The organism is Kordia sp. (genome assembly GCF_050633145.1).
Classification (GTDB): Bacteria; Bacteroidota; Bacteroidia; order Flavobacteriales; family Flavobacteriaceae; genus Kordia.
Map to the genome: position 1 here is coordinate 1 of NZ_JBOEFY010000058.1, position 46,380 is coordinate 46,380.

Sequence of the window (46,380 nt, forward strand, 5' to 3'; positions counted from 1 at the left end):
CCATTTATAAACAGACTTTGTTTAAAATGCGCTTCTTTTCTAAAGTGTAACCTTTCCAAAAGACGAATAGAATTAGTGTTTCGCGGATCTACTGAGCCTATTATTCTGTGCTTATTCAATTCTTTAAATAAATAATCAATTGTAATCTTCATTGCTTCTGTTGCAAACCCTTTTCCTTGTTGTTTTTTGCTTAGTGTACATCCAAGTTCACACTGAGAATTATCAGTTCCAATAAAATGCACTCCAATATCTCCAATGATTTCATTAGAACTTTTTTCAATGATAACAAGTTGAAACCAAGATTCAGGTTGATTAAATTCAGCAGGATTTTTTGCAATGAACTTATCAACCTCACTTAACTCTTTTGGTACAAACCCTTGGTGTTTATTTGTTTCAGAGTCAGACCTGTAGTTAAAAACATGTTCATTGTCTTTATTTGATATAGGTCTTAGTAGAATTCGTTCTGTTTCAATCATTATTAATTATAACGTGATTGTGTATGACTAGTCTTTGATTAAAAATTCAGACTTTTAATATATTCATCTGTGATTTTTGAAACTTCGCTAGCGTGTTTGCCATACCAAATCAGATGTTCGGCATTCTTTACTGTATGTAGCTTAATATCATTTCCTAATGATTTCATTTCAGTGTAAAAGTATTGTGCATTTTCATAAGGACAGTTTCTATCTTTATCGCCATGAATTAAAAGTATTTTAACGTCACTCTTTTTTAGTAAATGATTAGGTGATATCTCTTTTACAATATCTCTGTTTTGTACCTTTTCAGTAATCCATCTAGTAGCGTTGGTTGTTAAATCATACACGCCAGAATTTACTATTATTACATTAGGTTTAGCATTTATTTCAAGATTATCTGTGCTTTCATTCCAATTATCAATTAATGTGGTTGCCAATGATAAATGACCTCCTGCTGAATTACCCGTAACGATAATTTTATCAGAATCGATATGATACTTTTTTGCATTTTCTCTCATCCAACGTATCGCTGATTTTGCATCTTTGACACTTTCAAACGGATACGTGCCTTGCCTTCCTTTAATCCTATATTCAACCACTCCAACTACCCAACCTTGTTTAGCATAGGCTTCTGCCGTACTAAAAAACCAATCTGGTTTACCTTCGGACCAACTTCCTCCATGAAATTGAACTATCGTAGGTCGTTTTCCTTTAAATTCTTCTGAATTTGGTAAAAAGAGATGCATATCTAACTTGAAACCATCTACTTCTTTATAGGTTTCTATACTATGATTGGCTCTACCTTTTTTATGAGAATTATAGATGGCACTGATACTTTCTGAATATTCTAAAGTTTTGCAAGAAGACATAAAACTCGAATAAATAGCATCTATATTTTTTATTCCTAAATTATCAATATGATCATACAAGTATTTGTGTTTCCAAAAATCACTGACTTTACTATTTGTAAATATTGATTCTATGACACTCCAATCTGCATTTAATTGCTGATTGTCTAATGTATTGAAAACTGAATTTTCTAACTTTTTATTAGATTCTATTCCTATATAAGCGGATATGTAATCTTGTATTTCTCTAGTTGAAAGCAGTTTTTCATCATTAAAAAATTTTATATTTTCCTTTAATTTAGTTTGATTTCCTTCAGATAAAACAATGCTTCTGCCAGTATATCTTTTATGTAATTTAGGGTATTCTAATAGTAGTCTATCAAACGCAAGCTTAATTAATACCTTTTCGTCATGGAAGGTGTTTTTATCTAAATTGCCTTTATTGATTTTGAGGTGATTAGTAAAAATGGTTTGTATTGAATCTACTTTGTGTGTAAAATCATTTTGACTTAGAGTATTTAATCGATATTCATTATTATCAATATATTTCCAGACTGGAATAGCTAATTCTAATTGTTTGTCTAAATAGACACTTTTGTTTTTTTCTAAATCCTCATTAGTAACGTTTTTACAACTAAATGTTAGTGTGAGAAGTAATAAAAAGATATGTCTTTTAGTCATAATTTGAGATTTGTACTATTTTAAAATTCGGATTTTAGTTGTCTCTGAACAGATCATTTACTATCAACCATTTTCCGTTGATAAAATGCCATTCCATCATACCTATCTGTTTATGAGTAGTTCCTTTATGAGTATAAATATTTTCATACTTTTCAACGGCAATTGTATCACCCACACTAATAGTTACAGTAGTATAGTCTATTATTTCATAACCTTTTTCAATATTACCAAACATGATTTGACGAATTTGACCTTTTCCACATATTGAATTTAAAATACAAGCGGTATCACTATACATAGTAAGCACTGAATCAACCTGCTTGTTATTCATCCATCTTTTAATATTTGATTGATTTTTTTGAATGATTTCCTTAACCTCTGTAGCCGATTGCACTTTAGAGTTTGCGTTAAGTTTAAAAATAAGAATAGTGACTAAAGAGGCGATTAATAGGAGTAATATATTTCTAACTACGTTTTTTTTCAAATTAAAAGAACCTTCAGTATTTACGGAAGAATCTTTATTGGTTGCACTAAAACCATCAAACTCTAAATTCTTAAATAGTAATTTAAGAGTGTAGCTTCTTGGTGTAACTTCTGTAGCTTCTATTCTTTGAATAGTTCTTAAACTTAAATTACACTTTTCTGCGAGTTCAGTTTGTGTGAAGCCTTTTGCAAGTCTTAACTCTGATATTTTTTTGCCTAATTGAGGTTGTTTCATTTTTTTAAATTCGATGCAAGATTAAATCAATCTTTAATTTCTATCAAATTTAAGCAATGTATTTCATACGTCATTTATATGACATATAGCCTGGAAAGGTACTTATAATGCGACTTTTAGAGTTGGAGTTAAGCTATGCGCATTGGTTTGTGTATGAAACGTAACGTAAAAAAATCACTAACTTTTTGGATGTCACAGGCTCTAATTTTTTAAATTTGACGGTCTTTTTAAAAGTAGGCAAGAGCAAGCAATTAGCTATGCACATTATTGTGTGTGGTTTATTCTAATTCTTTAAAGCCCGAAACATGAGATAGAACAGCTTTCCAAACTCCGTTTCGCTTGATAAGAATATTACTAGATTGGTAAATGGATTCTTTATTATCATTTATAATGTGTCCGGTGCCTGCAATTATTGCGGTATTATTTTCAAGTATTTCAAGTCTCTTTATTTCATATTTGAAAGAGTCGTGATTCATTCCTGTTTTCTTAATTCGTTCAAGTTGTTTTGCTTTATTCGACCATTCTCCGTCATTAGTTACCATTTGAAAATCATCTCCTAAAATTCGGTCAAGTAAAATAGTATCTTGCTCCTTGTAAGCTTTTGGCCATTCTACTTCCTTTAAATATCGAAGCTTTTCTTTTTCTTTGCTTATATTCAAAACAGATGTTTCCTCTATGACCTCATTTTTGTTTTGATTGCATGAAAGGACTAGTAAACCAAAAAACACAAGAATTATTTTTTTCATTTTAGTATGATTATTCAATTATACACAATTTATGTATAACAGGCATTTCTGTTATTTCTATGATAACCAAACCTATTTTATTGAAGGTTTAGTCATGTTTTAAAATTACATTATTCTTATCCAATGGCAAAGTCGCTCAAAGGATTTTAAAAACACGCGTGATATTTTTATTGAACGCTGTTACGAAGTATAATTTACGATAGGTCACTTTTGCCGATTAGGTGAAAGTGTAGTAAGAAGCATTATTTTACTTTGAATATTCCCGCGAAAGCGAAAAGAAAAATAAATTCTAATTACGCATCAAACAAGCGGAAGTTTTCATCAATTCCGACAGCTGGAATTCCATTGTATTTTCCTTCGAGATAGTCTTTTTCGAAAGAAGCATCTTTTCTAATTTTCTTGTCGTATAAAGATTCCATAGTGGTTACGCCAAATTGATCTTTTTCAGTGATGATGATTTGATCGCGTCTGAATAGTTTTCGTTTCGGATTGATTAATGCTGGATTGTGTGAAGCAAAAATAAGTTGTGCGCCATGCGGATTGTTTTCTTTAGAGTTGAACAATTCTACAATAGCTTTGCTTAAATGCGGATGCAATTGCGCGTCAAATTCGTCAATAATTAAAGTTTTTCCGTGCATTAACGTATCAATGATTGGACCTGAAAGTGCTACATATTTCCCTGTTCCCAACGATTCGTTTACAAATAAGTTGAAGTAAATATTGTCTACTTCTTCATTGTTTTCATCATAAATAGGGTGTTTGGTACTCACGACTACATTTTCCTCATCGGATTCTAAAATCATTTTTCGAATCTCTTTTGGAACATTTCCTTTCTCTAAGATTTCTTCCGTAAGCTTGAAACGTTCTACTTTTGTTTCGGTAAATCCTAAATCGGCACTGGCAATAAAATTGTCAATGTATTTCTTCTTTGTAGGATCGTCCATCATATCAATGGTAAAGTTGATGGTATAGCGATCTTGCATTCCAGAAATGTACTGCACATTACTCAACGCTTTTAAAATTGCCATTCCTGTTGGAATATTAAATTGTGCGCAGACAGAAATAAACAATGCATTTTTTCGTGTAATAGACGTTAAGTTAGTACTTGCAGCATCGTATTTTTTAGTAATTGTAATGTCTTGAAATGCTCTTTCAAACAAGAGTTGTTCTTTATTCTTAGTGGTTACATATAACCATTCTTTTTGTATTTCGGTATCGTCTACCTCAAAACCATACCTATATTTAGCGGTATCGTGAATAAACACCAATTCAAAAAAGCTTGGATTTTCAATAGTTTCAGTCGATAAACAAAACGGTTGTACTTCTATAGGTTCGTCCGATTGTGAATCTTTGGATGAGTTGATGATAAACTTTCGCGCAAAATTGAGTGCCTTAAATAAATTACTCTTTCCATTAGAATTGGCTCCATATATAATCATGCTTTTCAACAACGTAACATTTTTCAATGAAGTTTGATGAAGATTTGTATTTCGCAGCTCGGTGAGGGACGATGCTGTGAAATCAATAGAGGTTCTATTTTTGAATGATAAATAGTTTTCTACTGTGAATTTTACGAGCATTTGGGTGATTTTTTAGATTTATTCATTACAAATATATCATTTTATACGAAAATATCGTGCAAAAAAGCAATTTTTGTTTTGCTTGAATGAAATAAAAGTATATATTTGTACGTGTTTTTCTCGTAAAAGACATTTTTTTTAGAAAAAAACCAAAGTTATTTATAGAATCATCGTAAATGTCGTGTAGAATATTAAAAATGAGAGCGTAAACGAGAAATAACTATAAAAACAGAAATCAAACTATAAATTACATTAGAAAGAAAGTTAATGATAAAGAGAGAATTTCCTTTTTACCGACAGTTAGATCAAATGGATTGCGGACCTACATGTTTACGTATGGTGGCAAAGCATTATGGACGTGCATATACAATTGACTTTCTGAGAAAGAAAGCAAATATTACCAGAGAAGGTGTTTCACTTGGAGGAATTGCCGAAGCTGCCGAAGAAATTGGTTTGCATACACTGGCTGTTAGTGTAGATTATAAAACTTTAGTTGATGAAGTTCCATATCCGTGTATTGCGCATTGGAGACAACGTCACTTTGTGGTTGTTTATAAGATAAAAAGAAATACGGTATATGTTGCCGATCCTGCACATGGTTTGGTAAAATATTCAAAAGAAGATTTTATAAAAGGTTGGATAGGTAGTAATGCCGATCCAGAAAATGCAGAAGGGTATCTATTGTTATTAGAGCCGACTCCAGAGTTTTATGAATTAGAAAAAGAAGAAAAAAAGGAATATGGATTTAGGTTCTTATTCTGGTATTTTAAACCGTATAAAAAATACATTCTTCAGTTAATTTTAGGATTACTGGTCGGGAGTTTGCTGCAATTGATATTTCCGTTTTTAACCCAATCCGTGGTGGATTATGGTATTAATTATCAAAATGCCAATTTTGTATTTTTGATGTTAATTGCGCAGCTAACACTTTTTATATCGCAAACGACCGTCGAGTTGATTCGGGGTTGGATATTATTACACATGACCAGCCGGATTAATATCAACTTGATTTCCGATTTCTTAATTAAGTTGATGCGATTGCCCATTGCCTTTTTCGATTCTAAAAATACGGGAGATATTATACAACGTATATACGATCATAACAGAATTCAGAGTTTCTTATCGTCTACAACTTTAAATACGCTGTTTTCTGCATTTAATATGTTCATTTTCGGAGGTGTATTGGCATATTACAACATGCAAATATTTACCGTATTCTTTGTAGGTTCTGCTTTGTATATTGGTTGGACGCTGTTGTTTATGAAAAAGAGAGCAGAACTCGATTACAAACGATTTGATCAATCTTCAGATAACCAAAGTAGTTTGTATCAGTTAATTTCTGGAATGCAAGAAATTAAATTGAACGGTTCGGAACGAAGAAGACGTTGGGAATGGGAAGCAATTCAAGTACGTTTATTCAAAATTTCCATTAAAGGATTGGCACTTTCGCAGACACAAAATACGGGAGGACGATTTATAAACGAGCTTAAAAATATCATCATTACCTACATTGCGGCGACATCTGTAATTGACGATCCGATGTTTACATTAGGTATGATGCTTTCGGTACAGTATATCATTGGGCAATTAAATTTACCAATTAACAATTTCATTACGTTCATTCAATCTGGACAAGATGCAAAAATTAGTTTAGAGCGTTTGTCTGAGATTCACAACAAAGATGATGAAGAAGATCGTTTTGAAGAAAGTATCAAAGAATTACCAGAAGATAAAACGATTAAACTTACCAATGCAAGTTTCCGTTATGGAGGAAAAAGTTCACCACTAATCTTAGACGATTTAACAGTAGATATTCCAGAAGGAAAAGTAACAGCTATTGTAGGAGCCAGTGGTAGTGGAAAAACAACTTTGATTAAGTTATTATTGAAATTCTATGATTTTAACGAAGGTGCTATTCACATTGGTCCGCATAAGTTAGGAGATATTAGTACAAAATATTGGCGTAAAGCATGTGGTTCGGTAATGCAAGATGGTTTCTTATTTGGAGATACTATTGCAAGAAATATTACGGAATCAGATTCAGAAGGAATTATTGATAAGCAACGTTTAATTCACGCTGTAAAAGTTGCTAATATTGAAGAGTTTATTGAAGAATTGCCATCAGGATACAATACCAAAATTGGATCGAGTGGTGTAAATGTTTCTGGAGGACAAAAGCAACGTATTTTAATTGCACGTTCTGTATACAAAGATCCGAAGTATATTTTCTTTGATGAAGCAACCAGTGCTTTAGATGCGAATAATGAGAAAGTTATTATGGAAAACCTTCAGGAGTTCTATAAAGGAAAAACAGTAGTTGTGGTAGCGCATCGTTTGAGTACGGTAAAAAATGCAGATCAGATTATAGTACTTGATAAAGGAAAAATCATAGAACTAGGAAATCACGAAGAGTTAACCGCAAAACGCGGATCATATTACACATTAGTAAAAAATCAATTAGAGCTAGGAAACTAATATGGCTAAGAAGAAAGACGAAAAAAAGGAAGAAAAAAAGAAAGAGGAAAGACGCAAGAAAATTAATGATCTTGACGAACGTTCCGATCAGGTCAAGGAAATTCTTGGCCAGGCACCAAATTGGGTAATTCAATGGGGAATTTCGGTGGTGTTTCTTATTGTTATTATGTTCATAGTAGGTTCGTCCTTATTGAGCTATAATGATATTATACCAGCAAGGGTTACAATTACTTCTGAAAATCCGCCTGCGCATTTAACTGCAAAAGCTTCAGGAAAACTAACGAGTATTTTTGTAGAAGCTGGACAAAAGGTAGAAGCTGACGAAGTATTGGCTGTAATTGAAAATACGGCAAACTTTGAAGATATTCAGTTATTGAAAAAAACATTGGAGGATTTTAAACCTAAGGAGAGTCACTTTGATTCGTTAGCCTATGTACTTCCAACAAAATTAAAGCTAGGGTCTGTACAGCCTGCTTACAATCAATTTAGAGCACAATACTTGACATATTTAAACTATACAATTTTTAGTGATGACAAAAACCAAGCAGCAAACATAAGTTTGCAGTTGGGTAGAGTTCGTAATAGATTGCGAAATAGTAAGAATCAACTTGAGATACAAAGAAAGGAATTAGAAAATGCCCGAAAGGATTATGAGACGTTTAAGCGTTTGTATAATAAAGGAATTGAATCAAAGCTTAGGTATAAAGAACGAGAAAATATGTACTACAGTGCAAAACGTTCCAATGAAGCATTGTTGTCTGCCATAGAAAACGATGAAAGTTCTATTTTAACCTTGCAAAATAACTTTCGTCAAGCATCTGTGGGCGATAAGAGTTCGGAAATTTCTACCGATCAAAATTTAGAGCAGGCGAAGCAAGATTTAGAGAATCAAATTTTACAATGGGAACAACAGTTTGTGTTAAAATCGCCAATAAAGGGAGAAGTTACTGTATTTGATATTTGGTCAAAATACCAAAATGTGAATATAGGGCAAGATTTATTTACTGTAATTCCAGATAAAATAGAAGGTATTATTGGACGTGTTTCGTTTCCTGTAACGAATTCGGGGAAAATTAAAGTTGGACAAAGTGTAATAATTAAACTAGATAGTTATCCATACCAAGAATGGGGAAGCTTGTCGGGAGAAATTATTAATATTTCGGGTGTACCACAGTTAAGTGCTCAAGGTGGACCAGCAATGTATGTAGCCTATTTAAAAGTAGATTCATTGAATAGTTCTTTTGAAAAACCAATTGATTTTAAACAAGAAATGGAAGGAACAGCAGAAATTGTTGTAGAAGAATTGACCGTAATGCAACGAATCTTCTATCAATTACGAGAAGTATTTAGTAGAAAATAAGACATAAAGAAATAAGTTGATATTTCTTTTTTTCATGATAAAAGCCTCAAAGTATACATACTTTGAGGCTTTACTTTTATAGTAATTTCAAATTGTAAATGGTATTATTTCTTAACAAGCAAAAAGACACGATAAAATTGCCTGCGTATTGCATGTTGGATCATTTGTTTGACAGTTGCGTGTGCCAGTTCCTCCTCCAGGACAATTTTCTGTGACTACACATCCAGTTGGTGGTCCTGTAAAAATGCAATGTGGAGCTGTAGATGCGCCACCACCTTTTACATTTGACTTGTTTAATTCTGCAATTCTTGACTTTGTTAAACTTAACTTGTTTAATCCTAACTTTTGTTTTTTCATGATTTAAATATTTAATAATTAATAAAAATACATTAGAGAGGTTTTTAGGGATACTATACTTTCTTAACAATCTTCATAACAAGAGATCAGCTGTCGTGTTAGTGTTGGAGGTGGACATGCTGCACTTGGACATCCATTTGTGCCTCCGCATTGATTGGCAGCACTACAGTTTGCACTTACATCACAGGTATCGTCATAGTAGCCTGTTGCGATACAAAATGGATTTGTAGATTCAGTGCCCCAACCTCCTTTAGCATTTAGTTTGTTGAGTTCTGCAATTTTTGACTTGGTTAATGTCAATTTGTGTAATTCTAACTTTTGTTTTTTCATGATCTAAAATTTTTTAGTTAACAAAAAATACAACTGTAGAAATTTACGGGGAAATTACCTTATAAAGATAACGAAGAAATGAAAATAATAATATAAAGTAATTGTTAATTAATAGGAAAGAGCCTTCATTATATAAAATGAAGGCTCTTAAAAATGTATTGGTTAGGTGTGTTTTATTTAGTTTTGATTTGCTTGTCGATTTCTTGAGGCTGCTCCAGTTCTTCCTACAGTTCCCCCTCCATTTGTCTGAGTAGTACAAGTATAATCTGCTTCATCTTGCGTTTCACAATGAATAGTATTTGGTACTGTTTTATCATTATTAGAAGCAGCTTGCTCCGCACCACCGTATAATAAGTATGGATTTGTTATGCTAGAAATTTTTACCTTCTTTAATTTTAAAGTTTTCATAATGGTGTGTGTTTAGTTTAACGATATGGAATATCTGAAAAGTTTATGGAAAAAACAGCATTTAGAGGTGATGTTTTATAAAATGTCACTACTTATTGTATTGATCTTCAAGGTTTTTTATGTATACGGATGGATATATGTCTGTTTGTGCTTTAAAAGCTCTTGAAAAGGTTTCAGAACGTTTAAAACCAAATTCTTCCGCAATGGCTTTGATGGTGTAGGAGCGTAATTTGTCATCATTTTTAAGTTGTACTAAAGCTGCATTGATGCGTAATTCAGAAAGATAGGATTTGAATGATTTTTCTTTGTAAGTATTGATCACATTTGACAGGTAAGATGTGTTTGTTTTCACCTTTTTTGCTACATATCCAAGTGTGCAATCTTGGCGTAAGTACAATTCTTTCTCTTCAAAAGCCTCCAAAGCTTTTAAGATTTGTAATGCATTTTCATCTGTGACAGGACTAGTTGTTTCTTTGTTTATGATCTTTTCAGATACAATTTTTTCTTTGGGTTTCTCTAAAGTTTCTATTGTAACTAGTAATTTCTGAAAGCGCAATTTATTTTGTCGTTGTTTTCCTTTAAACCAAATAAAGAAACCAACAAGTATAAAAAATAAAAAGGCTAATGATATATATAGGTATTTTGCACGTGTTTTTTGTTTCTGATTTGTAGTGTCTAAAAGAGCGATTTCCTTTTGTAAAGGGACAATATCATGTTCTTTATGGATCTTATTATTTACGCTTAAATCTATACTATCCGTTTTTTTATCTAATACTAAATATAGCTCAAAATTCTTGTCAGCATTTTCAGAATCTCCTAATTTTTTATAGCATTTATATAGTATTTCATAACCTTCTTTTTGATCACTGTAGGCAATTTTTTTTCTAGTAATAATATCATTTGCTTTTTCTAAATATTTAATAGCAACTTTAAATTCATTTTTTTTAAAATAATTTTTCCCTAAATAAAAATAAGGTGTTACCAATTGGTCTTCATTATGTATACTTTTAAAGTATTTTTCAGTTTTTTTTGAAATAGCGATAGATGTATCAAAATCCTTGTTTTGATAATTAATTATTGCTTTGTTCATTAACAACACATTATGAAGTAATGGAGAATCTTTTTCGTTCGATATATGTAGCGCTAAATTATTGTATTTAGCAGCTTCTTTTGGTTTTTTGATTCGCAAATAACAATCGGCAAGATTGAATAGAATTTGTTTTTTATAGGTTTCTTTTTTTGGGTCAGAAGTTATGATGTCATCAAGAAGTGCTAAATTTTCTTCAAATAAAGCAATAGCTTCTTCGTGATCTTTGTGGATTTTTTTAATAAAGGCAATGTTTACATTAGCAACAATTATGTTTAACGGATTATTTGTCAAGGCCGCATATTTTTTAGCAATATCATATTCTTCAATGGCTGCAAACTCTTTTTTAGTTTCTGACAATACATTACCTCTTAGGTTATGGTTTTTAAATAAAAGTAAATTGTTGTCTGTTTGTTTTGCAATATTTATTGATTCTTTAATTCCTTCCAATGATTCTGTATATGATGGAACATAGCTATTCGCATAAGCAATATGATATATTGACCAACCGAGTTTTTCTATGTCATTTTCTTTTTTAGCAATTTTATTAGCAGCCAATGCATAGATTTTTGCATTATTGGCATTTTTGAAAACAGTGGTTTCATATAGTGCTATCAACTCCTCATACGATTTTCCCTGCAAGGAATCTGTTTGTGCATTCAGCGAAAGCGAAAAAATAAGGATACTAAGTACAAGAAATAGCGATTTTTTTAAATGCATTGGTTGGAAATTATTGATGGTCAATCTATACAATAATAAAGGTTTTATACCGAGAAAAAAAATAAGTAGGATAAAAGGAGATTCCTTTACTACCAATGAATTGTAATAAAAAAAGTCTAGCATATAGCTAGACTTTTTTTATACTTTACAAGTTAAGAAGCTTACTTCTGCTTGTTTTTATTTTTGTTCATGTGCTTTTTACGCGCAATCATTGATTTGTAGTAACGATATAGGAAATCGTAACATACCATTTCGTGAATACGGTTTTTAGACTTGAACAAGCGATTCATCAACATGTGCAAATAACTTCCCATTAGGTCGTTGATTGGCATCATAAGCGTTTCGTCTTCTTTGTGTTTTATAATAGCAGCTGCAATATCTTTGATTCCGTCTTCTTTTTGTTTTAAAACATCTAAGATAGGTTCGTAATCTGGATTTTCTTCCGCGGTAAAGACCATAAATTCTTCGATCTTTTTACGCTCAGCTCTAAACTTGTCGTCCAATTGCTTTTTTAATGGTCGTCCCATTCCAAATTCGTTTCCAAATCCAGTTTTCAAACGGTCCATTACTTCTAGCTTTTCATCATCGTTGTAGCCATAACTCGTTAAATGCGAGTCCATCGCTCTGATAGAGAATAACCAACGCAATTCTTCACCTTCATCACCTTCAATCATGTCAACAAAGTCCACAATCATTTTACTATCATGGTAAAACATGGCTTCGGCTAACTCCATTGTATTGGCACCATAACGCTCTATTTCACGTTGATACGTATCAATTTGAATTTTATAAATTAAATCTTGATCTATAAATTCTTTAAACTTCGGATACAATCCATTAATGATAAACCCAACATTTTCAGGTCTTGTATAGTGAAAACGAACACGTACATGGTGTTTTGGATCGGCATATCGAATAAAAAACCATTTGTCAATAATTCCGTGTTCAATTAATTGCTCTGCAACAGGCTTTATAATTTCCGTTAACACAGCATCACAGGTTTTAGGTCCTGTATATATTTTATAATACAGCCAACTGTCTCCTAGGATAAAATTTCTTTGTATTTCGTTACTCATTGCTCTGCTTGCTTTGTGTTAATTTTTGTTCGTTATAAAATGAAATTACGACTTGGTTTGTATAATATTCATTTCCTTCTTTTACAACACCGTTTTCGCTGAATAGGAATTCGGTAAGTTTGAATGAACCTCGTTTACTTACTGTATTCAGTAACATGCGTACTGATGTAAGATTGCCAAAGTTTACAAGCAATTCATTATCACCATCGGCAAGCATTACATATTGCGGAATTTTTAAGCTATCGCGCAATGTTTGTATGGCTTCCGTTAATTTATCGTTGTCATTTTTACTTTTTAGTAACGGTTCAATATGACTTTTCTTTAAGTTCCATGTAGCATCATGAAGAATTAAGTTGTTGAATTCTACACGAGGTAAAAACGGAAAGTCATTGGCAAAAGGACCTAATCCGAAACCAACTCCACTACGAATACCTTGCGTTTGCATGTCTGCTAAAAAGTGATAGATTGGTAAGGAATTATGCGAGTAGTTGTGTGCATTGGTTAAATGCGGCACTACTTCTTTGTTATTCTTTTTTGAACGTAACAATACTCTGCTCATTCCTTTTACAGAAACCATTAAATCATCAATTGGCAATTGATCTTCTTCTTCTTTGATCGATTTTGCCAAGTATGGAATTTCGTATTTACGTAAATCTGGACGCATTAAAATGTTTCCTACTCTCGATTCAGGAAGATGCACAATTTCAGCTAAGATTTTTTCTTTGTTCATCTCAGCTTCCATATCTACCATTTCTTGCGTGTACGCGAATAATGCTTCATCACCATGACAAAAACGTCCTAGTAAGTTTGCAGCACTCGATCCGCCACCACCGCTGAATTTGATTTTGTGTTCGCCACTTTCATCTTCTAAGATTTCAATCATACACGATAGCGTGTCTGGAAGGTCGTTCCAATTTAGATCGTAATCTTTAAAGTCTTTTTCTTCAATCTTAATGACATAATCATCATTTTTAAATGCTTCGATGAGTTTGTCTTGAAAGAAACTATTAATTGAAGACCAGCGCACTTCCATCATTGGATTTTTTGCTTGTCTACCTGGAATCACAATATTGTCTACCAACGGATTTACATCTCCAGCACCTTGATCTTGCTTATATCCAATTCCAATTTCAACGTCTAAGGCTGTAGAAAGTGGTACTTCACGTTCTTCGAAACGCTCGTGAAATGCATCTCTAAACTTGGTAAGCGTTGTTGTATTTTGTGGAAATGTCATTCTGTTTAACAATGCAAATCCTTTTTGGATGTCTTCTACTACAGAAGTACTCAATGTGTTTTTGGCATTTTGCAATACCATATCGGTTTGGAACATGAACTTTAGTTCAAAGTCTGTGTCCAATTGTTGTAAAAATTCACTGAGTTCTAAGTATACTTTTGGATTGTTTCCAATAGATTGATCAATCTTGTTGATTTTTTTGTCTGCTTCTTTTAAGGCTGCCAAGATGCCTTCAACACCTTGCAAACGTTCTAGTACAGAACAGATTTGATCTAAGAATTCAGGACCAGAAACAGATGGTTCAAGCTCACTAATAAGTAACTGACTTGATACCAACTCTTCTATAAACTCTGTAGCTTCTTCAATCGTAATTTCATCATCGACTAATAAGCTAGCCAAATCTGATAAAGATGCGCCATGTGAAGCTTTTTCTAAAACGACTGCTAAATATTCGGTATCATCAACCGCTACAATATGGTGATGCCTTCTACTATTAAAGTATTTGTATTCTATGTAACGCAATTGCGGTCCAGCTTTGTAAATACTAGAGTTTGGAAAGAAGAGTAGTTGTTCTCTAATTCTTTTATTGGTTACCAAATCTTGCGAAAGCGCTACCAAATAGTTCATATCTAGTCGCGTATGACGCTTATTTTGATCGGAACCTTTCAGTTGAATCTCAGTTTCTTCTCCAAATTCACCTACCGAACATCCTGCAAAGAGTCCAAATGGCGTACATCTAGAAGACATTCTAGAGATATATTTTAAGATAGAATAGCGAAGTTTTTCTTCTTTTTTAGCATCGTCCATTTCGCCAGCAAGCCAACGATTCATCTCTTCAAATAATGAAGGTGACGCTAAAAATAGTGCTTCTCTCACAACAGGGTTTTCACAAACAACTTTAAAATCTTCATCAGAGATTTCTTTTTTGGATGTCAATTCTTGATAGGAAGTGAATGAGAAAAGCGGTGTTCGTAATATATATTTTGAAAAATTCTTGTATGGATTTTTACTCATCTGTTATTAACTTATCATTAAACATTCATCCCAATTTGTATCGTAATCTGCCAAGTAATCAAGAATGCTTAATCCAATTCCTGCAATTCCTTCTAGAAGTGATGTTTCTGGTGCCCAACTTTTGTCAACACCTTTCCATTGTTTATATCCGGCATAACCGTCTTCAAAAGTACCTCTGTCAATTCCGTCTTGAATCCAAAATTCAAAAGCATCTTTAAATTCTTGGTCGCCCGTTTCTTTATACATTCTGTAGAACATTTGCGCATTTCCGTACGATCCGTGACAAACACCTGCATCACGTACCAAACTGTCTTCAACTTTCGTTCTTTTTGCTGAATGTTTTAATACTTCTACAGCTGTTTTTCCTAATCCTTCATCGTTTAACGTTTTGGAAGCAAACCAAAAACGCATGGCAACACCTAAATCTCCGTAGCACCAAGCCAAACGACTTTGTCCTTCTTCATCTTCTTTTTTGTCTGTTACCCAACTTGGGAAAATAGAAAATGGATCTTCTTGCGTAGTTTTAAAACTTAAGATGTAATGAATAGCACCTTTAAGCATTGGCTCTGATTTTGCTTTGAAAGCATCGTTTTCGTGTAGTTTGGTTAAGATACCAACAATACTAGACATTCCGTGAGAAAGACTTAAGTTATAACCTCTTTCTTTAGTTTCAATACTCAATTCAGATTCCCATCGTATTTTACCGTCTCCAGCATCTTCAGACAATTCTTCTAATAAGTCTAAAAACTCATTTAAAATGCCTACATATTTTTGTTTTAACTCGTCCGATTTGGTATTTCTGTAACGATTTAAGAAGTAAAATGCATATCCAATGGCTCCATGAAGAAAGTCATAGTTTCCATTTTTCATATCTGTCACCATGAAGGTATGAATATATTGATCTAATTCAGGTAATAATTCATCATTATCAGCATCCATAAACTCTTCTTGCTCCAAGTGATCTAAAACCCATCCTGCACCAGCAATACCTGTACAAAATGTAGGGTAGCTGTACCCTTCGTTGATCTTATCTATACAATCGGTTAACATTTCTACACCGATATCGGCGTGATCATCAATATCAAGATATTTTGAATAATAAAACTCAAATAAAGAGATTCCAGCAAGTCCTGCTAACACTCCAATTTGAGTTTCTTCTTTGTATTTTGATTTAATAATTTGGTCAATTTCTTTTAACTTTTTTTCTAATAGCTCTTTATTCATAATTTTTCAAATGATTCAAGTTTTGGTCTACCTCAAATTAAAGGCTTTTTTTAATCTATTACAAGAATTAGCAATAGGAATAACCTCCAAAAAGGGAAATATGTTACCGAAATTTATAAAAAAGAGGGATAATTGTGCGTTATTTTAATTTTTTTAGCAATTCTTTAGCTTTTTCATAATTATAGTTGCTAGAATCTTGAACCAAAGTGTTGAGCACTTTTTTGGCAGTTTCAACATTATTTTGCTTTAAATGAGTAAGCGCAGTATACCAATATGCTTTGTGATTGTCGAGTGTATTACTCGTGCGTAATTGGTCAAATGTTTGAATGGCTTCGTGATAATTTTCAAGTTCTAAATAGCATACTCCAATATACAGTTGTACATTTTGGTTATATGTATTACTTTCTTGTTTGTATTGTTTGAAAATTGTTAATGCTTCTTGATATTTTTCATGTTTAAAAAGCTCTTGTGCTTTAGCAACTTTATCTTCTAAATCGTTTTTTTCTACGAAAGATGGTAAGTTATCCCAGTTGTGGTATTGTTCAAAAAAGTCATTGCCAGTTAATGATTGCATGAATGAGAAATAAAACAATGTCAATACCGCTGCTACTGCTACTGCAGAAGAAATAATGTAGAAATATGATTTTTTACTTTTTGTAGTTTGTGATTGATTTCCTTGTCGTTGAATGTCGCGTATATTTTTAGATAATGCTATAACATCATCTGCTCTAAATTGCTTAGCTAAAGCTTTTACTTCTTCAATAGAAGCATTACTCTTTACTGTCCATGTATCTTCATTGTATACACTTTCTAGCGATGTGCATGTTTCTACAAAAGATGCAAGTTCGTCATCATTTTTAAGTAAAGCTTCAAATGCAGTTTTTTCAGCTTCATTCATCTGATTGTTTACATATGAAGCAATTTGTTCATATAGGCTATCATCAAAACTCATAATTTCTTTATTTTGGAAAACTTAGCGTCTTCCTGTATTAGCTTGGTTAGTTTAGTTTTACATTTAAAAACACGTTGTCTGGCAACTACTTTTGATGAATATGAAAAGGTTTTTACAATTTCATCATACGAAGTACCATTAAACAAAAGTGTTAATACTTTTCTGCAATTTTCAGAGAGTAATTGAAACTTCTCTATGTACAATTCCCACTGTTCTTGCTCAAGTAATGCAAAAGCATTTTCTGTTTCTTTATCCTCAAGTTCAATAACCTTGGATTTTGTTACCCGTTTTTTATTTAATTCTCGCCGCCAAAGATTTTTACAGGTTGTAAAAAGATATGCTTCAAAAGAAGATTTTATGACTAATTGTCTGTTTTTTAGTCGAATATATAGTTGAATCAATGCATTGTGAAAAACATCTTCTGCATCGGTAACAGAACCTTTATTTTGGAGCACAAATACTTTGACTTTTGTAAAAAACTGGTCGTAAATTTCTTTCATTACAGTTTTTTCTCCTGCACAAAGTCCTTCAATAAAATAAGTATCATTTGACATAAAAAAGGGATAACTATAAAAGCTGTACTAAAAATAAGCAAATAAATTGGGTAACAAAATTTCTTACGTGTAACTATTTCATGAATCGATTCATTTCATAGGCGGAATCCGAAAAGCCTTCAACTTAAATAGAGTAGGAAATAACCAATAACCAACATTTTTAATTATGAAAAAAATTTATGTTTTGATGCTATGTCTCGTTTTGGGAATGGCATCTATGGTTGCCCAAACATTGAAGCCTGTTGCTACGGAAGTAGTAAATACAAAAGCTAAAGGGACTACATTTACCGATGTAAGTAGCTTGATTCAATTACAGCAAAATGATGGGCGATTACAAGGTTTGAAAGATGCTACAGAGGTTTCTTTGTTTACTTACAACAATGACTTCTTTCAAAAATCTTTCGCAAACCAAGAAGCAAGCGCAATTTCTATGACATTACCATTACAACCTGGTTTTTCTGTTACGGTTGACTTAGTTGAAGTTTCAGATGCTTTTTATGACTATGTAGTCAGTACAGCGTCAGGAAAAGCAAATACTACAAATAGTACTGCTAAACATTACAGAGGAATTGTAAGAGGAAGTGAAGCCAATAGTTTGGTTGCTATCAGTCTTTTTAATTCTCAAATAATGGGAACTGTTTCCATAGAAGGAAGAGGTGAATATAACATCGGGAAACTAAAAAATAAGAATACGCATATTATTTTTAACGCTAATAATGTTGAAAGTGAAGCGTTTGCTTGTGATGAAGTTGAGGCGAGTGCTGGTGACATATTGCCGTATACGAGCAGTCAATTACAAACATCAAATCCAGCTGACTCTATGGATAAGTGTATTGATATATACTTTGAAGTAGATTTAGATATTTATCAGCATTTTGGAAATAGTGTTACAGATGTTGAAAACTTTGTAATCGGATTGTTTAACCAAACAGCTACAATTTATCAAAATGAAAGCATCAATGTTCAAATTTCTGAAATCTTTGTATGGGATACTCTAGATCCGTATACAAGTACATCAGCACAAACAAGATTATTTACATTCAGATCAACAAGACCTACTTTTAATGGAGATTTAGCACATTTGTTAACTTTTAGAAGTAGTTCAGCTTCTGGAATAGCATTCGTTAATGGATTGTGTAATCCAAATGCATCTTATGGACACTCACATTTATTTCCATCTTTTGTAAATTACCCAACTTATTCTCGTCAGGTAAAAGTAGTAACGCATGAAATAGGACATAATTTGGGTTCTAGACATACGCATGATTGTGTATGGAATGGAAACAATACACAAATTGATGACTATGGAAGTGTTTTGCCAAATGGAACACCAAATGGTCCATCTTCTTGTTATTCACCACCAGCAATTTTAAATGTAACACCAACTATCATGAGTTATTTTGATAGTTACGGACACGGAACATTTCCAATGAGTAATGGATTTGGAACACAACCTGGAAACGTGATTAGAAATGTAGTGTCAAATGCAACTTGTTTAGATGATTGTGACGGTGGCTGTACTGCTGAGGTTTCATACACAATTAATGGAGCGCCAGTAACTTCTCCAGGATCGTACACAATTGAAGAATGTCTTTTTCAATGTGTAACGGTTGCTGCAATTGGTGATGTAGCTTCTGCAACGTATACAACAACTGCTGCAGTTACCAATCCTTCTGATGGTGTATTTTGTGTACAACCAGGAAGTGGAATTACTTCATTTACAGTAGATATTGCAGGAGTAGATTCTTGTGAAGATCCATTTCAAGAAACAGTTACGATTAATGTAATTCCTTGTACGCATGAAAATTGCTGTGACGAAGAAAACAATTTGCTAACTAATGGAAACTTCGATGATGCGTCTTGTACAGGAAGTACAGCCTTTGGAGATAATTGCGTAGTTGGATGGAATGCAGTAGGAGGTTCTCCTTCATTACATGGAGTAGATCGTTTTGCTTGGATGTGGTCATATAGTGGCGGTGGTGAAGCTATTGAAACAAGCTTTGATTTTGAAGAAGGTGTTACTTATGATATCTGTTTCACACTCCTTACAGACGATAAAGATACAGGTGATCCTAATGTGGCTAATAATGCTACTGTTAACCTTGTAGCAACTAACAGCCCAGGAGGTGTTACAGCAACACCAAATGGTCAAATTATTTTCCAAAATACAATGGGCGACTATTTGAACAATTGGCAAAATGTAACCATTCAATTCACACCAGATGCTGACTATGGTCATTTATGGATATTCCCATTCATGGCAGATGGTTCTACAGGAGGAAGTCAATCTGAAATGAGTATTGATAATATTGTAATTTCTACTTGTTGTGATGATGAACCATATATTTCTCCATACTGGCAACATCCAAATTGTCCAGAAGTAGTGTGTACTGCAGATCAATGGCCAATTCATGTATTAAGTAGTGATGGTACACCAATAACTACTGCTGGAGGTGTTGTTATTTCATGGGATAATTTAGATACTGCAGTAGATGAAAATATCCTAGCTGACTGGATTTATGCTTCACCATTAGAAAACTGGCAAGCAACAATTACCTATCCAAATGGATGTGAGTATGTAATTACATATTACGAAGACTGTTGTGATAAAGACATTTATGTTAAAGTGTTAGAATGTCCTACAGACGATCAATTAGATGCGTATATGGCTGCTATTAAAGAAAGAATAGAAGCCTTAGAAGATGGACCAAAAACGAAGGCGCAAAGTCAAAGTTCAGCACAAATGCAAGAAGAGTTAGATAGACTTAGAGCATACAAAGAAGTTCGTAAAGAAGGTGAAGATTGTGATCCTTGTGAACTCGGAATTGTATTTATTGAGCTAGTTGACGCAATGGAGAATCCAATTGATGTAAGTATGTATGATTCATTGACTTGGTCAGACGGTGGATTAGGAGCAATGCGCTCGTTCCCATTACCAATGGCAGGACCAGTTTGCTTTACAGCAACTAGTACGGAGTACGGAAAAGAATGTGTATACCAAGACTGTTTCTTCTATGAATGTGAAACTGACTGCGTAGCACCTACTAACTTACAATTTGATTGTAGAAGAGCTTCAATGAGTTGGACAGGAGATCCATCATTAACGTATGTTGTTGAAGTAACTTGGGATGATCCAAATTGCCGCAGTTGTGAAGGAACTAGACCTACAGCAATGCGTTGGGAAGTTCAAGGAACATCTTTTGCATTACCTTATATCGACAGATCTGGATGCTTTAGTTGGAGAGTTGGAACGAAGTGTGAAGATGGAATTGAATGGTCAGCTTCAGAATGTGTAGATTGTTATACAAGACCACAAGAACCAACTACAGGAACTGTAAAAACTTCTGCGAAAATATCACCGAACCCGAACGATGGTAATATGAATATCTTAATTTCAGGAGAAGACAAAACAAACTTTACTATAAAAGTATATCGTTTTGATGGTATCTTGTTAAAGGCATTCAATAACAATCGTATAGAGAATAATGTAACTACCATATCTTGGAATGGTAAATCAGTATTAACACCAGGAATGTACTTCTTTGTGATTACAACTGATACAGAAACAATCACCAAGAAAGTAATTATAGAATAATTGTAATAATGCAAGAGAATTCCAGTCAATTTCGATTGGCTGGAATTTTTATCATACCTAAACCAACCATTATTAGCATATATCTAATATTAATTTAAACTAAAAAGAATATGAAAAAAGTAATAGTATATTGTTTTGCCTTACTGTTAATAGCTACAGTTGGCTGTCAAAAAGAATCCCTGAATCTTGAAGAAACAGAAACAGCAAAAGAAACAGAAATCATACAAAAAGGAGGTTACACAAATACTTCTAATAGTCAAAGTAATGAGTTAGTTATTCTATATCCAGATGGGACAACGGAAGCAGAAAAAATATTAAAGAGAGCAGAATATAATGTTCTAGAATTTAAAAAATGTGAATGCGCAGATCCTGACCTTGAACTTTGGATTTTTAGTAAAGAAGAAACTTCTAGCGGAGGAGGCTTAGAAGAAAAAAAACACGTTGCAAGGGGAGATGGCGGAATTGAAGGTGTTGAATACAACCCAAATATAAAAATTCATGAAGATTTATTTATAGGTGTGGGAGGTTTAGGAAACACTAATGATGGATTATTGAAAACAGTAAACGTTAATCAAGGAGTGACGGTAGCAGTTTTAGATTCAGGAATTATGTATGATTATGAGGGTTTTACAACACCATTTTTATACAATAGCGGGCAAGACGCTTGCTCTAACAATGGTTATAATGATTTGTTTGGGTGGAATTTTGTAGACGAGAATAACAATCCGTATGACAATCACAGAGGAAGACACGGAACAATTGTATCGAGTTTAATCGCTTCTCAACTTGAAGCAGCAAATGTAGATTATCAAATACTACCTGTGAAAGTAGCAGATCAAGCAGGAAATATTCGTTATTTTGATGCCTTGTGTGGATTTCAGTATGCAGCGAACAAACCTGATGTAAATATTATTAATATGAGTTTTGGTTGGAATAATTATGAACGTGAATTATTAGAAAAATTTATAGATGAAGCACCAGAGATCTTAGTGGTAACTTCAGCAGGAAACAAAGGGTTAAATAATGATATTACGCCGCATTATCCATCATCTTATGAAGCTGAAAATATATTTGCAATTGCAGCATTAAGAGCACATAATATACAAAATACTGGAGGAAATGGTTCGCTCATAGATATATATGGATCCCCAAATAGTAATTCAGGTCTAGCTAGTTTTTCTAATAGAGGGACATACTCTGTAGATATTGCAGCTCCTGGAGAAAATTTGCCTTTCACTTATAACAATGAAATATTTTATGTAAACGGGACTTCATACTCTTCTGCATTGACTTCAGGATATAGTGGAACATTATATGTGACAGGAATGACAGGGATTTCATTGAAAACTACAGTGATAGAAAACTGTGAATATGACCCTAGTTTATCTGAAATACAATATTCTAAGCATATTCCTGAATAATATATAGTTTAAATTAGGTTTAGGTAATCTTGCATTTAGACTATTAAAAGAGGAGTGTAACAACTCCTCTTTTACCTATTAAAACTTATTCAAGATCGTCCTTCGTTCTAGCAGTTGCTCTTTTTTCTCCACCATTGATTTCTCTGGTTAAGAGATAAGGTATTTTATATTTTTTTAATTGCGAAATGTTTTGTTGATTTTTCATGTTGTAAAGTTTTGTATATTAACAACGTGCATAATAGATTAAATATTTTATAGACTTATAATTATAGTAAACTAAACTAATATCCTATATTTTATGATTACTTTACACACAAGAATTCATAAGTTTCTCCTAACACTTTTTTTGCTTTTATCATTATATTCACTTCAAGCACAAGATTTAGAACTATCAACGTATTATAATCAACAAATTGAAGCCAAAGAGCTAACCGTTAATGAAAAAGAAAAGTTAGTAGATAGTCTATTGAAAATTCCAAATATAAAAGTAAATAAAATAGAGTTGGCCCAAATTTATTATGACCTATCTACCGCAAATTGGAAACTTGACTTAAAACGCTATATATTTTATGCAGACAAAGTATTAGCTATTGCTGATGAACTAGAAAATTATAAAGAAGAAGTGTTTAAGAAAACTCGCTATAATAAAATGTATTTTTTGTTTAACGATAAAGAACTTTATAAGGCATTAAACACAAGTCAAGAGTATTTAGATTTATATAAGTTAGACGACGGAATACTTGGGAAAGTGTTTTGTTACCGAGGAAATATCTATAGTGAGTTGGGTGATTTGCAGAAAGCGATGGATAATTTTGATAAATCAATCTATATTTTAAAAAAAATAAAAGATGATGAAAGACTAGCCAATTCGTATATAGCTAAATTAGCAGCTTACGTATTCATAGAAGATAGCGCATACAATGAAAAAGTAAAAGAATTAGTTAATGAGATAAAAGGATTAGAGGAAAGTTATGATTTTACTCCAGAACAGCAAATGTACTTTAAGCTTAATATGGGTTATTTTTACGATTTTTTAGGCGATTATTCCAAAGCAAGGAATCATTATACGGAAGCTTTAGAGATATCACTAGAGGAAGAAAATTTTGTAATCGCTTTTGAAATATATACAAACCTTGGAGTTCTTTCCAAGAATGAGAATAACTTAGAAGAAGCGCTAATATATTTTCTAAAAGCATCAGACTATGTTTTTGATAAAAAACATCTTATGGCTTCAATCTCCAACAACTTAGCGGACATATACCAAATAGAAAACAATCACGAAAAAGCTTTAATTCATTACCAAAAAGCAATCACACAAGCATTACACTCCAAAGAACTCGATTATCAAATACTACCAAGTTTTCAAGACATTGAGCTATCTCCAAATAAACTAGATATCCTAGGCTATTTAATTGATAAAGCTAACGGTTGGATTGCCTATTATAATGCAGAAAGGAAATCGGAACATCTACAATTTGCACTAGATACCTTTACACTTGCCGATCAATTAATTGATATCATTTATGTAGAAAGTAGAGAAGATTTATCGAAACTATTTTGGCGAAAAAAAGGCGCCACATTCTATCCAAAAGCAGTTGAGGTTTGTTATCGTTTGCAGCAACCAGAAAAAGCATTTTTCTTTATGGAAAAAAATAAAGCCATGCTGTTGCTAGAAAATATGACCAATGCCACTGCAAAACGCTTGTCTAAACTTCCAGAAAATCTACTAAAACGCGAGCAAAACCTCACTAAAGAAATCAAAAGGCTTGAAGCTGAAATACTAGCTTTGTCAAATACAGAAATACAAGAAATAGAATCCTTAAAAAACAGTAGATTCAATTATAAAAAAGAACAAGATGCGTTTATAGATTCTTTAGAAATGAACTATCCAAAATATTATAAATACAAAAAAAATAAAAAGGTTGTTTCCCTACAAGAGGTTCAAAAAAGTCTGCAAAAAGACGAATTGATATTGCAATATATTGTTGGAAAAGAAAAAGGCTTTGTAACTTTAATTTCTTCAGAAACGATTCAATTACAAGAATTGCCTGCAACAGAAGAACTAGCAAAAACAGTCGCTATCTATAAAGATGCTGTCTCGAAACCATTTGTAAACAAAGAAGATAAAAACACTTATCAAATAGTTGCTAAAAAACTGTATCAACAACTCATTCCATTTTCTAAAAAAGAGGCGCTTTTGCAAAAACGAATTACAATTATTGCCGATGGAATGCTACAATACATTCCTTTTGAAGCTTTGTTTACACCTGCAAATGAATATCTAATTCAAAATGCGCAAATTCAGTACAACTATTCATTATCATCTGCGGCACAATCAAAACAACACAATACAGCAATATCAAACACATTTATTGCCATTGCACCTACAAAATTCAAAGATGAACAGCATACTACGTTGGCAACAAGTTCTGCCGAATTAGAAAAATTGACAAGTATTTTTGGAGCCAATCATTTTCAATATGAAAAAGCCACAAAAGAACGATTTACAGAAGCATATGGCAATTATAAAATTGTACACTTATCTACGCATGGCGGAATTGAAAACGCAATTCCTTGGATGGCATTTTATGACGAAAAAATGACTTTGGACGAATTGTACTTTTCCAAAAATCAATCAGAGTTGGTTGTGTTGAGTGCTTGTAAAACCTCCGATGGCGAGCTCAAAAAAGGAGAAGGTGTTATGAGTTTGGCAAGAGGATTTTTCAATGCAGGTGCTAAAAGTGTCATTGCTTCCTTATGGGATATCAATGAAAAGGCAAGTAGTGAAATCATTCAGGAATTTTACAAAAACATTATAGCTGGCGATACCAAATCATTAGCGCTGCAAAAAGCGAAACTTACGTATATAAAAAAGAACAATAATACGAGTGAAGCATCACCATATTATTGGAGTGCATTAACCTTAACTGGTGATGTAAGCCCAATAGATGTCACAAACAACACGTATTTGTATTATATTTTGGGAGCAATACTACTAACAGGAACTATAGTGTTCATTCGACTGAAAAGAAATAAAAAACAAGCAGCTTAATTATAAATGTAAAATGTGTCACATCGAGCGCAGTCGAGATGCTAAATTTTAAATATAGAAGTTTTAACCATTTTAAAATAATTCAATAGCAAAGTAGATTTCGATACAATTTTTTCCTTTGTCAAAAATCACTCAATCTGACGATTTAAGAAAAATTCAACATTCAGAATTATATCAGACCAACACACGTTGCAAATTAGAAACCATTTCAGAAACAATGGTTTTCATATCAAACTTATGAGACCAATTCCAATCGTTGGTTGCCGCAGAATCATCAATACTTTCGGGCCAAGTATCTGCAATTTTCTGTCTAGAATCTGGTTCATATCGAACAGTAAATTCAGGAATAAGCTCTTGAATAGCATTTACCAACACTGAAGGTGTAAAACTGATAGCAGCAATATTATAAGAAGAACGGACTTTCACTGTTGCCGAATCAGCATTCATAATATCAATAGTGGCACGTACAGCATCGTCCATAAACATCATAGGAAGCGAAGTATCTTCACGTAAAAAACAGGTATATGAACCCTTTTGAACAGCTTCATGAAAAATTTCTACAGCATAATCGGTAGTTCCGCCACCAGGATTTGCTTTCCAGCTAATAATACCAGGATAACGAATACTTCGAACATCTACACCGTAATTTTTATGGTAATATTCACACCAACGTTCACCAGATAACTTACTAATTCCGTAAACAGTAGCAGGTTCCATAATGGTGTGTTGAGGTGTGTTTTTCTTTGGAGAATTCTCACCAAAAACAGCAATAGAACTTGGCCAAAACACTTTTTGTATTACCTTCTCTTTTGCTAAATTAAGTACATGAAACAATGAATTCATATTCAAATCCCATGCAAAATCAGGCCTTTTCTCTGCAGTTGCAGAAAGCAATGCAGCCATTAAGTACACATCTGTAATTTCGTGTTTTTCTACACAAGCTTTAACTGCATCTTTATCACGTGCATCGAGAAGTTCAAAAACACCTTGATTAAAAACATCGCTATCGCTTTTTCGAATATCAGAAGCAACCACATTCGAAAAACCATACGTATTTCGCAAAGCAGTTGTTAGCTCTGTACCTATTTGCCCGCAGGCACCAATTATTAAAACTTTTGTACTCATCAAAATCAGTAAAAGAGAATTACAAAGATAAAAAAATCTAATTCGAGTGAATGCGAAAAATTAATTAAAAAAGCCAAAACTTTGATAAATTCATAAAATACAATGCATTAGGGTGGTAAACTTTGTTAAAAATACAGGCAAACTTAAAAAACTAGCTATATTTGTTTCTCTTTTTTTAAATAAAATAGACAGTAAAAAAATTAATGAAGAAAATCATTGCATCGGTTCTTATAGGCATCACTCTTTTTGCATGTAAAAAAGAACAACAGGTTGCGCGTGCTGTAGAAACGCAGAGCCAAGAAGAATATCTTGCTAAAAACAAGTTAACCATTCCTAAAAAAGGAACGTTAAAAAGCTTGACACCAAACCAAAAAAAGTTAGTACAAGATTGGTTAGAATTCAATACAGTTCATGAAAATATGAAACTCGTTAATGCGAGTACACGTTTTGCAATCATAGAAGATTTAGGACAATTGGCAAACAATATTGATGAAATTGAAAATAAAAAGTATCCCAAAGAGTTAAACGCTATGCAAATCCGTAGTCGTTTCCTCGTACTAAAAACCAAAGCACTAAAATTACAAGACGATGCTACAGACGATAGTATTCCAAATAGTTTTGTAGAAAAAGAAATCGTAGAAATGAACAAAGTATTTCATGCGGTTTGCTATCAAATAGAACAAGCTTCTTCTCTCAATATTAAGCCAGAAGAAATATTAGGCGATATGTTTAAAGATACAGATAGTGTAAATGCGGAAAAGAAAGTTGTTAATACAAAGCAATTGCCCAATCAAAAAGCCAAAAAAGAAAAACTACCAAAAAAATCTTTTAAAGAAGTAAAACCACAAAACCACTAAATCTTGAAAAAAACCATCCTATTCGTTGCTTTCATTGTACTTATTTCGTGCAATACAGAAAAAGCACGCCAAAAAGTAGAAGAATTTCGTTTAGAAAAAAGTAAAACTGAAATCAATACGGTATTAGATGCTTGGCATAAAGCTGCTGCTGATGCTAAATTTGACGACTACTTTTCTAAAATGACCGATGATGCTATTTTTATAGGAACTGATCCGACAGAAAATTGGCAAAACACCGAATTTAAAAAGTTTTCAAAACCATATTTCGACAAAGGAAAAGCATGGAGCTTTACAGCACTTGAACGCAATGTATTTATGTCAGAATATGGAGATATTGCTTGGTTTGACGAATTGCTAGATACACAAATGGAATTGTGTAGAGGATCTGGTGTTGTCAAAAAAATTGGCGATACTTGGAAAATAGCACATTATGTACTTTCTATTGAAATTCCTAACGATAATGTAAAGGAAGTAATTGCACTAAAGAAAGAATATGACTCTATAGTGAAGTCTAAGCTATAAAAACGTCTTAAATAAATGTTAATGTATGGTGTATTCGTAACATTCATACCACTTTCTATACTAAACTACGTAGAACTAATTAAACAGAACCTAAAAATGAAGACAAATACCTTAAAACTAGCATTTTGCTTTACGGCAAGTGCACTTCTTTTTTCCTGTGTAGGTGGGAAAAAAGGAGAAAAACAGGAGACTATGGCCAAAGTTGAAGGAATCAACTTAGGTTATATGGACCGATCTGTAAGTCCTAAAGATGACTTTTACACGTTTGTAAATGGTAAATGGATGGAAACTACCGAAATACCAGCAGATAGAACATCTTGGGGAGGATTTGGAGTATTGCGCAAAGATACGGACAGAGATGTACTGGAAATCCTTGACAAAGCAAACAAGAGTGGAAAATATGCAGCAGGAAGCGATCAGGCAAAAGCATTATTAATATACAACTCTATATTAGATACAGATGCAAGAAACAAAGCAGGAATTAAACCATTGCTGCCAGCTTTAAATGCAATTGAAAACATCAAGTCAATCGCAGACATGCAAACAGTATTGGCAAAAAACCCAGCAACAATTTCTGCACCATTCATGGGATTATCTGCTTTTGCAAACTTAAGTGATAGTAGTATGAATGCTGCCTATGTAACTCCAGGCGGATTGGGATTACCAGACAGAGATTACTATTTAGATGAAGATGAAAAATCGAAAGAAATCAGAACTAAATATGTAGCACACATTTCACGTATGTTACAATATTTAGGAGACGATGAAGCAAAAGCAACAAAAGATGCTGAAACTGTATTGGCTTTAGAAACTAAATTAGCAGCGCCACGATTAGATAAAGTACAAAGTAGAGATATGCGTAACTTTAACAATCCACGTTCTGTAGCTCAATTGGCAGAAATGACTCCTGTTATTGACTGGAATAAAATGATTGCTGATTTGGACATCCAAAAATTAGAAAATGTAATTGTAATGCAACCAAAATACATGACTGCATTACAAGAAGTGCTAACAACAGAAAGTATAGAAGACATTAAAACCTTAATGCGTTGGTCTACATTAAACAGTGCAGCAGGAATGTTGACAACTGAATTAGACAAAGCAAATTGGGATTTTTATTCTAAAGAACTAAACGGAGCAAAGCAACAGCGTGACGAAAAAGAAAGAGCGTTAGCAACTGTAAACGGAACTGTTGGAGAAGCAATTGGTCAATTATATGTAGATGCTAAATTTCCGCCAGAAGCGAAAGAAAAAGCAGAAAAAATGATTGCTAATGTAATTGCTGCATACAAAGACAGAATTATGGCGTTAGACTGGATGAGTCCAGAAACAAAAGAAAAAGCAGTTGAAAAACTAGATAAATTCACAGTTAAAATTGGATATCCTAACAAATGGGAAGATTACTCAAAACTTGGAGTAAAAGAAGGAAATTCATACTATGACAATATGGTTGCTGTTGGAAAATGGGCATTCAGAAAAAATTTAGATGAAATCAATAAACCAGTTGACAAATCAAAATGGGGAATGTCACCACAAACGGTAAATGCATACTTTAATCCATTAAACAACGAAATTGTATTCCCAGCAGCAATTTTACAACCACCTTTCTACAACTATTTAGCAGATGATGCTGTTAATTATGGTGGAATTGGAGCTGTAATCGGACACGAAATTTCACATGCTTTTGACGATTCTGGAGCGCGTTTTGATGCGAACGGAAACTTAGTAAACTGGTGGACGGAAGATGACTTAAAACAATTTACGAAAAGAGGAAATGCTTTAGCAGCACAATACAGCGCTATTGAAGTATTGCCAGGTGTATTTATCAATGGTAAATTTACTTTAGGTGAAAACATTGGAGATTTAGGTGGTGTTTTAGGTGCGTATGATGGATTACAACGTCATATCAAAGAAAACGGAAGACCAGACAAAATAGATGGATTCACTGCAGAACAGCGTTTCTTCCTTTCTTGGGCTACTGTTTGGAGAACAAAAATGAGAGAAGAAGCATTGCGTACGCGTATCAAAACAGATACACACTCGCCAGGACAATACAGAGCCTATGTTCCTCTACAAAACATCGATGCTTTTTACGAAGCATTTGATATCAAAGAAGGAGACAAAATGTACATTGCTCCAGAAGATAGAGTTCGAATTTGGTAAGTATCAAATCACAATAAAAAGAAAGCCTGAATGTTGAAGTTCAGGCTTTTTTATTTTTAAATCTTTTATTTTGAACTTATAAATGTATATTTAAAAAAGCTTTTAAAGATGTTAAAGAAAATTGGTTTTATATGTTGTGTATTGTGTTTTCTGAATTGTGAACAACAACCAAAGAAATCAGTTGAAACTTCTCAGCAACAAGACAGTCTTCCGAAAATAAAAACAGTAAAAACAGTAGATGAAACTGGTTTTGAATCGTTTGATGCTTCCGAATACTTATCAACTCAATTACTAATAGGGAAAAGTAAAACCTTTACGAAAGAAAAAATTCATAACCTCCATATTGTTGGTGAGAATTCATATAAAGTAAACCGTCAAGGATTGATTGTGGCGTTGTATAATATCAGTAATAATTATGGTGAATATACCTATACAAAAAGTGGTTTACTCAAAACAACTGCTACCAAACAACATACACCAGCGTTGACCTATTATCAAGAAACATTTCACTACCAAAAAAACGGAGCTGTACAAAAATCACTTATTTCCAGATACAATCAACATACAAAACAAAGCACAAAAGAGACTAATACTGATACGATTGCATTGAAAAAACAGGTGCGTAAATTTAAACTTGTAAGCGACGTAGCATTCAAAATAAATCGTAAAAAACGCATCATACTCACATACGGAAATGATCTTGTGTTTTGCTGTGGCGAATTAATGCCTGGAAAAAATAGTATACATTATTATTACAGCGAAAACCAGCTAATTGATTCCGTAGTAATTAACGGTTTAACATCTGACAAAAAAATGACTTTTACATACAAGTATAACTACTAGCCGAAGTATATTTTACAACAGACAACAGAACAATTTGTGCATTCGTGGTAGAAAAAAGTCATATCCAAACACCAAACACCAAACACCTAAAACCGAATCGTCTTCTTCACAATAATTGCATCATTCAATACAAATGGTCTTGGCATCATATTTTTAGCACGTGCAGGAATGGAGAACAGTGAATTCTTCATCAAATCAAAAGACGCTTCATACAAAATTAACTCAGGACTTGCATCAGGCTTTACTGTGAAAGACAATTCTAAAGGTTCATTATCAGATACGTAATAACTCGTTAAACGTTTCCAATCATTATTTGGATGCTTAGCTGTAAGTCCATTAATAGATAAAGATGTATACAATGTTTCGTTCGTAAAAACTTCCATACGATTCACGTTTCGCTGCGGCGTAATTTTCACATCAATATGACGTAAGTTGTTATATGTAGTATCTTTTAAAGTTTCTATCAATGGCATCGGAATTTGCTTTACAGGTGCTTCTTGTGTGTATGTAATTTTAGACTTATACTTACTGTCCATTACATTTTTCGCTTCAGACACATTACCATCTTTAATATAATTCTTTGTCCAATCGTCCAAAATACCATCATACGTGTTCCAATTAGCTTTATTTTGATCGGCATCTAATACATATACCAAACTATTTGGTTTTTGACGTTCTTCAGTAAAATCAGATCTTGAATGCGCTACAAAAAAGGCGATAATAGTCAACAAGAAAAACAAACGTGCTGTCCATTTTGGACGCTTATACAATCCGAAAACAGGCATTAGCAATCCGAAGATTAATACAATTAATAGTGGAACTACCGCAATAATTTTTAGTCCTAAACCAACAGGGAATAATTTGATAAATGGTACTAAAATGAATACGGCTGGAAATGCTAAAACAGTATACAATAAAGTACTTGGTCTGTCTTTTTGTTTGATAAGAATGAACAATGAAATTATCATAAAAAGCACAGGAATGGTTATAAAACTAGCACCATCTAAGTAAACAGCTGCGAGTGCAGTAATAACAACCCAAAAGAATAATGGCGCAATTGATAAGTTTGCAGCAGTTATCTTTTTTCCAAATTTATGATACGTATAAGAGATAATTCCTAAAGATAAAAAGGCAAATAACGAAATATACACATATCCATTATAGGTAAATCCGTGTTGAATTTCTGCATAATGTGGATACAACCATTTAACAATAATCCAACCTAAAATGGTAGCACCACAACTTGCTACCAACGCAATTAAAAATGGTAAAAAACCTTGCAAAATACCTTGTTGAGAAAGCATTTTTTGCCTAAAACCATACCATAAAACTCCAATAAATAATACAATGATTAGAATCAGTATTGGGAAAATCCAGCTGAATGGATAGCTATGAAAACCTAATGGAGTGTTGAAATATATTAAATCTTCTTTGCTTGTTATTTGCGTTAAATCTTGCTTTGAAAAATAGTCAAGCAACGGCATTAAATAGGTTCCTTGATGCGTTAACGTATTAAAATCTAAATTTTCTGTAGTGTCATTTTCAGTATGATAATCGTAATGATCGTCAATAAAAGCAAAGTTAAACCCTTGAATATTTCCATCTTCTCTAAAAACGGTCAAATCGGTATCATTAGGTAACATTTTGTAAATACTATAGGCAAGCGAATTTCCAACAGGATATTTTAAACCTGCATCTTGAAACGCTTTGATAAGTTTTGCATTTCCATCATTGGTTTCTAACAGCATAATACTAGGTCCGCCACTTCCACGTGCTTCAAAGTTGAGCACCAATCCAACATCTTTTGCCCACGGATGTTCATTTACAAACAATTCGGCACCATTCAAACCTAATTCTTCTCCATCCGATAATAATAAAATAATGTCGTTTTCAGGTTGTTCGCCTTTGGTTAAAAAAGCGCGTGTTCCTTCTAAAATTGTTGCTACACCACTTGCAGCGTCACTTGATCCAACGGCTGAATGAGGATCACTATCGTAATGTGACAATAATAATAAAGCTTTGCTGGAATTTTTTCCTTTTATGCGCGCTAACACATTTTTAGGCTTAGACATATTTCCCGAATCGTCAAGTGTAAATCCTTCTTGTACTGTTGGATGTAACCCTAATTTTTTTAACTCGGCAATGATATAATTACGAACGTCTGCGTGTGCTTTAGAACCTACATAATGGGGTTCTTTTGCCATTTCATTTACATGTGCAAAGGCACGAACGGTTGAAAATTCTTCTTTTGGAATATTCTCTTCTGAAAGGGCTTGTGGCATTACACTTTTAAAACTGTAGTATACAGCACAAGCAATGAGTAAAAAAGATAGAAATGTATAACGTGCTTTTGATGTAGTCATTTTTGATTGATTGAATGGTTGCTTAAAAATACTAAAAAACTGTAGATGAAATGTTAAGTAAGTGATGTTTTAGGTTAACTAATTAAAAATGAGTAACTTTAAGAAAACCTAAAACCTAAAGACATGGCAATTAAAAGTTTTCAAGGCGCGCGAAAATCCCAAACAGCAAATACAAATACTACAGAAGCTCTTAAAGTAAGCGATTATATGACGCGAAACTTAATTACATTCAAGCCAGAACAAACCGTAGAAGAAGTGATTCAAAAGCTAATTCAGCATAAAATATCTGGTGGACCTGTAGTGAATGATAAAAACGAATTGATCGGTATTATTTCGGAAGGTGATTGCATTAAGCAAATTTCGGATAGTCGTTATTATAATATGCCGTTTGAGCACAATAAAATTGAAGCACACATGGCAAAAAACGTAGAAACCATTGATGGAAATTTAAATATTTTCGATGCTGCCAATAAGTTTATTCAATCTAAAAGAAGACGTTTTCCAATTGTAGAAAATGGAAAATTAGTAGGTCAAATTAGCCAAAAAGATATTTTAAAAGCAGCAATGAATTTAAAAGGACATAACTGGAAGTGATTTAGAGTTTTCGCTTCACACGTTCCATAGCTTTTGGTTCGTCTGTAATGAGTAATTTCTGTTTTTCTGTTCCCGTTAAGGCTAGTACTCTCGAATCTGAATAGCCATCAATTGGTGTGTCAATTGTTGTCCATTTTCCAATGCCTATTACGGCAATTTCTTCATCCACTTCAATAATTCGTTCCGTAAAACGTAAGGTTTTGTTGAAGCCAAATGTGGTTGTACTATTTTTTCCGTATTGTTTTAAATAATGCGCTGCTTCTTCATCAAGATTGTTTAAAAATCCGGAGCTAATCGCATGATCGGCAACTAGGTGAATTCGCTTTTCCGATTTTCGACGTGTGTTTAAATGAATCACAGCATTTTCCGTTCCTGCTTGTAGAAAGAAATCTTGAAACTGTACATCGTCCACAATAGTACGCCAATGTTTTCCTCTTTTTTCTTTGATTTTTACATCATAGTACACGCATTTACGCTTGCTTAATGGTGCAACTAATGGTTTATCAGCACTTTTAGCTTTTCCAATTACTTTGGCATATTCGTTTTTACGAACACTATGAATAGGCTTTCTTCTTATTTTTTTGACTTCTCGTAAAACTATATTTTTTGGACTAAAATAAAGGCTAAGAATAACAACTGTAAGAATGAAGGTAATGATAAGTCCAAATATGATGAATTGTGTCATGTTGATCGTTATTAGTTAATTTGCTTTTCCAGTTTTTTGATCTCTTCTTTTATTTTTTTTAGAGCTGCTTCACGTTCTTTTTTAGAGATCTCTGAAAAAGAATCGTATACCTTTTCTCCGTTATGTTGCTGTGTCTCATAACCCAAAGTTTTTTTCTTGATTGTTGATCGTAGGTTTTCAAATGACTTGAGCCGTTTGTTATTTTGTTGCTGTTTTATATAATTTTTATAAAACAATGATCCAGCTATAGCGATAATAACCGTAGCAATAAAAATAGCACCGGCACTTTTTTTAGTCATATCATGAGTTCTTTTTTACTAATAAATAATACTCGTTTTCTAGCGGTAAATAACCTTGGTCATATACATAATAGTAGGTAGAATTTGATTTTGTTACATAAATTGAAGTAAAATAATTAAAATCGAATCCTTTTTCTAAAAGTCTAGTCTTTGGTATTTTAGTTTTACCACTTAGATTTAAATCTTCTAAAATACGCCAGTTTTTTCGCAAGCGATTGTTAATGTTTCTTATAAGATTCTTTCCATCTTTATTCAGTCGGTTGTTATATGCGTTTCTGCAATAATCACTGCAAAACTTTTTATCGACGCGACCTTTAAATGGATCGCCGCATTCTAAACATTTTTTTTCGTCTATTTTTTCCATTTGTATGTAATATAAGGTGTGTTGTGTAAATTGGTTTCTTTTAGTGGAATAATTTCAGCTTTTAAATCATAGGCGTGTATGAGCAAATCGTCACCATCAATTGTATTTTTAATGCCTCTATCTTCATACAAAACAGAAACTTGATGTCCAAAGTGAATGATAATTCCTTTTTCAATTTTATCAGTTTTCACTAGATATTCTTTTATTCTTCTTGGACCACAATACGGAACTTTCATGCCTTGTCTACGCTTTCCGTAAATGGCTAGTTCGGCACAATCAGTTGCAACACGTAAATCCGTTTGATGTCCAAATTCAGTTAAAAATTCGGGCGAAAGCACAAAAGGAATATTCAATAACTCTTCCAAATAGCCAAGATAACCTGTATTTTTTGTGTATATAATTTGGTAAACTTCATCATGAACAAGATGCAAAGGCAATTTTGTAATTTTTAAGTTATTTGGTTTCGCCTCTGAAAATAAATGTGTTCCTACAGAAAGGTTTTTTATCGCATCTTTCCTAGCGACATGTTTTGTTTTATATACGATTTCTAAACTAGTGTCATACGCGTATTTTTGGTACACAGGAACAATCTTATAGATAGAATCATTCGCCACAAAAGGAAAACTTTTAAGTGAATGTATCTTGATGGTTTTCTTGTGATTTTGTGAAATCGCTTCCGCGGAAAAAACACTAATCATCACCATTCCTATAACCTGCAAACAATATTTCTGAAATGCATGTGTCATTGAATTTTTTCCCTTTATAGGTTTCTAAAATTTTGATTTCTATTTTTGAAGTAAGTAGAAGCATGTCTCCAGAATCGGTATGTTGTACCATATCATAAAAAGAATTCAAATCTATTTCTTGATATGGAATATCTTTTACATCAAGTTCATATGTGAATTCCTCTTTTTTGCCGCCATATGTTGTATAATACTGTGTAATTGCTACTTTTTTTAGCCGATTATTGTTGTAATAAGCTTCTTTCGATTTTAAATATCCTGTTGAGAAAATAATCGTAGCAATATCGACACTATCTTTAAATGTAAACGTAAGTGTTGGGTTTTTATCTTTTTTCTTAGCGCACCAACAGGTTGAAAAATTTAGATCCGTCAGATTGTCTTTGTTATATTTTCGTTCTAATTGAGAAGATGCTGAGATTTTTTTTAACTGCTCTTTTTGCACTGATTTTTTTAATAAATAAGCTGAAGTTTTATATGTTTTTATACTGTAGCTTAGTTCTAAATTGGGCGCTTTTCCAAAATCAAAATCGTTCGATTTAAAAGTATAAATGTTATCACTTTCTTTAAAGTTGATTCCTTTTATGTGAAGAATATCTCCATGAATATTTTTTAAAGAAGTTAGGTCTAGCTTAATATTCATGCTTTTTGCTTCTGAATAGCCCCAATATTTTGCAGCAGAAAAATCATAAATAAAAGTTCGTTGATCAAAAATAGGGTAGAAAGATTTGGAGAAAGCTGCATCTACAAAACCCACTTTAAATTTATAATGAACTTCCAGTTTCACTTCTTCATTTTTCTTTATGTCAAACTTTACGAAGTACCATTTTCTTCGTGTCCTATCTTTGCTTGTTTGCAAATCAATTTGTGATTCTTGAGTCAAGAGTTCATCATTTTTTTTGAAAGTGATAAAATTTACGTTTTTTTCATTCCAATCCATTTCTTCATTTCTCTGAGCGAAGCCAAAATCTATAGGAAATGCATAAAAAATGTTTTCATCACTGTACTTGCCATTTTTCAGTGTATAAATAACTTTAACTTCAGCAAAATCACCATCAATCTTGATAGATAAATCTTCATTAGCTACATTTATATTAGGTGTATTTATAAACTTTAAATCGCCAACACTTCTAATCGTAGATTCATCGATTGGTCCACCATTTGCCAAAAGAAGTAATGGAAATAGGTCACTGAGTATTATTAAATATTTTTTCATAATGATTGCGGATTTTTTATTGCATACCAACGCAGCATCTTGTCTTCTGGTTCGTAATGAAAATCTTCTATATAATTGAGTCCTATTTTTAATAAAACTTTGTGCGAAGCTTCATTTCCCATTTCAGTAATTCCGTATACTTTTTCTAGTTTTAAAACATTCCAGGCATAATCCAAACACGCAACAGATGCTTCTGTGGCATATCCTTTTCCCCAAAACTCACGCCGTAATCGATAACCGATATCGTGAAAATTTGTTTGGTTGTTAAATGTGTATTCTGTGTACAATCGTAAGCCGCACCAACCTACAAATTCACCAGTTTCTTTAATTTCAATTGCCCAACGTCCGATTCCACGTTCTGCATATTGTTTATTTACATCTTTAATGTATTTCAGTGCTTCCTCTTTCTGTTTGATAGGTTTATTGCCTAAATATTTATGTACTTCCGGATCAGAATCAAGTGCAAACATGCCGTCAATGTCTTGTTCTATAAGGCCTCGGATAATAAGTCGTTCGGTTTCTAAATGTATATTCATGAATAAGTTATAAATGTCTAATATAGGGCATCTATATACCAAATGGGACAAGCCCAAAAAACACAAATAGCCTTTAATTAGGTAACAACTAAGTTAAATTTAAAAAACGAAACAATGAAATTGATAATTTTTAAAAAGACAGTACTAAGTACAAACAATGTAGAAGATTATGATATACCTAAGAAACTTACTCGTTTAAGTTTCTTAGGTATTACTTTTTATCAGTCAAAAGAGTTTTACAGAGACGATAATAGTGAGTTTACTTCGTAATAGTATAAACCATAGAGAAATATGATGAATTAGGACTATTTACAGTCTCATAACCTATAACGCTCCACCCATCTTCAAGATATTTGTTTAATTCATCAAACTCGGTAGTTCTTGAAGGGTTTTTGTTGTTTGATGATATGAAATTCCTAATTGTTACTGATAATACTTTTATCATAATGATTGATTTTTTGGTTAGGGCGTAGAAGCTAACAAAACGAAACACTAAAAACTTACGGGAATCCGTAAGTATTAAAAACACGTAATATATTTCTTTAAAATGCTATATTTGTATAATCCAAAAATAATACTGATGCAAGACAATATAGACGCTATCATAAAAGCATTAAAGATTGTAAAGACAGAAACGCCACAAAGTAGAGCAGTTCCTTTATTAGAAGATGCTTTGCAGCAATCAATGAAACTTTATGTACTTAACATGGCTTCTATGGGTTCGGTCGTGGATATTGAAGAAATTAAGCAGAATTTTAAAAATGGTTTGGAGTTGCTTGATATATTCGAGAATAAAAAGTAAACTTCATCTTTTAGAACTTCATAAATTATTACATTTCAGTTTCGTAGATAATAAAAGCTCTCCTAAAGTGGGGGTTTTTGAGTAGAACCTTTTCTATTTGTATCGTTAAAAAATATAAAATATAGATAAGTTATATTTTTAATGTTTAGTAGAAATATATGAATTAGTAAAAAAAGTTCTAATGTTTTAAGGGTATATAAAAAGTTTAAATTAACACCTAGCTTTGACCAAGGAAATAAATAAGCTACTATGTTGAGTATAATAACGAAAAGAGTTACTAAAACAGAATAGCTTATCATTATGTATATTTTTCGAAATCTACTAATCTCTAATCCATCTACGACTTTACCCGTCATGTAGCTTTTCAACTCATTTATTTTGTCATTTTCAGAGGATGTTAAAATTGTAACTGAAGTTATACTAAACCCAGCTAGTATTCCAAGTACCGATAATACGTTTCCTATAAAATCCTTTGAAAGATAAATTATATCATACTTAAATAAAAAAAAGCTAATAACCGCTATAAAAAGAGGGGTGATAATGTCAAACCAAACCCCCTTTCCTAGAGTCATTAAATAATCATTAATTAGTAATAAATAATCTTTAAACATTAGAGTAAATTTAATAGCTGCGATTTCATAGATTCCCTATGTATAGCAGCAGTTAGCGGATTGATTTCCACATCTATAAAGGTACGTTTTTTTACTTGATCTAGAAAGAAATTAGACTGATTTCCGTAAATATCTTTACCCTCAATCCATATACTAGAAATTTCAGATTTATACATTATTGCTTGCCTTAAATCATTAACAACATCTCTTATAGACTGTCTTACTTCTGCACGTACATCAATATACAATTCTTGCCTAGTTTGGAGTAACCTGTTAGAATAACCAAGTACTTCATCACTTAAAACACTTTTATCAACGTATATTCTAGTTTTTATAATTCTATCTAATCTAGACAACGCAACATCGTCGGTACTTATGATAGGATTTAGCTTGACATTAAAATCTTTAACCTCTCCAGTGTCAACTAAATATCTATTAAGGAATATGTCAAGATAATTTTCAAAATTGTTTTCCCTAACCCCTTTTCCTGCACTTTGATAGATTAATTCACCACTTCCATTAGTGGTAAGTTTTAAGAGAAAATAGTTTTCTTGTTCTTCCCCTTCTACTAGTCTTTTTGGGTTAGGTCTTTTAGTATTGTTTTCACTGTTCTTCAAATCTCTTCTAGAACCGTGATTCCCAGTACTAAACATACCTAAGTAAAGGCTGAATGTTCCGTCATAATCTCTATTAGGTAACTTTTGAATGTAATCTAAAGAAGTAAACTTGTTGTTTGTAATACGGTACATTTTTCCATCAACAGGCAAACCCGAAAACCACTCTAAGAAACTATCAAAATCCACTGAATTATCTATTAATTCGTGGTTGCGTTTGTTAACTAAACGAAATCTGTGAAATGTTACTTTTTTTTGAGCCATATAGATGATTGATTATTAATTTGTTATAAGCAAAATAAAAGCTTTAAATTTACAAATCTTATAACAAAAGTATGATTGTTTTTATAGGGGATTTCTCCCCTTTTTTTTAGTTCAATCAAATATAACTACAAATTGAGGTGATTAAATTACGGAAAACCGCAATTAAATATTAAAAAGACTTTTGTTTTTTACTGCAACTACAGAATCTTCTGCAAATAGTATTTCTTACTATTACTATTTACTAAAGATTGTTTACTTGACTTCTTAAATTGCCTGTAGTAATAATCATAATTCCTTATTTCACTTTCAATCTTTCCGAGTTCTTCAATAAACAATTTCAGATTCGTTTCAAAAACAACTACTTCGTTGTCAACAATAGCAACATACAAACTTTTTAAATCTCTAATCATTTCACAAATATAAAATAATCCGTATATATTTGCAAATTTAGTTGTGATTACAAAATAATACGTATATATTTGTATATATAAATAATCAAGCTATGAACTTTAAATCATTACCACAGTTACTAGACTATTTCCGAGAAGAAAAAACGTGTATTGAATACTACGAAAAAATTCGATGGAATGGTAAACCTGTATGCCCTCATTGTGGTAATGAGAGAGTGTACAATACAAATAGAGGGTATAAGTGCGCTAATAAAGAATGTCATAAGAAATTCACGGTAAAAGTTGGTACTATCTTTGAAAACTCTAAAATTTCGTTTAGAATCTGGTTTGCTGCTATCTACTTGGCAACCACGCACAAAAAAGGTATCAGTTCTGTACAATTAGCGATTGATTTAGGAATTACACAGAAAACCGCGTGGTTTGTTTTACACCGTATTCGTGAAATGCTAAAAGATAAATCCCCGCAAATGTTGGGCGAAAACAATATGGTAGAAGTTGACGAAGCTTATATAGGTGGGAAAGAAGAAAATAAGCACCTTAACAAGAAAAGATCGCACGAAAATATTAATCTTACTAATGAGGGTAAACCATACAAGAAAAAGAAAATAGTAGTCGGGCTTATAGAGCGTAACGGAAACGTAGTTTTAAAACACGTTCCGAGAGCTGACGCAAACAATATGGTAGCATTCATAAATAAACACGTACCTAAAGGTTCTACGGTTTATTCAGATGAAGCAGCAGTATACAGAAGCTTACATAAAACGTATACGCATGACAACGTGAAGCATTCACTTAATATTTATGTTGATGGAAATGTACATACAAATACTATTGAGAACTTTTGGAGCGTTTTAAAACGTGGTTTATATGGAGTTTATCACCAAGTAAGCGATAAACACATAAGCCGTTATTTAGACGAGTATGCAGCGCGTTTCAATACTAGAACATTAACGAGTCAAGAGCGATTCGATAAGTTTTTAGTAGATAGCGAAAGTGTTTTGACGTATAATGAATTGATACAAAATCAGTAATATGTTTAATTAAATGTAAACATTTGTTTGTATTTAAAGAATTTATTATGTATTTTTACATAAAGAAAGAAATTAACTGCTATTTAACGAAAAATAATAACATTTAATCTTATTTATTGTTATATTATACATGATTAAATGTAACAATTTTAGCGTTTTTACGTAATATATGTAGAGATATTTATTACTTTTTATATATTTACACACTTTTAAAAAAGAAAAACGACTACTTGGATTATATTAAATCTAAATCTGAATTTAATTTAGCGGCAGCAAAAGTATTGATTGATGATCAAGATAATTTTGCTCCTAGTGTTCATTGTTCCTATTACGGATGTTTGCAATTTATTAAATCAAAGCTACACTCTTTAGGTATAATATCTTATAGTCAAATGTCTGAAGACATTGCGAAATCAAAACAAGGAGGTATGCGTGCCCTCAGCTCTCATAAGTATCCTTTGGATTTGATTGTAAAAGCGATTTCAGAAAAAGAGAACCTTATTTACGCTAAAAAAATAAATGATAAGGTAAAAGAACTTAAGACGTTTAGAATTATGTCAGATTATCATAATGTAGAAATTGATAAGCCAAAAAGCATGAAAGCATTAGCGTTAAGCTGTGAAGTAATAAGTTTGATTAAAAGCAAATTATAGGATGGAGTCAATAAAATATTTAAAAGAAAAGCTTCAAGAGCTACATAACAACTGTAATTACGTTGGTATAAAGTACGAATACAAAAGTGTTATAAATACACATGTGATAGATATACAACCTAAGATTATATTTGAAAATGACGAAAATTATGTTTTATCACAAATTTCTTTAGAGGATGAATTTGAAGAATTATTTCCAGAAGAAGAAATTTTGTTTATTTCTAAGGATAATTTAATTTCTATTAATGAGTCAATTTTTGAGATTGAAAGCATTAAAGTTGAAGAAATTAACGTGCAGGGCTTTGCAGTATTAGAAGCGAATGAGATACATTTTGAAGAATTTATTAATTTTGATGAGGAATACATCACTTATAATTCACTCGAAGATATAGGTTATATCCAAGTAGAAAGCGATTTAGATAATGAGATAACAATACATTCTCCACCACCCAAACCTTGGTGGAAATTTAACATAAACAAAAATGACTCCAAAAAAGATTTGGAGTTTTTTTTTACTTAATTTTGTACTATGGCAGAAGCAAAAAAAGCATCATTTAGTTTTAAGGAATTTATGGTTCCTAATTTTTCATATTCCTCATCAGATAAAGAGGATTTAGAGTTAAAATTAAACTTTGATCCAAAAGGGCGTTATCATAAAGATCAAGGTATTTTTGAGCTTGTAATTGAATTTACTGGAACAGACGGTAAACACGATGAGCAAATTGTAAAAGTAACAAGCGTAGCTTTCTTTGAGTTCTCAAAAGACTTAGATAGTAAAGATATACCCGTTTACTTTTATAGTAATTCAATAGCTATTGTATTTCCCTATATTAGAGCATTCATAAGCAATTTAACTCTACAAGCTAATGCAGGTGGTGTTATAATGCTTGGTCTGTTGAATTTTTCTAAAATGGGAACTATCCTAAAAGAAAATACTATTTATGAGTAAACAAGAAGAAAAAAACAAGGAAGTCGAAAAGAACGACGAACCTTTAAAAATAGATGGAACTTTTGACGACGTGTTAAAAGTTTCAATTCCTAAGCCAAAAACTAAGGAATAGCACTCGGTTTTGACCGTTTTGTTAGGGTTACTACACATTAACAAGGTGCGCCACGTTATTTGATATTATTACTCTTTAGTTTGATTTTTCAATCGGCAATCGCTTACGCTCTGATAAGCTGAACTTGATGGCTTTTCAATCGTAAACTAAAGAACTGAATTACTTCCAAAAAAAAGCGAATTCCCGCTTAACATTACTACTCTTTTTTAGCTTGTCCCATTTGGTATATAGATGCCTAATATAGGTAAAATTATCCATTTACAAACGACTACAAATATTTGTAAACGAAAGTAAGCGAGTTGTAACCGAATAAAATTTGCGTGTCGTTTCATATTTGCACTGTTCAATCACAACAATGATTCGATCACAAAATCAAAATAATAACTTTTAAAACATACTATTATGAACACGCTTAGAAACAAAGTACAGTTAATTGGAAATTTAGGAAACGATCCAGAAATCATCAATTTAGAAGACGGAAAGAAAATTGCAAAATTCTCTATTGCCACAAATGAAACGTATAAAAACGCACAGGGAGATAAGATTGAAAATACCTACTGGCATTCCCTAATCGCCTGGAACAAAACGGCAGAAATCGTTGAGAAGTATTTATTGAAAGGTAAAGAAATTGCTATTGAAGGAAAGCTTACAAACCGATCTTATGAAACGGAAGATGGAGAAACGAAATATGTAACTGAGGTTTTGGTAAATGAAATTTTAATGTTGGGGAGATAGATTTGGGAAATCTACATGTTGGGTTTGTAAGGCGGTTGATTTCTATAAATCAACCGCTTTTTTGGTAAAGATTACGCTTATATATTATTTTCAAAAATCCAGATATGTTTTCTTTCTAACAGAAGAAATTTGATAGATTTGATAAATCTTTTGTACATTTTTCGTCAAATTAAATTTTCAATGAGATCTTTAAATAATATATTGTTATTTTTTATTGTATTACCATATTGCGTTTTTTCACAAGTTTCTATTCATGAATTCCCTGAAGATTTTCAATTATATAAAAGAGATGTTGCTAGCAATACAGCTACAATTAATATTTCTGGTGAAGTTGAAATTTCTAGTGGGTTTTCGATTTTTATATTAGAAATATATAAGGACAATGTGCTGGTACAGAGTTTGCAACATCCTTTGTCTTATACTGACAATGTTGCTCATTTTGAATTCTCAGAAAACATTACGGCTGGATTATTCCAGTATGAGTTTAAACTTAAAACTAATATTGGTTTAATACTAAAAGAAGCCCATAATGTAGTAGCTGGTGATATTTATATAATAAATGGCCAATCTAATGCTATTCGAAACACCTATGGCAACACACCATTTCCTTATCAAAATAATTTTATAAGAACTTTTTTACTAGAAACCCAAGAGTGGAGTTCCAATCCAAATCCTTTTATATTTGGTGGAATTGGATATCATTTTGCATCGTCAATAATAGCAAATCAAAATGTACCAGTTTTATTATTAAATGGAGGAGAAGGAGGCAAAGCTATTTCCCATTTTCTAAGGAATAATGAAAATATTTTAGATCAAAATACAAACTATGGAAGACTTTTAAGTAGGTATAATCTAGCCAATTTTACTAGTGGAGACGTTAGGGGAATAGTCTGGTTTCAAGGCGAATCTAATGCTTTTACAAGTACAGCTAGTTATAGCTTAGCCTTTAATAACTTGTATGAAACTTGGGAAGAAGATTATGCTCCAGATCAGTACTATGTTTTCCAAGTTAGATATGGTTGTACTGTTACAGGGTATCCCGATTACAAAAAGAATTTTCAATCTCCAGAAACACATAGAAGATTAGGATTACTTCCAAATACAAAGGTTATTTCTTCCAATGCTATAATCAAAGGTTATGATGATTGTCATTATTACGGAACAGACGGTTATGCAAATTTGGCTAAACGGTTGTATGATTTAGTAGCGTATGATTTTTACAATTCAGCTAATGATAGTGGTATTTACTCACCTAATATTGATAATGTACGTTTTGCGGATGCTGCGAGAAATCAAATTAAGTTTGATTTAATTCCGTCATCAGATGTATATTCTTGGCAAAATGGTGTAGAAAATGATTTTTGGATAGAAGGTAATGATGATATTGTTATTACAGACGGATGTATTTTAGGAAACACTGTAACACTTAATTTATCTGAAAGTATTACAGAAGTTAATCCTAAACTATCTTATTTAGGTCATAATCCTAATAGCACTCCATTTATTATTAATCAAAATGGTATAGGAATGTTAAGTTTTAAAGATATTGATATATCAGATTCATTACTAGGAAATGATCAATTTTCCTTAAATGATTTTTCTATGTACCCTAATCCAGCAACAGAGATAGTTACTATTGAATGGGAATCTCCGTGTAATTCAACAATCCTAATCTACGATGTCACAGGAAAAAAAGTGTATGACAAAAAAAATCATACAAATCAACAAATAAAGATTGATGTATCTAATTTGTCATCTGGGCAGTATTTTGTAAAAGTTATTAATCAATTTGAAACTACTGTTAAAATGATGATTATTGATTAATTAAAGGTTGAATTGAATTTTTTAATTCGGTTTTTTAAACGTCTAATCGTTGAGTTTTTAACACTTGGTTGTTTAGAAATACTACTGTACAATTAGTAATCAATCGAATTCAATACAATAGGGCAATCTAATTACTTGGACAAAACGATTGAAATTGTTA

At 32.3% G+C, this 46,380-nt stretch carries 43 protein-coding genes; 18 read left to right on the forward strand and 25 right to left on the reverse strand.

Annotation, left to right across the window (positions count from 1 at the left end; genetic code table 11):
* From ACRBBL_RS22335 to ACRBBL_RS22355, 5 genes are all read right to left on the reverse strand, one after another.
* The coding region (locus tag ACRBBL_RS22335) for a GNAT family N-acetyltransferase (protein WP_431371318.1) at nucleotides 1-476 on the reverse strand (476 nt) is incomplete at its 3' end.
* Between the two features lie 38 nt (nucleotides 477-514).
* Nucleotides 515-2,005, reverse strand: coding sequence for an alpha/beta hydrolase family protein (locus ACRBBL_RS22340; RefSeq protein WP_431371319.1), 1,491 nt, complete (start codon nucleotides 2,003-2,005; stop codon nucleotides 515-517).
* 34 nt (nucleotides 2,006-2,039) lie between these two features.
* The gene (locus ACRBBL_RS22345) at nucleotides 2,040-2,723 is read right to left on the reverse strand and encodes a helix-turn-helix domain-containing protein (protein ID WP_431371320.1); all 684 of its coding nucleotides are present in this window, start codon (nucleotides 2,721-2,723) and stop codon (nucleotides 2,040-2,042) included.
* 278 nt (nucleotides 2,724-3,001) lie between these two features.
* Complete coding sequence (locus tag ACRBBL_RS22350) at nucleotides 3,002-3,469, reverse strand: nuclear transport factor 2 family protein (protein WP_431371321.1); 468 nt, start codon at nucleotides 3,467-3,469, stop codon at nucleotides 3,002-3,004.
* A 293-nt stretch (nucleotides 3,470-3,762) separates the two neighbouring features.
* Nucleotides 3,763-5,049 (reverse strand): AAA family ATPase, encoded by a 1,287-nt coding sequence (locus ACRBBL_RS22355; protein ID WP_431371322.1) that lies wholly within the window; start codon nucleotides 5,047-5,049, stop codon nucleotides 3,763-3,765.
* Between the two features lie 267 nt (nucleotides 5,050-5,316).
* Between ACRBBL_RS22355 and ACRBBL_RS22360 the strand changes: the two genes are divergently transcribed.
* Together ACRBBL_RS22360 and ACRBBL_RS22365 are read left to right on the forward strand one after the other, a co-directional pair.
* Entirely contained in the window at nucleotides 5,317-7,524 is a 2,208-nt protein-coding gene (locus tag ACRBBL_RS22360) for a peptidase domain-containing ABC transporter (RefSeq protein ID WP_431371323.1), read from the forward strand.
* A gap of 1 nt (nucleotide 7,525) precedes the next feature.
* Nucleotides 7,526-8,884, forward strand: coding sequence for an HlyD family secretion protein (locus tag ACRBBL_RS22365; RefSeq protein WP_431371324.1), 1,359 nt, complete (start codon nucleotides 7,526-7,528; stop codon nucleotides 8,882-8,884).
* Between the two features lie 111 nt (nucleotides 8,885-8,995).
* Here the strand turns inward: ACRBBL_RS22365 and ACRBBL_RS22370 are convergent, their stop codons facing one another.
* The 9 genes from ACRBBL_RS22370 to ACRBBL_RS22410 form a co-directional block, all read right to left on the reverse strand.
* The gene (locus tag ACRBBL_RS22370) at nucleotides 8,996-9,241 is read right to left on the reverse strand and encodes a hypothetical protein (protein ID WP_431371325.1); all 246 of its coding nucleotides are present in this window, start codon (nucleotides 9,239-9,241) and stop codon (nucleotides 8,996-8,998) included.
* A 63-nt stretch (nucleotides 9,242-9,304) separates the two neighbouring features.
* Entirely contained in the window at nucleotides 9,305-9,571 is a 267-nt protein-coding gene (locus tag ACRBBL_RS22375) for a hypothetical protein (protein WP_431371326.1), read from the reverse strand.
* 177 nt (nucleotides 9,572-9,748) lie between these two features.
* Complete coding sequence (locus ACRBBL_RS22380; protein ID WP_431371327.1) at nucleotides 9,749-9,979, reverse strand: hypothetical protein; 231 nt, start codon at nucleotides 9,977-9,979, stop codon at nucleotides 9,749-9,751.
* 88 nt (nucleotides 9,980-10,067) lie between these two features.
* Nucleotides 10,068-11,786: a helix-turn-helix domain-containing protein gene (locus ACRBBL_RS22385; protein WP_431371328.1), complete on the reverse strand. Its 1,719-nt coding sequence runs from the start codon at nucleotides 11,784-11,786 to the stop codon at nucleotides 10,068-10,070.
* A gap of 161 nt (nucleotides 11,787-11,947) precedes the next feature.
* Entirely contained in the window at nucleotides 11,948-12,862 is a 915-nt protein-coding gene (locus ACRBBL_RS22390; protein WP_431371329.1) for a thiopeptide-type bacteriocin biosynthesis protein, read from the reverse strand.
* The gene (locus ACRBBL_RS22395; RefSeq protein ID WP_431371330.1) at nucleotides 12,855-15,110 is read right to left on the reverse strand and encodes a lantibiotic dehydratase family protein; all 2,256 of its coding nucleotides are present in this window, start codon (nucleotides 15,108-15,110) and stop codon (nucleotides 12,855-12,857) included. Before ACRBBL_RS22395 ends, ACRBBL_RS22390 begins: the two co-directional genes overlap by 8 nt.
* A gap of 6 nt (nucleotides 15,111-15,116) precedes the next feature.
* Nucleotides 15,117-16,334 carry a lanthionine synthetase C family protein gene (locus ACRBBL_RS22400; protein WP_431371331.1) on the reverse strand — a complete coding sequence of 406 codons (1,218 nt, stop codon included), beginning with the start codon at nucleotides 16,332-16,334 and terminating at the stop codon, nucleotides 15,117-15,119.
* Nucleotides 16,335-16,473: 139 nt separating this feature from the next.
* Complete coding sequence (locus ACRBBL_RS22405; protein ID WP_431371332.1) at nucleotides 16,474-17,286, reverse strand: tetratricopeptide repeat protein; 813 nt, start codon at nucleotides 17,284-17,286, stop codon at nucleotides 16,474-16,476.
* Nucleotides 17,283-17,840 carry an RNA polymerase sigma factor gene (locus ACRBBL_RS22410; RefSeq protein WP_431371333.1) on the reverse strand — a complete coding sequence of 186 codons (558 nt, stop codon included), beginning with the start codon at nucleotides 17,838-17,840 and terminating at the stop codon, nucleotides 17,283-17,285. Before ACRBBL_RS22410 ends, ACRBBL_RS22405 begins: the two co-directional genes overlap by 4 nt.
* Nucleotides 17,841-18,006: 166 nt before the next feature.
* Between ACRBBL_RS22410 and ACRBBL_RS22415 the strand changes: the two genes are divergently transcribed.
* The 3 genes from ACRBBL_RS22415 to ACRBBL_RS22425 all read left to right on the forward strand — a co-directional run bounded on the left by ACRBBL_RS22415 (nucleotide 18,007) and on the right by ACRBBL_RS22425 (nucleotide 25,908).
* On the forward strand, nucleotides 18,007-21,435 hold the full coding sequence (locus ACRBBL_RS22415; RefSeq protein WP_431371334.1) for a zinc-dependent metalloprotease: 3,429 nt from the start codon (nucleotides 18,007-18,009) through the stop codon (nucleotides 21,433-21,435).
* 110 nt (nucleotides 21,436-21,545) lie between these two features.
* A complete protein-coding gene (locus ACRBBL_RS22420; protein ID WP_431371335.1) occupies nucleotides 21,546-22,856 on the forward strand; it encodes a S8 family serine peptidase in 1,311 nt (436 codons plus the stop codon).
* Between the two features lie 298 nt (nucleotides 22,857-23,154).
* Nucleotides 23,155-25,908 carry a CHAT domain-containing protein gene (locus ACRBBL_RS22425; RefSeq protein ID WP_431371336.1) on the forward strand — a complete coding sequence of 918 codons (2,754 nt, stop codon included), beginning with the start codon at nucleotides 23,155-23,157 and terminating at the stop codon, nucleotides 25,906-25,908.
* 174 nt (nucleotides 25,909-26,082) lie between these two features.
* On the opposite strand, the gene ACRBBL_RS22430 is transcribed toward ACRBBL_RS22425, so the two are convergent.
* The gene (locus ACRBBL_RS22430) at nucleotides 26,083-27,033 is read right to left on the reverse strand and encodes an NAD-dependent epimerase/dehydratase family protein (protein WP_431371337.1); all 951 of its coding nucleotides are present in this window, start codon (nucleotides 27,031-27,033) and stop codon (nucleotides 26,083-26,085) included.
* Nucleotides 27,034-27,236: 203 nt separating this feature from the next.
* Here ACRBBL_RS22430 and ACRBBL_RS22435 point away from each other — a divergent pair, with 203 nt between their 5' ends.
* The 4 genes from ACRBBL_RS22435 (at nucleotide 27,237) to ACRBBL_RS22450 (ending at nucleotide 31,418) form a co-directional block, all read left to right on the forward strand.
* On the forward strand, nucleotides 27,237-27,890 hold the full coding sequence (locus ACRBBL_RS22435; RefSeq protein WP_431371338.1) for a hypothetical protein: 654 nt from the start codon (nucleotides 27,237-27,239) through the stop codon (nucleotides 27,888-27,890).
* Nucleotides 27,891-27,893: 3 nt separating this feature from the next.
* Nucleotides 27,894-28,412: a nuclear transport factor 2 family protein gene (locus ACRBBL_RS22440; protein WP_431371339.1), complete on the forward strand. Its 519-nt coding sequence runs from the start codon at nucleotides 27,894-27,896 to the stop codon at nucleotides 28,410-28,412.
* A 96-nt stretch (nucleotides 28,413-28,508) separates the two neighbouring features.
* Nucleotides 28,509-30,575: a M13 family metallopeptidase gene (locus ACRBBL_RS22445; protein ID WP_431371340.1), complete on the forward strand. Its 2,067-nt coding sequence runs from the start codon at nucleotides 28,509-28,511 to the stop codon at nucleotides 30,573-30,575.
* 108 nt (nucleotides 30,576-30,683) lie between these two features.
* Nucleotides 30,684-31,418: a hypothetical protein gene (locus ACRBBL_RS22450; protein WP_431371341.1), complete on the forward strand. Its 735-nt coding sequence runs from the start codon at nucleotides 30,684-30,686 to the stop codon at nucleotides 31,416-31,418.
* Nucleotides 31,419-31,504: 86 nt separating this feature from the next.
* Here ACRBBL_RS22450 and ACRBBL_RS22455 read toward each other — a convergent pair whose 3' ends face one another.
* On the reverse strand, nucleotides 31,505-33,781 hold the full coding sequence (locus tag ACRBBL_RS22455; RefSeq protein WP_431371342.1) for a M28 family peptidase: 2,277 nt from the start codon (nucleotides 33,779-33,781) through the stop codon (nucleotides 31,505-31,507).
* 123 nt (nucleotides 33,782-33,904) lie between these two features.
* Between ACRBBL_RS22455 and ACRBBL_RS22460 the strand changes: the two genes are divergently transcribed.
* A complete protein-coding gene (locus ACRBBL_RS22460) occupies nucleotides 33,905-34,375 on the forward strand; it encodes a CBS domain-containing protein (protein WP_431371343.1) in 471 nt (156 codons plus the stop codon).
* A 1-nt stretch (nucleotide 34,376) separates the two neighbouring features.
* Here ACRBBL_RS22460 and ACRBBL_RS22465 read toward each other — a convergent pair whose 3' ends face one another.
* The 6 genes from ACRBBL_RS22465 to ACRBBL_RS22490 are packed head-to-tail and all read right to left on the reverse strand — an operon-like array spanning nucleotide 34,377 to nucleotide 38,215.
* The gene (locus ACRBBL_RS22465) at nucleotides 34,377-35,060 is read right to left on the reverse strand and encodes a hypothetical protein (protein ID WP_431371344.1); all 684 of its coding nucleotides are present in this window, start codon (nucleotides 35,058-35,060) and stop codon (nucleotides 34,377-34,379) included.
* An 11-nt stretch (nucleotides 35,061-35,071) separates the two neighbouring features.
* Complete coding sequence (locus ACRBBL_RS22470) at nucleotides 35,072-35,359, reverse strand: hypothetical protein (RefSeq protein ID WP_431371345.1); 288 nt, start codon at nucleotides 35,357-35,359, stop codon at nucleotides 35,072-35,074.
* A 1-nt stretch (nucleotide 35,360) separates the two neighbouring features.
* Entirely contained in the window at nucleotides 35,361-35,723 is a 363-nt protein-coding gene (locus ACRBBL_RS22475) for a hypothetical protein (protein WP_431371346.1), read from the reverse strand.
* Complete coding sequence (locus ACRBBL_RS22480) at nucleotides 35,711-36,469, reverse strand: hypothetical protein (RefSeq protein WP_431371347.1); 759 nt, start codon at nucleotides 36,467-36,469, stop codon at nucleotides 35,711-35,713. Before ACRBBL_RS22480 ends, ACRBBL_RS22475 begins: the two co-directional genes overlap by 13 nt.
* Nucleotides 36,414-37,679 (reverse strand): NADase-type glycan-binding domain-containing protein, encoded by a 1,266-nt coding sequence (locus ACRBBL_RS22485; protein ID WP_431371348.1) that lies wholly within the window; start codon nucleotides 37,677-37,679, stop codon nucleotides 36,414-36,416. Before ACRBBL_RS22485 ends, ACRBBL_RS22480 begins: the two co-directional genes overlap by 56 nt.
* Nucleotides 37,676-38,215, reverse strand: coding sequence for a GNAT family N-acetyltransferase (locus ACRBBL_RS22490; protein WP_431371349.1), 540 nt, complete (start codon nucleotides 38,213-38,215; stop codon nucleotides 37,676-37,678). Before ACRBBL_RS22490 ends, ACRBBL_RS22485 begins: the two co-directional genes overlap by 4 nt.
* A gap of 114 nt (nucleotides 38,216-38,329) precedes the next feature.
* Between ACRBBL_RS22490 and ACRBBL_RS22495 the strand changes: the two genes are divergently transcribed.
* On the forward strand, nucleotides 38,330-38,485 hold the full coding sequence (locus ACRBBL_RS22495; protein ID WP_431371350.1) for a hypothetical protein: 156 nt from the start codon (nucleotides 38,330-38,332) through the stop codon (nucleotides 38,483-38,485).
* 310 nt (nucleotides 38,486-38,795) lie between these two features.
* Entirely contained in the window at nucleotides 38,796-39,017 is a 222-nt protein-coding gene (locus ACRBBL_RS22500) for a hypothetical protein (RefSeq protein WP_431371351.1), read from the forward strand.
* Nucleotides 39,018-39,079: 62 nt separating this feature from the next.
* Here the strand turns inward: ACRBBL_RS22500 and ACRBBL_RS22505 are convergent, their stop codons facing one another.
* The 3 genes from ACRBBL_RS22505 to ACRBBL_RS22515 form a co-directional block, all read right to left on the reverse strand.
* Complete coding sequence (locus ACRBBL_RS22505; protein ID WP_431371352.1) at nucleotides 39,080-39,628, reverse strand: hypothetical protein; 549 nt, start codon at nucleotides 39,626-39,628, stop codon at nucleotides 39,080-39,082.
* On the reverse strand, nucleotides 39,628-40,506 hold the full coding sequence (locus tag ACRBBL_RS22510) for a hypothetical protein (RefSeq protein ID WP_431371353.1): 879 nt from the start codon (nucleotides 40,504-40,506) through the stop codon (nucleotides 39,628-39,630). The genes ACRBBL_RS22505 and ACRBBL_RS22510 overlap by 1 nt, the downstream gene beginning before the upstream one ends.
* 197 nt (nucleotides 40,507-40,703) lie before the next feature.
* A complete protein-coding gene (locus tag ACRBBL_RS22515; protein ID WP_431371354.1) occupies nucleotides 40,704-40,916 on the reverse strand; it encodes a hypothetical protein in 213 nt (70 codons plus the stop codon).
* Nucleotides 40,917-41,008: 92 nt separating this feature from the next.
* Here ACRBBL_RS22515 and ACRBBL_RS22520 point away from each other — a divergent pair, with 92 nt between their 5' ends.
* The 6 genes from ACRBBL_RS22520 (at nucleotide 41,009) to ACRBBL_RS22545 (ending at nucleotide 46,220) form a co-directional block, all read left to right on the forward strand.
* Nucleotides 41,009-41,947 (forward strand): IS1595 family transposase, encoded by a 939-nt coding sequence (locus ACRBBL_RS22520; RefSeq protein ID WP_431371355.1) that lies wholly within the window; start codon nucleotides 41,009-41,011, stop codon nucleotides 41,945-41,947.
* Between the two features lie 230 nt (nucleotides 41,948-42,177).
* A complete protein-coding gene (locus tag ACRBBL_RS22525; RefSeq protein ID WP_431371356.1) occupies nucleotides 42,178-42,600 on the forward strand; it encodes a hypothetical protein in 423 nt (140 codons plus the stop codon).
* Between the two features lies 1 nt (nucleotide 42,601).
* Nucleotides 42,602-43,120: a hypothetical protein gene (locus ACRBBL_RS22530; RefSeq protein ID WP_431371357.1), complete on the forward strand. Its 519-nt coding sequence runs from the start codon at nucleotides 42,602-42,604 to the stop codon at nucleotides 43,118-43,120.
* Nucleotides 43,121-43,129: 9 nt separating this feature from the next.
* On the forward strand, nucleotides 43,130-43,549 hold the full coding sequence (locus ACRBBL_RS22535) for a hypothetical protein (protein ID WP_431371358.1): 420 nt from the start codon (nucleotides 43,130-43,132) through the stop codon (nucleotides 43,547-43,549).
* Between the two features lie 514 nt (nucleotides 43,550-44,063).
* On the forward strand, nucleotides 44,064-44,396 hold the full coding sequence (locus ACRBBL_RS22540) for a single-stranded DNA-binding protein (protein ID WP_298509127.1): 333 nt from the start codon (nucleotides 44,064-44,066) through the stop codon (nucleotides 44,394-44,396).
* A gap of 180 nt (nucleotides 44,397-44,576) precedes the next feature.
* Entirely contained in the window at nucleotides 44,577-46,220 is a 1,644-nt protein-coding gene (locus ACRBBL_RS22545; RefSeq protein WP_431371359.1) for a sialate O-acetylesterase, read from the forward strand.
* Nucleotides 46,221-46,380 lie beyond the last annotated feature (160 nt).

Bases quoted from the DNA above. Each gene is read 5' to 3' on its own strand.
- ACRBBL_RS22390 (WP_431371329.1), bottom strand. From the start codon at position 12,862: ATGAGTAACGAAATACAAAGAAATTTTATCCTAGGAGACAGTTGGCTG.
- ACRBBL_RS22520 (WP_431371355.1), top strand. From the start codon at position 41,009: ATGAACTTTAAATCATTACCACAGTTACTAGACTATTTCCGAGAAGAA.
- ACRBBL_RS22530 (WP_431371357.1), top strand. From the start codon at position 42,602: ATGGAGTCAATAAAATATTTAAAAGAAAAGCTTCAAGAGCTACATAAC.
- ACRBBL_RS22420 (WP_431371335.1), top strand. From the start codon at position 21,546: ATGAAAAAAGTAATAGTATATTGTTTTGCCTTACTGTTAATAGCTACA.
- ACRBBL_RS22500 (WP_431371351.1), top strand. From the start codon at position 38,796: ATGCAAGACAATATAGACGCTATCATAAAAGCATTAAAGATTGTAAAG.
- ACRBBL_RS22345 (WP_431371320.1), bottom strand. From the start codon at position 2,723: ATGAAACAACCTCAATTAGGCAAAAAAATATCAGAGTTAAGACTTGCA.
- ACRBBL_RS22535 (WP_431371358.1), top strand. From the start codon at position 43,130: ATGGCAGAAGCAAAAAAAGCATCATTTAGTTTTAAGGAATTTATGGTT.
- ACRBBL_RS22365 (WP_431371324.1), top strand. From the start codon at position 7,526: ATGGCTAAGAAGAAAGACGAAAAAAAGGAAGAAAAAAAGAAAGAGGAA.
- ACRBBL_RS22540 (WP_298509127.1), top strand. From the start codon at position 44,064: ATGAACACGCTTAGAAACAAAGTACAGTTAATTGGAAATTTAGGAAAC.
- ACRBBL_RS22370 (WP_431371325.1), bottom strand. From the start codon at position 9,241: ATGAAAAAACAAAAGTTAGGATTAAACAAGTTAAGTTTAACAAAGTCA.
- ACRBBL_RS22415 (WP_431371334.1), top strand. From the start codon at position 18,007: ATGAAAAAAATTTATGTTTTGATGCTATGTCTCGTTTTGGGAATGGCA.
- ACRBBL_RS22425 (WP_431371336.1), top strand. From the start codon at position 23,155: ATGATTACTTTACACACAAGAATTCATAAGTTTCTCCTAACACTTTTT.
- ACRBBL_RS22360 (WP_431371323.1), top strand. From the start codon at position 5,317: ATGATAAAGAGAGAATTTCCTTTTTACCGACAGTTAGATCAAATGGAT.
- ACRBBL_RS22505 (WP_431371352.1), bottom strand. From the start codon at position 39,628: ATGTTTAAAGATTATTTATTACTAATTAATGATTATTTAATGACTCTA.
- ACRBBL_RS22355 (WP_431371322.1), bottom strand. From the start codon at position 5,049: ATGCTCGTAAAATTCACAGTAGAAAACTATTTATCATTCAAAAATAGA.
- ACRBBL_RS22480 (WP_431371347.1), bottom strand. From the start codon at position 36,469: ATGACACATGCATTTCAGAAATATTGTTTGCAGGTTATAGGAATGGTG.
- ACRBBL_RS22455 (WP_431371342.1), bottom strand. From the start codon at position 33,781: ATGACTACATCAAAAGCACGTTATACATTTCTATCTTTTTTACTCATT.
- ACRBBL_RS22470 (WP_431371345.1), bottom strand. From the start codon at position 35,359: ATGACTAAAAAAAGTGCCGGTGCTATTTTTATTGCTACGGTTATTATC.
- ACRBBL_RS22410 (WP_431371333.1), bottom strand. From the start codon at position 17,840: ATGTCAAATGATACTTATTTTATTGAAGGACTTTGTGCAGGAGAAAAA.
- ACRBBL_RS22385 (WP_431371328.1), bottom strand. From the start codon at position 11,786: ATGCATTTAAAAAAATCGCTATTTCTTGTACTTAGTATCCTTATTTTT.
- ACRBBL_RS22490 (WP_431371349.1), bottom strand. From the start codon at position 38,215: ATGAATATACATTTAGAAACCGAACGACTTATTATCCGAGGCCTTATA.
- ACRBBL_RS22375 (WP_431371326.1), bottom strand. From the start codon at position 9,571: ATGAAAAAACAAAAGTTAGAATTACACAAATTGACATTAACCAAGTCA.
- ACRBBL_RS22395 (WP_431371330.1), bottom strand. From the start codon at position 15,110: ATGAGTAAAAATCCATACAAGAATTTTTCAAAATATATATTACGAACA.
- ACRBBL_RS22460 (WP_431371343.1), top strand. From the start codon at position 33,905: ATGGCAATTAAAAGTTTTCAAGGCGCGCGAAAATCCCAAACAGCAAAT.
- ACRBBL_RS22475 (WP_431371346.1), bottom strand. From the start codon at position 35,723: ATGGAAAAAATAGACGAAAAAAAATGTTTAGAATGCGGCGATCCATTT.
- ACRBBL_RS22445 (WP_431371340.1), top strand. From the start codon at position 28,509: ATGAAGACAAATACCTTAAAACTAGCATTTTGCTTTACGGCAAGTGCA.
- ACRBBL_RS22380 (WP_431371327.1), bottom strand. From the start codon at position 9,979: ATGAAAACTTTAAAATTAAAGAAGGTAAAAATTTCTAGCATAACAAAT.
- ACRBBL_RS22510 (WP_431371353.1), bottom strand. From the start codon at position 40,506: ATGGCTCAAAAAAAAGTAACATTTCACAGATTTCGTTTAGTTAACAAA.
- ACRBBL_RS22430 (WP_431371337.1), bottom strand. From the start codon at position 27,033: ATGAGTACAAAAGTTTTAATAATTGGTGCCTGCGGGCAAATAGGTACA.
- ACRBBL_RS22465 (WP_431371344.1), bottom strand. From the start codon at position 35,060: ATGACACAATTCATCATATTTGGACTTATCATTACCTTCATTCTTACA.
- ACRBBL_RS22405 (WP_431371332.1), bottom strand. From the start codon at position 17,286: ATGAGTTTTGATGATAGCCTATATGAACAAATTGCTTCATATGTAAAC.
- ACRBBL_RS22545 (WP_431371359.1), top strand. From the start codon at position 44,577: ATGAGATCTTTAAATAATATATTGTTATTTTTTATTGTATTACCATAT.
- ACRBBL_RS22485 (WP_431371348.1), bottom strand. From the start codon at position 37,679: ATGAAAAAATATTTAATAATACTCAGTGACCTATTTCCATTACTTCTT.
- ACRBBL_RS22515 (WP_431371354.1), bottom strand. From the start codon at position 40,916: ATGATTAGAGATTTAAAAAGTTTGTATGTTGCTATTGTTGACAACGAA.
- ACRBBL_RS22435 (WP_431371338.1), top strand. From the start codon at position 27,237: ATGAAGAAAATCATTGCATCGGTTCTTATAGGCATCACTCTTTTTGCA.
- ACRBBL_RS22495 (WP_431371350.1), top strand. From the start codon at position 38,330: ATGAAATTGATAATTTTTAAAAAGACAGTACTAAGTACAAACAATGTA.
- ACRBBL_RS22450 (WP_431371341.1), top strand. From the start codon at position 30,684: ATGTTAAAGAAAATTGGTTTTATATGTTGTGTATTGTGTTTTCTGAAT.
- ACRBBL_RS22400 (WP_431371331.1), bottom strand. From the start codon at position 16,334: ATGAATAAAGAGCTATTAGAAAAAAAGTTAAAAGAAATTGACCAAATT.
- ACRBBL_RS22340 (WP_431371319.1), bottom strand. From the start codon at position 2,005: ATGACTAAAAGACATATCTTTTTATTACTTCTCACACTAACATTTAGT.
- ACRBBL_RS22350 (WP_431371321.1), bottom strand. From the start codon at position 3,469: ATGAAAAAAATAATTCTTGTGTTTTTTGGTTTACTAGTCCTTTCATGC.